Source organism: Streptomyces sp. N35 (assembly GCF_016464295.1).
Lineage (GTDB): Bacteria > Actinomycetota > Actinomycetes > Streptomycetales > Streptomycetaceae > Streptomyces.
In genome coordinates, this window is sequence record NZ_JAEIMH010000005.1 from 114,808 (window position 1) to 169,275 (window position 54,468).

Annotated in this window: 48 protein-coding genes; 31 read left to right on the plus strand and 17 right to left on the minus strand. The window is 70.9% G+C overall.

The genetic code is table 11. From position 1 onward, the window contains the following. The first annotated feature begins 260 nt into the window (after nt 1-260). The 18 genes from JAO81_RS04260 (at nt 261) to JAO81_RS04345 (ending at nt 18,615) form a co-directional block, all read left to right on the plus strand. Complete coding sequence (locus JAO81_RS04260; RefSeq protein ID WP_199546384.1) at nt 261-779, plus strand: ATP-binding protein; 519 nt, start codon at nt 261-263, stop codon at nt 777-779. Nucleotides 780-1,005: 226 nt separating this feature from the next. Continuing rightward, nucleotides 1,006-1,263, plus strand: a complete 258-nt coding sequence (locus JAO81_RS04265) for a WhiB family transcriptional regulator (protein WP_040248489.1) — start codon at nt 1,006-1,008, stop codon at nt 1,261-1,263. Nucleotides 1,264-1,478: 215 nt separating this feature from the next. Continuing rightward, nucleotides 1,479-1,706 (plus strand): hypothetical protein, encoded by a 228-nt coding sequence (locus tag JAO81_RS04270; protein ID WP_233414892.1) that lies wholly within the window; start codon nt 1,479-1,481, stop codon nt 1,704-1,706. Between the two features lie 58 nt (nt 1,707-1,764). Further along, on the plus strand, nt 1,765-1,974 hold the full coding sequence (locus tag JAO81_RS04275; protein WP_374194256.1) for a DUF5999 family protein: 210 nt from the start codon (nt 1,765-1,767) through the stop codon (nt 1,972-1,974). 19 nt (nt 1,975-1,993) lie between these two features. Then, nucleotides 1,994-4,240, plus strand: coding sequence for a hypothetical protein (locus JAO81_RS04280; protein WP_233414893.1), 2,247 nt, complete (start codon nt 1,994-1,996; stop codon nt 4,238-4,240). A 146-nt stretch (nt 4,241-4,386) separates the two neighbouring features. After that, a complete protein-coding gene (locus JAO81_RS04285) occupies nt 4,387-4,896 on the plus strand; it encodes a hypothetical protein (protein ID WP_199546386.1) in 510 nt (169 codons plus the stop codon). Continuing rightward, on the plus strand, nt 4,893-5,201 hold the full coding sequence (locus JAO81_RS04290) for a hypothetical protein (protein ID WP_199546387.1): 309 nt from the start codon (nt 4,893-4,895) through the stop codon (nt 5,199-5,201). The genes JAO81_RS04285 and JAO81_RS04290 overlap by 4 nt, the downstream gene beginning before the upstream one ends. 133 nt (nt 5,202-5,334) lie before the next feature. Continuing rightward, entirely contained in the window at nt 5,335-7,599 is a 2,265-nt protein-coding gene (locus JAO81_RS43305; RefSeq protein WP_199546388.1) for an ATP/GTP-binding protein, read from the plus strand. Between the two features lie 22 nt (nt 7,600-7,621). After that, nucleotides 7,622-8,023, plus strand: a complete 402-nt coding sequence (locus JAO81_RS04300) for a conjugal transfer protein TraB (RefSeq protein WP_199546389.1) — start codon at nt 7,622-7,624, stop codon at nt 8,021-8,023. A gap of 147 nt (nt 8,024-8,170) precedes the next feature. Beyond that, entirely contained in the window at nt 8,171-10,288 is a 2,118-nt protein-coding gene (locus JAO81_RS04305) for a chromosome segregation protein ParM (RefSeq protein ID WP_199546390.1), read from the plus strand. A gap of 76 nt (nt 10,289-10,364) precedes the next feature. Then, the gene (locus tag JAO81_RS04310) at nt 10,365-10,901 is read left to right on the plus strand and encodes a hypothetical protein (RefSeq protein WP_199546391.1); all 537 of its coding nucleotides are present in this window, start codon (nt 10,365-10,367) and stop codon (nt 10,899-10,901) included. Between the two features lie 165 nt (nt 10,902-11,066). Beyond that, nucleotides 11,067-13,544 carry a DNA translocase FtsK gene (locus JAO81_RS04315; RefSeq protein ID WP_199546392.1) on the plus strand — a complete coding sequence of 826 codons (2,478 nt, stop codon included), beginning with the start codon at nt 11,067-11,069 and terminating at the stop codon, nt 13,542-13,544. Between the two features lie 206 nt (nt 13,545-13,750). Further along, nucleotides 13,751-14,596, plus strand: a complete 846-nt coding sequence (locus JAO81_RS04320; RefSeq protein WP_199546393.1) for a RodZ domain-containing protein — start codon at nt 13,751-13,753, stop codon at nt 14,594-14,596. Between the two features lie 129 nt (nt 14,597-14,725). Next, the gene (gene rimO / locus JAO81_RS04325) at nt 14,726-16,183 is read left to right on the plus strand and encodes a 30S ribosomal protein S12 methylthiotransferase RimO (RefSeq protein WP_199546394.1); all 1,458 of its coding nucleotides are present in this window, start codon (nt 14,726-14,728) and stop codon (nt 16,181-16,183) included. Then, nucleotides 16,180-16,848: a CDP-diacylglycerol--glycerol-3-phosphate 3-phosphatidyltransferase gene (gene pgsA / locus JAO81_RS04330; RefSeq protein WP_199546395.1), complete on the plus strand. Its 669-nt coding sequence runs from the start codon at nt 16,180-16,182 to the stop codon at nt 16,846-16,848. Before rimO ends, pgsA begins: the two co-directional genes overlap by 4 nt. Further along, on the plus strand, nt 16,845-17,468 hold the full coding sequence (locus JAO81_RS04335; RefSeq protein ID WP_199546396.1) for a CinA family protein: 624 nt from the start codon (nt 16,845-16,847) through the stop codon (nt 17,466-17,468). The genes pgsA and JAO81_RS04335 overlap by 4 nt, the downstream gene beginning before the upstream one ends. A 109-nt stretch (nt 17,469-17,577) precedes the next feature. Further along, nucleotides 17,578-17,964: a helix-turn-helix domain-containing protein gene (locus tag JAO81_RS04340; RefSeq protein ID WP_165333629.1), complete on the plus strand. Its 387-nt coding sequence runs from the start codon at nt 17,578-17,580 to the stop codon at nt 17,962-17,964. 180 nt (nt 17,965-18,144) lie between these two features. Then, entirely contained in the window at nt 18,145-18,615 is a 471-nt protein-coding gene (locus JAO81_RS04345; protein WP_199546397.1) for a Dps family protein, read from the plus strand. Between the two features lie 640 nt (nt 18,616-19,255). On the opposite strand, the gene JAO81_RS04350 is transcribed toward JAO81_RS04345, so the two are convergent. The 4 genes from JAO81_RS04350 to JAO81_RS04365 form a co-directional block, all read right to left on the minus strand. Continuing rightward, nucleotides 19,256-20,023, minus strand: a complete 768-nt coding sequence (locus tag JAO81_RS04350; protein WP_199546398.1) for an SDR family NAD(P)-dependent oxidoreductase — start codon at nt 20,021-20,023, stop codon at nt 19,256-19,258. Nucleotides 20,024-20,128: 105 nt separating this feature from the next. Then, the gene (locus tag JAO81_RS04355) at nt 20,129-20,923 is read right to left on the minus strand and encodes an Fpg/Nei family DNA glycosylase (RefSeq protein ID WP_199546399.1); all 795 of its coding nucleotides are present in this window, start codon (nt 20,921-20,923) and stop codon (nt 20,129-20,131) included. A gap of 211 nt (nt 20,924-21,134) precedes the next feature. Then, entirely contained in the window at nt 21,135-21,797 is a 663-nt protein-coding gene (locus tag JAO81_RS04360; protein ID WP_199546400.1) for a DUF4097 family beta strand repeat-containing protein, read from the minus strand. 295 nt (nt 21,798-22,092) lie between these two features. Beyond that, nucleotides 22,093-26,739, minus strand: coding sequence for an ATP-dependent helicase (locus JAO81_RS04365; RefSeq protein WP_199546401.1), 4,647 nt, complete (start codon nt 26,737-26,739; stop codon nt 22,093-22,095). Between the two features lie 245 nt (nt 26,740-26,984). Here JAO81_RS04365 and JAO81_RS04370 point away from each other — a divergent pair, with 245 nt between their 5' ends. From JAO81_RS04370 to JAO81_RS04385, 4 genes are all read left to right on the plus strand, one after another. Then, complete coding sequence (locus JAO81_RS04370; protein WP_199546402.1) at nt 26,985-27,935, plus strand: AraC family transcriptional regulator; 951 nt, start codon at nt 26,985-26,987, stop codon at nt 27,933-27,935. Next, a complete protein-coding gene (locus JAO81_RS04375) occupies nt 27,875-28,645 on the plus strand; it encodes an AzlC family ABC transporter permease (RefSeq protein ID WP_199546403.1) in 771 nt (256 codons plus the stop codon). The genes JAO81_RS04370 and JAO81_RS04375 overlap by 61 nt, the downstream gene beginning before the upstream one ends. Further along, complete coding sequence (locus JAO81_RS04380) at nt 28,642-28,950, plus strand: AzlD domain-containing protein (RefSeq protein ID WP_199546404.1); 309 nt, start codon at nt 28,642-28,644, stop codon at nt 28,948-28,950. Before JAO81_RS04375 ends, JAO81_RS04380 begins: the two co-directional genes overlap by 4 nt. Nucleotides 28,951-29,105: 155 nt before the next feature. Next, complete coding sequence (locus JAO81_RS04385) at nt 29,106-30,518, plus strand: hypothetical protein (protein WP_199546405.1); 1,413 nt, start codon at nt 29,106-29,108, stop codon at nt 30,516-30,518. 36 nt (nt 30,519-30,554) lie between these two features. Here the strand turns inward: JAO81_RS04385 and JAO81_RS04390 are convergent, their stop codons facing one another. Further along, nucleotides 30,555-31,547 carry a hypothetical protein gene (locus JAO81_RS04390; protein ID WP_233414897.1) on the minus strand — a complete coding sequence of 331 codons (993 nt, stop codon included), beginning with the start codon at nt 31,545-31,547 and terminating at the stop codon, nt 30,555-30,557. Between the two features lie 80 nt (nt 31,548-31,627). Here JAO81_RS04390 and JAO81_RS04395 point away from each other — a divergent pair, with 80 nt between their 5' ends. Together JAO81_RS04395 and JAO81_RS04400 are read left to right on the plus strand one after the other, a co-directional pair. Further along, complete coding sequence (locus JAO81_RS04395) at nt 31,628-31,822, plus strand: DUF3046 domain-containing protein (protein ID WP_165336163.1); 195 nt, start codon at nt 31,628-31,630, stop codon at nt 31,820-31,822. Between the two features lie 279 nt (nt 31,823-32,101). Next, entirely contained in the window at nt 32,102-33,445 is a 1,344-nt protein-coding gene (locus tag JAO81_RS04400; protein ID WP_374194257.1) for an AI-2E family transporter, read from the plus strand. Here JAO81_RS04400 and JAO81_RS04405 read toward each other — a convergent pair. From JAO81_RS04405 to JAO81_RS04435, 7 genes are all read right to left on the minus strand, one after another. Beyond that, nucleotides 33,326-35,437 carry an MMPL family transporter gene (locus JAO81_RS04405; RefSeq protein WP_199546449.1) on the minus strand — a complete coding sequence of 704 codons (2,112 nt, stop codon included), beginning with the start codon at nt 35,435-35,437 and terminating at the stop codon, nt 33,326-33,328. The two genes, JAO81_RS04400 and JAO81_RS04405, sit on opposite strands and share 120 nt — an antisense overlap. A gap of 184 nt (nt 35,438-35,621) precedes the next feature. Continuing rightward, the gene (locus JAO81_RS04410) at nt 35,622-36,395 is read right to left on the minus strand and encodes a cytochrome d ubiquinol oxidase subunit II (protein WP_199546406.1); all 774 of its coding nucleotides are present in this window, start codon (nt 36,393-36,395) and stop codon (nt 35,622-35,624) included. 9 nt (nt 36,396-36,404) lie between these two features. Continuing rightward, a complete protein-coding gene (locus JAO81_RS04415; RefSeq protein ID WP_199546407.1) occupies nt 36,405-37,676 on the minus strand; it encodes a cytochrome ubiquinol oxidase subunit I in 1,272 nt (423 codons plus the stop codon). 250 nt (nt 37,677-37,926) lie between these two features. After that, nucleotides 37,927-38,607, minus strand: a complete 681-nt coding sequence (locus tag JAO81_RS04420; protein ID WP_199546450.1) for a response regulator transcription factor — start codon at nt 38,605-38,607, stop codon at nt 37,927-37,929. After that, nucleotides 38,607-39,830 carry a sensor histidine kinase gene (locus JAO81_RS04425; protein ID WP_199546408.1) on the minus strand — a complete coding sequence of 408 codons (1,224 nt, stop codon included), beginning with the start codon at nt 39,828-39,830 and terminating at the stop codon, nt 38,607-38,609. The genes JAO81_RS04420 and JAO81_RS04425 overlap by 1 nt, the downstream gene beginning before the upstream one ends. A gap of 56 nt (nt 39,831-39,886) precedes the next feature. Then, a complete protein-coding gene (locus JAO81_RS04430; protein WP_199546409.1) occupies nt 39,887-40,222 on the minus strand; it encodes a hypothetical protein in 336 nt (111 codons plus the stop codon). Continuing rightward, nucleotides 40,219-40,689, minus strand: coding sequence for an SgcJ/EcaC family oxidoreductase (locus tag JAO81_RS04435; RefSeq protein ID WP_199546410.1), 471 nt, complete (start codon nt 40,687-40,689; stop codon nt 40,219-40,221). The genes JAO81_RS04430 and JAO81_RS04435 overlap by 4 nt, the downstream gene beginning before the upstream one ends. 110 nt (nt 40,690-40,799) lie before the next feature. Here JAO81_RS04435 and JAO81_RS04440 point away from each other — a divergent pair, with 110 nt between their 5' ends. The 4 genes from JAO81_RS04440 (at nt 40,800) to JAO81_RS04455 (ending at nt 46,092) form a co-directional block, all read left to right on the plus strand. Next, nucleotides 40,800-41,279 carry a MarR family winged helix-turn-helix transcriptional regulator gene (locus tag JAO81_RS04440; RefSeq protein WP_199546411.1) on the plus strand — a complete coding sequence of 160 codons (480 nt, stop codon included), beginning with the start codon at nt 40,800-40,802 and terminating at the stop codon, nt 41,277-41,279. A 242-nt stretch (nt 41,280-41,521) separates the two neighbouring features. Beyond that, entirely contained in the window at nt 41,522-42,655 is a 1,134-nt protein-coding gene (gene recA / locus JAO81_RS04445; protein ID WP_199546412.1) for a recombinase RecA, read from the plus strand. 3 nt (nt 42,656-42,658) lie between these two features. Further along, nucleotides 42,659-43,378, plus strand: a complete 720-nt coding sequence (gene recX, locus JAO81_RS04450) for a recombination regulator RecX (protein ID WP_199546413.1) — start codon at nt 42,659-42,661, stop codon at nt 43,376-43,378. Nucleotides 43,379-43,563: 185 nt separating this feature from the next. Beyond that, nucleotides 43,564-46,092 carry an FtsX-like permease family protein gene (locus tag JAO81_RS04455; protein ID WP_199546414.1) on the plus strand — a complete coding sequence of 843 codons (2,529 nt, stop codon included), beginning with the start codon at nt 43,564-43,566 and terminating at the stop codon, nt 46,090-46,092. A 99-nt stretch (nt 46,093-46,191) separates the two neighbouring features. Here the strand turns inward: JAO81_RS04455 and JAO81_RS04460 are convergent, their stop codons facing one another. From JAO81_RS04460 to JAO81_RS04470, 3 genes are read right to left on the minus strand one after another with little or no spacing between them, the layout of a single operon-like run. Next, nucleotides 46,192-46,626, minus strand: coding sequence for a rhodanese-like domain-containing protein (locus JAO81_RS04460; RefSeq protein ID WP_199546415.1), 435 nt, complete (start codon nt 46,624-46,626; stop codon nt 46,192-46,194). Then, nucleotides 46,623-47,156 (minus strand): cysteine dioxygenase, encoded by a 534-nt coding sequence (locus JAO81_RS04465; protein WP_199546416.1) that lies wholly within the window; start codon nt 47,154-47,156, stop codon nt 46,623-46,625. The genes JAO81_RS04460 and JAO81_RS04465 overlap by 4 nt, the downstream gene beginning before the upstream one ends. A 46-nt stretch (nt 47,157-47,202) precedes the next feature. Beyond that, the gene (locus JAO81_RS04470; RefSeq protein ID WP_307813134.1) at nt 47,203-49,020 is read right to left on the minus strand and encodes an FAD-dependent monooxygenase; all 1,818 of its coding nucleotides are present in this window, start codon (nt 49,018-49,020) and stop codon (nt 47,203-47,205) included. Nucleotides 49,021-49,266: 246 nt separating this feature from the next. Between JAO81_RS04470 and JAO81_RS04475 the strand changes: the two genes are divergently transcribed. Further along, nucleotides 49,267-50,259, plus strand: coding sequence for a TAXI family TRAP transporter solute-binding subunit (locus JAO81_RS04475; protein ID WP_199546417.1), 993 nt, complete (start codon nt 49,267-49,269; stop codon nt 50,257-50,259). Nucleotides 50,260-50,311: 52 nt separating this feature from the next. Here JAO81_RS04475 and JAO81_RS04480 read toward each other — a convergent pair whose 3' ends face one another. Next, entirely contained in the window at nt 50,312-51,712 is a 1,401-nt protein-coding gene (locus JAO81_RS04480; protein ID WP_199546418.1) for a HAMP domain-containing sensor histidine kinase, read from the minus strand. A 9-nt stretch (nt 51,713-51,721) separates the two neighbouring features. Continuing rightward, nucleotides 51,722-52,420, minus strand: a complete 699-nt coding sequence (locus JAO81_RS04485; protein WP_199546419.1) for a response regulator transcription factor — start codon at nt 52,418-52,420, stop codon at nt 51,722-51,724. A gap of 251 nt (nt 52,421-52,671) precedes the next feature. On the opposite strand from JAO81_RS04485, the gene JAO81_RS04490 reads away from it, so the two are divergent. Together JAO81_RS04490 and JAO81_RS04495 are read left to right on the plus strand one after the other, a co-directional pair. Then, nucleotides 52,672-53,448, plus strand: a complete 777-nt coding sequence (locus tag JAO81_RS04490; RefSeq protein ID WP_199546420.1) for an amino acid ABC transporter ATP-binding protein — start codon at nt 52,672-52,674, stop codon at nt 53,446-53,448. 53 nt (nt 53,449-53,501) lie between these two features. Continuing rightward, entirely contained in the window at nt 53,502-54,356 is an 855-nt protein-coding gene (locus JAO81_RS04495; protein ID WP_199546421.1) for a glutamate ABC transporter substrate-binding protein, read from the plus strand. Nucleotides 54,357-54,468 lie beyond the last annotated feature (112 nt).

Sequence of the window (54,468 nt, forward strand, 5' to 3'; positions counted from 1 at the left end):
TGCCCCCCCCCCCCCCCCCCCCCCCGCCACCCCCCCGCCCCCCCCCCCCCCCGGGGGGGGGGGGGGCCCCGGGCCCTTGCCTGCTCGTACGGCAGTCGATACAACGACAGCCCCGGCGACTTGAGACCCCCGAGGCTGTCCAGGACCCACTGGGAGGACCTGATGGACATCAGCATGGCACAGCCTGCGACGGACTCCGACCCGGACATGAACGAGGCCCTGCGCCGCGTCCGGGAGCACGACAAGAGGGGTGGGACGCGGTGACCGTCACCGTCTACGGCACCGGCACCCTGCGCGCCGTGGCCGTCGACAACAGGTCGTTTGTCCTCAACCCGGTGCCCGGCCTCGTGGTGAGCAGGCGAGAGCGGGGCTTCCGCGCTGACTTGACGGCGTCCGGCGAGGCCGTCAGCCGGGTCCGCGAACTGACCCGCGCGATGCCGGCGTCGCACGGAACGGACGAGAGCCTGGCCGAGTCCGCGGAGCTCGTCGTCTCCGAACTGGTGGCCAACGCAGTGCGGGCGAGCGGCCCGAACGCGGTGGTCCCACTGGTCGTCGAAGTGCTCGTCGCACTGCCCGGCACACCGGGCATCGAGGTGATCGTCCACGACGCCGCCCCAGGCCAGCCGCACCGCGGCGAGGCATCGTTGGACAGCGCTGAGGCCGAGTCGGGCCGGGGCCTCGGGATTCTTGCCGCCCTCACGGACGGCTGGACCGTCGAGCCGTCGACGGAGCCGACCTTCAACAAGATGATCAGGTGCCGCGTCAGCCGCGCCGAGTAGCACCGCCGCCATCACGTCGGCGGAAGCGAGGACTGCTGGCCCTTCCGGGCACCGCCTCCGCGCGCTCGTAGGCGCGGCAGACGACCGCGCGCCCATCCCCAACTACCCCAAGGCCTCCCCGTTCCTGGGACTGCCTGAGTCTGAGATTTCCACGGAGGGCTCCATGACCTACATCCGGAACCATTTCGCTCCATCCGCTCCCCACTTGCCCGCCGCCGAGGCCGGCATCGACTGGCGCCACAACGCGGTTTGTCGAGAAGAGGATCCAGAGCTGTTTTTCCCGATCGGCAACACCGGCCCCGCACTCTTGCAAATTGAGGAAGCGAAGGCCGTGTGCCGTCGCTGCCCCGTCGTCGAACAGTGCCTTCAATGGGCGCTCGAGTCCGGGCAGGACAGCGGCGTTTGGGGCGGACTGTCCGAGGACGAGCGCCGGGCGATGAAACGCCGCGCCGCTCGCAACCGTGCCAGGCAGGCATCCGCCTGATGGCAAAGGCCATGCGAGAGCGCGGACGGCCGGAGAGGCCGCTGCGCCGGACGAACCGTGAGCACCACGTCGGTCGGCGAGCGCTCCGCTGAACCTTCCCTGCGACTTCGCTCCGTCGGTTGCCCGATCCGCACGTCCCGCGCGCATCACAGCGGGACGTGCGGTGAGGGGGAGCCGGACAGCCCGGACCACGCGAGAAGGGACCCACGACCGTGATGCCACTTCAAAGCGCGCCCGCCGTCATCAGTGACAACGGCACGCACCACTTCATCCTCACCCTGCAGCGGCCCCAGGGGGTGACCAGCACGCGATCGAGCCTGGTCACGCCGCGGCCCGGAGCGACGCGCGCCGAGGTCCTCTCGGCGATCATCGCCCACTACTTCCCCGAACTCTCGACGGGGATCGTCATCCTCTATTTCTCCCTCGAGCCCAATCAGCTCTGACGACGCGCGAGGAGATCTCATGAATCACCACCTCGAAGTCACGCTCCAGGCACCTGAGTTGCATGAGCCTCCGTGTCCGCACTGGCCGGCATGCCCGACGGCCGACAACCCGGACCGGGACGCGGCGACGGTTGTGGCCGCGCACCCGGAGCAGGGCTGGAGCCGGCTGTGCAACGGCGTCCTGGTCTTCGACGACACCGGCGAGTTGCTGCCCTCAGGAGAGATGGTCCCGCCGCGCCGCGCGCTCGCTCCCGACTGCGCCGCATAGCCGGAGCAGCGGCACCTGAATGCGTGGCTGCGCCGATGAACTACCCGATCCGCTGCCCCCCCCCCGGGGAGCGGCCGGCCCGGAAGGGAGGGGGGGGGCCGCCACCCGTACCCCGCAGAAGCCCACGCCTGTCCGTAAGAAGCCGGCCTCCCGCCAGGCCTCGCCTGCCGCCGCCCGCGCTACGTCCTCCACGTCGACCACGGCCAACCCGGCAGGGCCGGAGCCGGACTTCGAGGCGCTCGCCCGCGTCGCGGACGCCCGGGACCGCGCCGCCGACATCATCGACAGCGCGCGCGAGCAGGCATCCGTCCTTCAGACCGAAGCCGAGACCGCGGCCGCACGCACCCTCGCGGATACCCACGCGCAGGCTGCGGCGGTGCTGACCGAAGCACAGAACCGTGCCGCGGGCATCACCGCCGACGCCGACCAGGACGCCACCGCCCACCGCGCGGCGGCGAAGAAGGACCTGGAGGCTGCGCGCGGCGACGCTGAACGGCTCCTGGCGAACGCCCGCGAGCGGACCGAGACCATGGTGGCCGAGGCCCGTGCACAGGTCGTCGACCTCACCGAGCTGGCCGCCACCGACCGCGAAGCGACCAGCAAGGCAGTTGCCGAGCTCCGGCGCCTGGCGGAGGCAGACCTCGCCGAGATCGCAGCCCACGTAGAACGGCGCCGAGCCGAGGCCGGGAAGATCCTCACCCGAGCACAGGAGCAGGCCGACGAACTGGTGGCCGCAGCGCAGCGGGAAGCCGAACAAGCCCGCGCGCGGTACACCGAGCTCGCCGAGACGGCGGCCGCACAGTACGAAGGCCGGCGTGCGGAGGCGGAGCAGCTATACGCGAACGCGGTCCAGGCCGCCGACGCCCGGCGCCGCGAGGCCGAAACCCATGCCGCTGCCGCGCGCGCCGAGGCCGAGCAGACCCGAACCGAGCTGAGCGAACAACTACGCAAGCTCACCGACCAGTTCGACGCGGACGCCGCCGCCAAGCGCACCGCCCTCGCCGCCGAACTCGCCGAACTCAGGCAGGCGTGCGACACACAGCGCGAGCAGCTCCGCGACGAGGGCAAGACCATCGCAGCCAAACTGCGGGCAGCCGCCCAGAAGGACGCCGACCGCATCACGGCGGAGGCGGAGCGGAAGGCCAAGGCCATCACCGAGCGGGCACAGGCCGACGAGGCCCGCGCCCACCGCCTGATCGAGGAAGCCCGCGAGGCGAAGCGGGCCAACTCCCGCTGGCGCGGCTGGCACCAGAACCTCAGCCGCAAGGCCTGGAAGACCGCCCCGTGGATCGCGCTCGCCGCCGGCGTCGGCCTCGCCGCCTCCGGCGAATACGAACTGGCCCGCATGGTCGGCATCAACGAGTATGTCGCCCCGCTGCTGCCCGTCAGCATCGACGTCTACTGCGTCACCGCGTTCCGCACCAAGAAGGACATCGCGGCGGCGCTGCTGCTGATGGCGTCCGCCAACGTGGTCTTCCACCTCTCGGAACAGGCCCACCTCGTCCCCGAGGGGGCGGCCGCCCCGTGGCCGCTGACGACGTTCGTCGTCCTGATCTTTGTGGCCGTCATCTGGCGCGTCCACTCGCTCATGCACGACGCCGGTACGGACGGACACGGTGGTACGGACACGGCCGCTGGTACGGACGGACGTACCAGTACGGCCGCAGCCCGTACGGATGGATCCGTCGGTACGCAGCACGCCCGTACAAGCCCGACCGGTACGGACTTGTACGGCAGGCACGCTGGTACGGGACACGGGCGTACGGCTGGCGACGCGGTTCGTACGGAGCCTGTACACGGCATGCCGCACGATGCCGGTGCGGCGGGCGCGAATGCGGGTCTGACCAGCGCGTACAGCAGCCGTACAGGCGACGTACAAGCCGCCAAGAACGGAGGCTCGCGTACTGGTACGGAGCACACCGGCCGTACCAGCGCCGCCGCGTACGAGCGAACGGCTTGTACTAGTACGGCCACGGCACGTACGAATCCGCCCGACCACGATCTGGCCGGTCGTATCAGTACGCCGGGCAACCGCTCGCGTTCCGGATCAACGACCGCCACCGCGCCCCGTACAGGTACGGCCACCCGCCCCCGTACGGACGACGAACTGCTCCCGCTCGTACAGACGCTGCCGCGCGATGTCGACGGCTACGTCACCATCTCGCGCGTCCGTACCACCCTCTCCGTCAACCAGGACCGTGCGATCCGCCTATTGAAGCTGGCCGGCCGCCTGAGTCCCGAGGACGCCGACAAGTACCTGAAGTGAGCAGAACAACCTGTTTCGACGGTTCCACCGGCCCCCGAGCGAAGCCAGCGCCTCGGGGACACGGTGAAGGCGCCGAAGCGCCAGCCCACATCCTGTCGCCAATTCGGAGCCCCCGTACGGCACTTCACTGAGGAGAGAAACCCGCGATGACCAGCTCCAACGACGAGAAGGAAGACGACCCGTTCGAGCGGTTCAAGGAGAACCAGAGGCAGACCGATGAGGACGCACTGAAGGGGATTGCGGAGAATCCGGAGGCGTTCGCCATGCTGCTGTCCGAGTACCAGGCCAGTGCCGTCCACATGCTCCGCAACCTGGAGACCCTGCAGGTCTACGTGCGAGTGCACTGCCGCAATCAGCGGGTCGAAGGGGACAAGTGGAAGCAGGCGCTGTGGCGTTCGGTGCCGACCGAGATGGCGCTGCGACGGCTGGTGTCGGCCCTTAAGGGCGTGACCAGGGGACTGGAGAACAGCGCCCGGAAGCGGTACGAACACGCGGAAGGGATCAAGAGCCTGAAGAAGGAGCGGGCGCTGGCGCGGGCCCGGATGAATCAGCCGCAGCTCAAGGCCGTTCCGGGCCAGCAGGGGAGTGCGGTCCGGGGCGACGAGCAGCACGTTCCGAGGTCGGTTTATGACCTGCAGGGGCGTGATTCCGCGTGAGCCGGCCGCCGCTGAACAGGGTCGAGCGCACCAAGTTCAACCGCCGTAAATGGCAGCTCGACGAAGCGAAGAAGGCGCGGGAATCCCGTGGGGATACGGGTGCGATGGAGTTTTGGCTTCGGGTCACGCGCGCCGATATTTCCCGGGAATTGAAGGCCGGCCGGGCCGATGTGCTGCACGCCTTCACGCAGGTGCTCCGGCTGTTTCGGGTCGCACTGGCCCGGCGCGCGGACGGCGATCCGCGGCTGCTGAACGACCTGCTGGCCTACGCGCAGCAGGTCCTCGACAAGCACCCCGACTACTGACCGTCACGATGTGAGGTTCCTTCCGGAACGCCGGAAGGGGCCTCGCGCGCGCGAAACGCGTGCACACGTGCCCGCGTGCACGCGTGCACACAAGCGGTCACGTTCTGTCAACCCCTTTGGGAGGAGGGACCTGATGGCTGACGACGACCATGACCCGGGCACCGGGAGCACCGTGGTGCACGGCCCATGGGGCGAGGGTGACGACCACATCGGCCCGCCGGCCGTGCCGGACTTTTCTCCGGCGAATCCCCCGCCGGACACGACACCGGAGTCAGAAGAGCTATCCGGCGGCGAGAGGCCGCACATTCCCGCGGTGCCGACTCCCCTGTCACCGGCAGCCGTCCTGGCATCCACCGGAATCGGCGATGCGGACGAGCCGGATGATGACGAATTCGAGGACGGTGAGGGCGAGTACGAACACCCTCGCTCGCTGGCGGACCAGATCAGCGACTTCCTCGAATTCCGCATCGACCGGGCACGCGAGCGGCACCTCAACGAAATGCCGTACCGGGCAGCGGAGATGGCGCGCAAAACGGCGCTGCTCGAAGCCCGTACGGCCGCCGAAGTCGCGTTGATGGAGCAGAACGCGAAGTTCCATCAGGCGGTGATGAAGGCCCGGGGCGACAAGGCCGCCGCCCGCGGGAAAGCCGATGCGGACCGGGCGAAGTCCTCGGCTGGTCTGGGCGCGGACAAGGGCCGCTCCAAGTCCGGCGGTGGTGGCGGAGGGGCCCGCGGCGGCGGTTTGGGCCGCGGCGGCGGCAAGTCGCCTTCCGGTGGCGGTTCGAAGTCGAACCGCAGCGGCTCCGGTTCCGGGGCTGGGGGTTCGAAGACGACGCCGAAGAACGGGACTGGACGGGGCGGGGGCGGCCGCGCAGGTGGCGGCGGGCCAGACCGGGTCGGCAAGGGCGGCAAAGGCACTTTCGACGGTCGTGGCGGTGTGGGCCGCGGCGGCGGCAAGTCGTCTACCGGCTCGGGCGGTTCCGCAGGCCCGCGCACACCCGGGCAGGAGCGGGCCCGCGGCCGGCAGAAGCGGCGTACCGAGCGGCAGAAGGCGCGCTTGGAGGACCGGACCAAGAACCGTGACCAGCAGCGTCGGCAGCGGCAGGCGGAGTGGGAGAAGCGCCAGGCCGATGACGCCGAGCGCGAGGCCAAGAAGACCGAGACGGCCGCACGGGACAAGGAGGAGCAGGAGAAGAAGAAGGTCCCCGACGACGGCGCGTCGCCGAAGCGCATCACGCTGGCCAAGGCCACCGGTGATGCGTTGGAGGAGCGCTGGAACAAGCGGCGCGCGGCAGCCGAACGCGCCCGTGCGGCGAAGGCCGAGGCCGCCAAGGCCACGGAGAAGGTCGACCTGACCAAGGCACCGAAGAACGAGACGCCGAAGAAGGTCGACCTGACCAAGGCACCGAAGAACGAGACGCCGAAGAAGGTGGACCTCACCAAACCGCCGAAACCCGCGGAGCCGCGCTCCGGCGAGGCCCCCAAGGTGGATCTCACGAAGCCGGACACCGGCTCAAAGGGCACCGACACGGGCAAGAGCACCGGACCGGGCCCGGGAGGAGACCCGGCTGCGGAAAAGCCGAAGCCCGACCCGGATCCCGGCGATCCGCAGGCATCGAAGCCGGACGCCGGCCCGGGCACACCGGACGCAGATCCGCAGGGGCCAGGTCACCGTGAGGACGGCCCGCGCACGAAGTGGGAGCGGTCCTTCAAGGCCTTTCGGGACCACCGCGCCCGCAAACGCGAACAGCCGCGTGCTCGCACGGAACGCGACCAGGCCGCGGGTCAGCAGCCGATCCCTGCCCACACGGTGGGCATCACCCTCGAACGCGACGACCCGCCCGCTCCATCCACCGCGGCCGACAAGGAGACCAGCGCGGCACGCCGTTCTATCCCGTCGCTCCCGCCGGCCACCGCACCGCACACCGCGGGGTCGGGCACCAGCACACCGCTCGAAGAGGAGAAGACCGTGAGTCATCCGGCCGCGAAACCCCAGGGGCCCGTGGCCCCGATGGCCGCCCAGCACCGCACCAACATCACCTTCGAGGAGTACCTCATCGAGGTGGTCAACCTCGCGGTCGCGGCCGCCTGCGACAAGGAGGAGGCCGAAGAACTGTCCGAGGCGCTCGCCAAAGTGTCCGATGCCCTGCGGGAGATGGAGCGGGAGCTGGCGGTCGACCACAACATCGACAGCCGAGTCACGGCCCTGATCGCGAACCTCGCGGACAGCGCGGACCGGATGCGCAGCTTCGCCGACCGGTTCGCCAAGGCGTGTGAAACCGCCAGCGATGCCGCCACGCTCGCTGCGTTCTCCGTGGGCCGCACCTACAGCGAGGACCTCGCGGCGATGGAGGCAGGCGGCCTGAAGACCGCGTCCGCCGCCGCCCACCACGACTGACCCCCAGACAGGAGAGCCTGCGATGAGTGAGGAAATCGGCCCCACCAACGGCGACAACAAGTACAAGTCCGTGCAGCACAAGCTGCTGAAGCTGGCCGGCGCGCTGGACAGCGCCCATGTCCGGCTGCAGCGGCTGCAGATGCGCATGGACATCAACGCAAACAAGTCCGAGGACCTGGCGCGCGACATCGAACGTGCCGAGCTGGACAAGAAGTTCGTCAACATGCAGAACGTGGTGTCGGTCGCCCTGGGCGGCGTCGCGATCGAGGCCCGCAAGCTCGCCGAGACCACCCAGGAGGTCGCCGCGGACGCGTGGGACGTCCGCAAGACCCATGCCCAGCTGTACGAGCCGCTGGACACGATCCGCTCCGGCCGCGCCGAACGCACCCCCAAGCCGGGCTTCCTCGTGCGACGCGGCGGCTAACCGCCCCGAGCCCGCCAACGCAACCACCGCACCTCACCCGGAGGGCGCCCTTGCCAGGGGCGCCCTCCGCGCCCGTATGCCCGTCTCGTTTCCTCTCACCGTCGCGGACTCGACGTCCCAGGGCCGCAGCACGATCGGAGAATTTCGGTGTCCATCCCCCGCAGTGTCGTACTGGAACGCCTCGTCTATACCGCGGCCGCACCGGTCATCGCTGCGGCCCCCAACCTGTCTCCCGACGGAGCCCTGAACACCAGCGTCGTCCTGGCCGGTTCAGCCGCCGCGGCCGGCATCGTCGCCACCTGGATCGGCGGCAAGAAGGGCACCACCGATGCCGCCGGACGCAAGATCCTGCGGATGAGCCCGGTCGCGACCGGCAGCCTCATCGACCTCGCCGCGCTGTGGACACCCGGCTGGTACTGGGGCCTGGACGCCGCCGCGGCCGCCACATGGGCCGCGGCCTACTCGCTGATCGTTCCGATGGCCCGGCACGGGCGGCGCCGACACCGACCGGCCCTCGCGGCCGCCGTCGAACCCGCACCTGCGGCCGCCGTGGAACAGACACCCGACGACGGTGCGAGCCTGTACACGCGGCAAGTGCGGCTGTTGTGGGACAACGCCGGCCGGCCCGGCCGCACCTTCGTCGTCACCGCCACCCCGCACCCCGGCACCCACCACGACCTCACCCTCACGCTCCGCGCCGCCGAAGACGGCCGGCCGATCACCATGCTCACCGACCACGAGATCGCCGCGCCCTTCGACGTCGACGAGCGCGCCGTGAAGATCGAGCGGATGGTGCGGGCCGACGGCACGCTGGTCGGCCCGAGCTGGCTGCAGGTCCACATCACGCCGGACGAGACCAAACGCCGCCGCAAGCAGCCCTCCGACGCAGAGCGGTGGGACGACCGCATCGGCTACGAGCGCGGCCCCATCCCCCACTCCCAGCTCGTCGACAAACTCCGCGACGATGAGCGCGGTGTCACCCACTACATCGCCCGCATGCCCGCGGGCATGGGCGAACCCGTCATCAACGAAGAGCGGCTCGCCCAAGCCCTCGGCGCCGGCGCGGACGAGGGCTGCGTCTTCGTCACCCTGGACGGCGGCGGCAAATTCCTCGTCTCCCACTGGGACTCCACCCCGCTCGCCGCGCTGTACCCGGCCACCCGCGAACTGCTCACCCCCGATGCGGAGGGCCGCTATGTCGTCGGCTACCTCGGCAACGGGCAGCCCGCCCGCAACCGGTGCCACACCGACCGCGGCGCCGCCCACGGCCTGTACGTCGCGCCATCCGGCGGCGGCAAGACCCAGCTGCTCGCCCTGTCCGTGGTCGCCGACGCCAACTGGGGCGCCGTCGTGTGGCTCGCGTCCGAGTCGCCGGACGAGAAGACCACCAAGCTCGGCCAGCACATCGACCGACAGGGCACCGGCGCCCTGTACATGCTGCGCGCTCTGAGGGCCACCCTCGGCCTGATGGCGATCCGCGGCGAGATGGTGTGGGAGGACGGCGAGGTCCACGACTGGCACCCCGAGGCGACCGGCTGCCCCTACCGGCCGCTGAAGCTGAAGCTGGACGAGTTCCTGTCCGCCGCCCGCCACCCCCAGTACGGCGGGGAGATCATGGACTTGGCGGAGCAGGCCTCCGTCAAGGGACGCAAGTACGCCATCGGCGAGGACGTCGCCGGCCAATCCATCTACGTCCACGACGGGTTCACGCAGCTCCTCAACGAGAACCTGCGCGAGAACAGCATCCCGATCGTCCTCAAGGTCGCCGCCAAGAAGGTCCCCGAGATGTTCAAGGCCCTCGGGGTTCCGGCCGAGAACATCCCCGCCCCGCTGCCGCGGTCCTTCACCCAGGAGCCGGAAGGCCGCATCGAGCGCGTCATGAAGGGCGAGCCCGAGCCGGCGGCCGACTCCAACACCGGCGGGGCCGGCTGGATCGTGGAGAACCGCAAACCGGAAGTCCTGCGCACCCTATACATCAACTTCCTCGAGTCCATCGCGCACTTGTTCCCTGAGCAGGTGTACCGCCTCACCGATCACGAGATCCGCGAACTCGAAGCGCGCGGGCTCTGGTTCGACTGGACGCTGCCGCCCCAGCCCGGCGAATTCGGCGAAGAGATCGAAGACGAAGACGCCGACGACCTCGATGCCAGCGACACGACCCGCACGCGCTCCGCTTCTCGCGCCGGCGGGGCCCGCCGCTACGAGGCGGAAGTCACCACCCCCGCGCAGGCCTTGGAGCGCATCAAGCACCTCACCAACACCTAAACGCGCGATCACGCACGCCCCATGGGCGTGCTGCCCACCTGCCCCGACACGACGCACTGCGTCTTGGGGTCCTCTGGTGCCCCGAACCGCCCTCGCCCCCCCACCCTCCACGTCGGCCCGCACGCTCGCGGCCGGCCTGTCGCTCGAGGCGCGCCTCGCCCTCATCGACGCGCTCATGACCGAGCGCCTCGAACTCGCCGCCCTCGCCTACGACATCAACACCGCACACCTCACCAGCACCCGCGACCTGCTCGACCTCGCCGACGTCATCACCGTCCCGATCGACATCGACCCGTCACCGGCCACGCCGTACGGCACACCCGTCGCCGCGCTCCTGCAGCGCGCCCACCGCCGGATGGCCGTGGCCGGCTGGTGCCGCGGTGCACTCCGCAACGCGCAGGGCGCGATCTGCCAGCTCGCGTCCATCCGGGCCGAGTCCGGCGGCAGAACCGCCCTGGAGCACGACGCCACCGACGTCCTCCTGGACGCGATACGCCGTGAGTTCGACGGCTTCGACACCGTGCCCAGCTTCAACGACGCGTTCACCGACGGCTCGATGCCGCTGCGGATGCTCGGCAAAGCCGCCGACCTCGCCGACGCCCGCGGCCTCTGACGCGAGCCACAAGCGTCCTGACGCTGGCCCTGCACCGTTGCTGAACCGACCTTTGCCTGCCCGCCCTTCGGGAGCCTCGGCACCGAGACCCCGGGGGCGTTCAGGGAGTCGGAACAACCCACGCGAGCCCTGCACCGTCTGCCCGCGAAACCCCTGGAGCCCGCCGTGACGAAGCCCCCCGCAAAAAAGACCGCCGCGAAAAGGCCCGCTGCGAAGCGGCCGACGGCCAAGACGCCTGCCGCGAAGCGGACCCCGGGACAGCGGGCGCCGGCGAAAAGGGCAGCAGCGAAGAAGACGGCCGCCAAGAAGCCCACCTCCACCCGGTGGCCAACACGGCGACCTCCGCGACGCGGCGCCAGGAACCTGGGTCCGCCCCACCGCAGGGACGGCATCGCGCTGCTGCTGCTCGGTGGCGCTCTGACGGTCGCCGTGGGCACCTGGGGCGACGGTCAGGGACCGGCGGGCGCGCTCATCGCGACCCTGGTGACCGGCTCCGTCGGACGCCTCGACATCCTCGTACCGGTGCTGCTCGCCGTACTGGCCGTACGCATGGTCCGGCGCACGAATCCGCTCCCGGGCCACCGCCGCCGCGCCATCGGGCTGTTGTTGGTGGCCATCGGGATCCTCGGGCTGATCCACATTGCCTGCGGTTCCCCATCTCGCACAGACAGCTTGCAGGCCATACGGGACGCGGGCGGCTTGATCGGCTGGGGCGCCGCGACCCCGCTCACATACATGATGGGCGCCCTGCTGCCCGCACCCCTGCTGGTGCTCGTCATCGTCTTCGGCCTGCTGGTCGCCACCGCCACCTCGGTCAACGCCGTCCCTCGCCGGCTGCGCGCGCTCGGTTCGCATCTCGGCGTCCTCCAGGCCCCGGCGCCCAACGCACCCCGCAGCGACGGCGAACGAAACCCCGAGCACCCGCGTACCGCCCTGCCGGCACCCGCCCCGCGGGTCCAGCTCAGCAGCGAAGCGCGCACGCCTGACGTCCCAAAGACGACCGCGCCACCGCGCGGACAGAGTGCGGCCGTGCCTGCGCCGAGGCCGCCCCAGCCCCCGGCTCGCGCGAAGGTGTCCTCTTCGAAGGTCGTTCCTGACCTGACGAAGGCCGCTCCCGCGGCGCCCCGGGAGCTGCCGCCGCGCGCCGAGCAGCTCCAGCTCTCCGGCGACATCACCTACGCGCTGCCCTCGCTCGACCTTCTGGAGCGCGGCGGGCCGGGCAAGACGCGCAGTGCCGCCAACGACGCCGTGGTGGCCTCGCTCAGCAATGTGTTCTCCGAGTTCAAGGTCGACGCCGAGGTCACCGGGTTCACCCGGGGCCCGACGGTCACGCGCTACGAGGTCGAGCTCGGCCCCGCGGTGAAGGTCGAGAAGATCACGGCGCTGGCCAAGAACATCGCGTACGCGGTCGCCTCGCCCGACGTCCGGATCATCAGCCCGATCCCCGGCAAGTCCGCGGTCGGCATCGAGATCCCGAACACCGACCGCGAGATGGTCAACGTCGGCGACGTGCTGCGGCTCGCGGACGCCGCCGAGGACGACCACCCGATGCTGGTCGCGCTCGGCAAGGACGTCGAGGGCGGCTACGTCATGGCGAACCTCGCCAAGATGCCGCACGTCCTGGTGGCAGGCGCCACCGGCTCCGGCAAGTCGTCCTGCATCAACTGCCTGATCACTTCGATCATGGTGCGCGCGACCCCCGAGGACGTGCGCATGGTCCTCGTCGACCCCAAGCGCGTGGAGCTCACCGCGTACGAGGGCATTCCGCACCTGATCACGCCGATCATCACCAACCCGAAGCGGGCCGCCGAGGCGCTGCAGTGGGTCGTACGGGAGATGGATCTGCGCTATGACGACCTCGCGGCGTACGGCTTCCGTCATATCGACGATTTCAACGAGGCGGTACGCAACGGCAAGGTCACCCCGCCGCTCGGCAGTGAGCGGGAGCTACAGCCGTACCCGTATCTCCTTGTCATCGTCGACGAGCTCGCGGACCTGATGATGGTCGCGCCGCGCGACGTCGAGGACGCGATCGTCCGCATCACCCAGCTCGCGCGCGCCGCCGGTATCCACCTCGTGCTCGCGACCCAGCGGCCGTCCGTGGACGTCGTGACCGGACTGATCAAGGCGAATGTGCCCTCGCGGCTCGCCTTCGCCACCTCCTCGCTCGCCGACAGCCGGGTCATCCTCGACCAGCCGGGTGCCGAGAAGCTGATCGGCAAGGGCGACGGGCTGTTCCTGCCGATGGGCGCGAACAAGCCGACCCGTATGCAGGGCGCCTTCGTCACCGAGGCCGAGATCGCCGCCGTCGTGCAGCACTGCAAGGACCAGATGGCGCCCGTCTTCCGGGACGACGTCACGGTCGGCACCAAGCAGAAGAAGGAGATCGACGAGGAGATCGGCGACGATCTGGACCTCCTGTGCCAGGCCGCCGAACTGGTCGTTTCGACCCAGTTCGGGTCGACCTCGATGCTCCAGCGCAAGCTCCGGGTCGGGTTCGCGAAGGCGGGGCGCCTGATGGACCTGATGGAGTCGCGGAACATCGTCGGACCCAGCGAGGGCTCGAAAGCCCGGGATGTCCTGGTCAAGCCGGATGAATTGGATGGAGTGCTGGCGGTGATCCGGGGGGAGGCTCACCCGTAAGGGGACGGCAGGCAACCGTTTCTCTTCGGACCACGTCAAGTTGGAAGAGGGGTAGGCGACCTGTCCCACCATCAGGATGTCCGGTCATGATGCATGTCCGGCCAGCCTGATGGCGTACAAAGTGCTCCCGCCCGGTTGCCCCACCCTTTCGTACCCCCCCTAGACTGAACGTCCAGCAGGTGGCTACACGCTCGAAAGGCGCCCCCGTGTCCATCGGCAACTCCCCTGAAGACGACCGTCCTTCATTCCCGGAGGACGAGGACCGTCCCTCGATCGGCCGAGCTCTGCAGCTCGCCCGTATCGACGCGCGTCTCACGGTCGACGAGGTCAGCGCGGCGACCCGCGTCCGGGTACCGATCGTGCATGCGATCGAACAGGACGACTTCTCGCGCTGCGGTGGCGACGTCTACGCACGAGGACATATCCGCACCATCGCGCACGCCGTCGGCATCGACCCCGCCCCGCTGCTCGCCCAGTTCGCCGAGGAACGCGGCGGCCGGCCCACGCCGACCCCCGCGGCCCCGCTGTTCGAGGCCGAGCGCATCCGCCCCGAGCCGCGTCGCCCCAACTGGACCGCCGCCATGGTCGCGGCGATCGTCGCGGTGATCGGCTTCGTCGGCTTCACGATGTTCAGCGACTCCGACAAGGGCACCAAGAACCCCGTCGCCGAGGGCTCGGCGTCGCCCGCGACCAGCAAGCCCGCCGACAAGCCGGCGCCCGCGAAGCCGGCCGACCCCAAGCCGGACCCGGCCGACAGCGCGATCGCCGGTGCGCCCAAGGACAAGGTCACGGTCCTGATCAGCGCCGAAGAGGGCAAGAGCTGGATCTCCGTCAAGGGCCACGACGGCGCGACGATGTTCGACGGGCTTGTCGCGGACGGCCAGACCAAGACCTTCACCGACGACGAGCGCATCGACCTCGTGCTCGGGAACGCGGGAGCCATAAAGCTCTTCGTGAACGGCAAGGAGGTCAAGGACGACTTCCAGGAGGGCCAGGTCGAGCGGCTCTCCTACACCAAGGACGACAAGGGGGCCGACCCCGAGGTCGGCTGATCCACACGCTTCGGACGCCCCGCCGGTTGCCTGCCCGGCGGGGCTTCGCGTTTCCCGGGCGGGCCCCGCGAAGGCGGCCGCCGGGCCTCGCGGCAAGGACGGGCAGGTGAACCAGATACTCTGGACGTTATGCCCGAACGCCGTACCGTCGCCCTTGTCACTCTTGGCTGCGCCCGTAACGAGGTGGACTCGGAGGAGCTCGCAGGCCGCTTGGAGGCGGACGGCTGGGAGCTCGTCGAGGACGCCTCGGACGCGGATGTCGCCGTCGTCAACACCTGCGGATTCGTCGACGCCGCCAAGAAGGACTCCGTCGACGCCCTGCTCGAGGCCAATGACCTCAAGGACCATGGCAGGACCCAGGCCGTCGTGGCCGTGGGCTGCATGGCCGAGCGGTACGGCAAGGAGCTCGCCGAAGCGCTGCCCGAAGCCGACGGTGTGCTCGGCTTCGACGACTACACCGACATCTCCAGCCGCCTGAACACCATCCTCAGCGGCGGCAACATCGAGGCGCACGCCCCGCGCGACCGCCGCAAGCTCCTTCCGATCACGCCCGCCGAGCGCCAGGCCGCCGCCGCGGGTACCGCGCTGCCCGGGCATGCGCAGGCCCCCGAGGACCTTCCGGAGGGTCTCGCGCCCGAGTCCGGTCCGCGCGCGCCCCTGCGCCGCCGTATGGGCACCTCGCCCGTCGCCTCCGTGAAGCTGGCCTCCGGCTGCGACCGGCGCTGCTCGTTCTGCGCGATCCCGTCCTTCCGCGGCTCCTTCATCTCGCGCCGTCCCTCGGACGTGCTCGGTGAGACCCGCTGGCTGGCCGAGCAGGGCGTGAAGGAGATCATGCTGGTCTCCGAGAACAACACCTCGTACGGCAAGGACCTCGGCGACATCCGCCTTCTGGAGACGCTGCTTCCCGAGCTCGCCGCCGTCGACGGGATCGAGAGCGTACGCGTCAGCTACCTCCAGCCGGCCGAGATGCGGCCGGGTCTGATCGACGTGCTGACCTCGACCGAGAAGGTCGCCCCGTACTTCGACCTCTCCTTCCAGCACTCCGCGCCGAACGTGCTGCGGGCGATGCGCCGCTTCGGCGACACCGACCGTTTCCTGGAGCTGCTCGACACGATCCGCGCCAAGGCGCCCACGGCCGGTGTCCGGTCCAACTTCATCGTGGGCTTCCCCGGTGAGACCGAGGCCGATGTGGACGAGCTGGAGCGCTTCCTCACGGGTGCGCGGCTGGATGCGATCGGGGTCTTCGGATACTCCGACGAGGACGGCACCGAGGCCGCCACGTACGACAACAAGCTGGACGAGGACGTCGTCGCCCAGCGCCTCGCGCGGATCTCGCAGCTGGCCGAGGAGCTCACCCACCAGCGGGCCGACGAGCGCGTGGGCGAGAGCCTGCGGGTGCTCGTCGAGTCGGTCGACGATGAGGACGGCGCCACCGGTCGCGGTGCGCACCAGGCACCGGAGACCGATGGACAGGTGGTGTTCACGTCGAGTCAAGGCTTGACTGTCGGTCGTATGGTCGAGGCAAAGGTCGTCGGCACCGAAGGCGTCGACCTGGTCGTGGAGTGTCTTGAGGAGGCGGGCAGATGACGGGAGTCCCGGCATCGGCAGCGGGCGGGGCCGGCGGTAAGCCGGTGCCCGGCGGCAAGCTGGGTGCTGCGGCCGTCAATCAGGCCAGCCTCTGGAACATCGCCAACATCCTCACCATGATCCGGCTCCTTCTCGTGCCGGGTTTCGTCATGCTGCTGCTGGCGGACGGCGGGTATGACCCCGCCTGGCGCTCGCTGGCGTGGGCGGCCTTCGCGATCGCCATGATCACGGACCTGTTCGACGGGCATCTGGCCCGTACGTACAACCTCGTCACCGACTTCGGGAAGATCGCCGACCCCATCGCCGACAAGGCGATCATGGGCGCCGCGCTGATCTGCCTCTCCTACCTCGGCGATCTGCCGTGGTGGGTGACCGGTGTGATCCTCGGCCGTGAACTCGGCATCACGCTGCTTCGTTTCATCGTCATCCGGTACGGGGTGATCCCCGCCAGCCGCGGCGGCAAGCTGAAGACGCTGGCGCAGGGCATAGCGGTGGGGATGTACGTGCTGGCGCTCACCGGGCCGCTGGCCACGCTGCGGTTCTGGGTGATGGCCATAGCGGTGGTGCTCACCGTCGGGACCGGCCTGGACTATGTGCGCCAGGCCGTCGTGCTGCGGCGCCAGGGGCTCGCGAAGGAGCGGGCCGAGGCGCTGGAGGGGTCGTGACCGCCGGGGAAGCGGCTGACCCGGTCGAGTCGGCCGGGGAAGCGGCCGGCCTCGTCCAGTCGACCGGGGAAGCGGCTGCCCTTGTTCAGCGCCTTCTCGTCTCACGAGGTGAAACGCTCGCCGTCGCGGAGTCGCTGACCGGAGGTATGGTCGCGGCAGAGCTCACGGCCGTGCCGGGCGCCTCCAAGGTGCTGCGCGGCTCCGTCACCGCGTACGCCACCGAGATCAAGCACTCGGTGCTCGGCGTCGACGGTTCGCTTCTTGCAGGGCGCGGCGCGGTCGATCCCGAGGTCGCACGGCAGATGGCGGTCGGTGTACGCCGGCTGCTCGGCGCCGACTGGGGCATCGCGACCACCGGTGTCGCCGGACCCGATCCACAGGACGGGCAGCCGGTCGGGACGGTGTACGTGGCCGTCGCCGGACCGGTCGAAGAGGTCACGGAACCGGACGAACCCACCGGGCGACCAGGTCCGGAACATGGGAAAGTCGCTGCTCTGAGGTTGAACGGCGACCGTACGGAAATTCGTATGGAGAGTGTACGGAGCGTGCTCGGTCTGCTCGTGAGCGAACTGACCGGGAATGCGGGCGCACAGGATACGGAACAGAACGGGGGGAATTGATGTTTGCAGCCCTGAGTGAACACGACATCGCTCCCCGCACGGCCGCCCCGCGAGGCGGTACGGTGGGGCGTGAAGGATGCGGCTACGCGGTCCGAGGAGGGAGCCACCGATGATTCTGCTCCGTCGCCTGCTGGGTGACGTGCTGCGTCGGCAGCGCCAGCGCCAGGGCCGTACTCTGCGCGAAGTCTCCTCGTCCGCCCGAGTCTCGCTCGGCTATCTCTCCGAGGTGGAGCGGGGGCAGAAGGAGGCGTCCTCCGAGCTGCTGTCCGCCATCTGCGACGCGTTGGACGTACGGATGTCCGAGCTCATGCGCGAGGTCAGCGATGAGCTGTCGCTCGCCGAGCTGGCCGCATCGGCCGCCGCGGGTGAGACCGCGCGCGAACCGGTGGCTGCCGGAGTGCGTCCCATGCTCAATTCCGTCTCCGTGGCCGGTGTGCCGCCGGAGCGGGTCACCATCAAGGCGCCCGCCGAGGCTGTGGACGTGGTCGCCGCCTGATCGGTTTTTCGGCTTTCCCAGAACCCCGGCCGGGTTTGCGGCCGGGGTTCTGGCGTTCCCGGGCGCGCATGGGGACTTTGGTCCCGGGTACGCGGGACTTTCGAAATGCCCACTTTTGTGGGTGCGTGCCAAGGTGGAACGAGCCGGAGTTTTTCGTTCCGAGAGGTGGCGAGGAAGCGCATGTACGTCGTGAAGAGCCCGTTGTCCGATGCGGATCTCAAGGTTGTCTCCGAGGCGCTGCAAGGTGCGCTCGTGGATCTGGTGGATCTCTCCCTTGTGGCCAAGCAGATCCACTGGAACGTCGTCGGACCCCGGTTCCGCTCCGTCCATCTGCAGCTGGACGAGGTCGTGGACACCGCTCGACTGCACTCCGACACGGTGGCTGAGCGCGCCTCGACCCTCGGCGTCTCGCCCGACGGGCGGGCCGCGACGGTGGCGGGGACCAGCGGCATCGGCGCGGTGTCCGAGGGCTGGGTCAAGGACGTCGACGCCGTACGGGCGCTGGTGGACGCGCTCGGTGCGGTGATCACGCGGATGCGTGAGCGGGTCGACGCGACCGGTGAGGCGGATCCGGTGAGCCAGGACATCTTCATCGGGATCACGGCGGATCTGGAGAAGCACCACTGGATGTTCCAGGCGGAGAACGGCTGACAGCCGGACTAGGCGGTTCGTCCGCCAGTCCGCGGAGAAGGGGACCGTCCACGGGGCGGTCCCCTTCGGTGTTGCCGGCTCCTTCGGTCGTTGCCGCGCCCTCGGTCGCCTTCGGGGTCGGCTCTGGGGGGCTTCATCGAGTTCCCCCCGAAGCCGTTGGCCGGCCGGACGAGTCTGCGGCCCTGGATGCGGGCCGGGCAAGGGCGGCGGAGACTGGAGCGAAGGGTGCGGCGGGATCGGTTCCGTCGCATCTCTCGTACCCCGGGTGACAGCACTGCCCCCTCCCGCCGGGTGACCGGCGGGTTCGGCGTCGGTGTGGCACCGGGGCAGGAGGTGAGGGCCATGGCAGCTGGGACCGCTCTCGTGCGGCGGGTGCCCCGAGGCGTGCTGGTCGTCTTGGCGCTGGCCGGGGGTGCCGTGTGGTGGTGGGCCGTGGGGCGGCTCGTTCTCGCGTCCGGGGATGCGGGGGCCGTCGAGGCGTCCATAGCCGCCGGGGGGTGGGGACTGAGTCTGCTGCCCGTGCATACGGTGCCGTGGTCGCGGGCCGTGGGGCCGCGGCGGGTGCGGGCCGCCTATCGGGCGCGGGCGCGGCGGCAGGCCGCCTGGCGCCGTACCTCGAAGGGGCTCAGGGGGCGGGTTGCTACCACGGCATGGCGACGCCGCCGTTGGGGCGGAGGATCTGGCCCGTCGTGAAGGAGGCCGCGTCGGATGCCAGATGCAGCACCGCGTGGGCGATCTCCTCGGGCAGCCCGACCCGGCCGAGCGGGGACATCTTCGACATCAGGGCCTCGGTGTGGGCCTGCACCTCGCTGTTGTTGTGGCGCAGGGTCATCGGCGTGCGGATCCAGCCGGGGGCGACCGCGTTGACGCGGATGCCGTGCCGGCCGATCTCGGTCGCGAGCGTCTTGGTGAGCTGGACGACGGCGGCCTTCGCGGCGCCGTAACAGAGCAGGCCCGGCCCGCCGGTGTCGACCGCGCCCGAGGCCATGGTGATGATGCTGCCCTTGGTGCCGTTCGCGATCATCACGCGGGCGGCTTCCTGGCAGGCGTACAGGATGCCCTTGAAGTTGATGTTCAGGACCCGGTCGAGGTCCTCGTCCGAGGTCTCGAGGACCGGGCTGCTGTGCATGACGCCGGCGACCGCGGCCAGGATGTCCGGCTGCGCCTGGACGATGGCCGCCTTCACCTGCGCGCGGTCCGTCACGTCGAGGACGTGGGTGTGCGCCGTGCCGCCCTCCGCCTTGACGGCCGTCGCGGTGTCGTGGAGGCCTTCGGCGTCGCGGTCCGCGCAGTGCACGGTGGCGCCGGCGCGGGCGAGCAGCAGCGCGCTTTCGCGGCCGATGCCGCTGGCGGCTCCGGTGATGAACGCGGTGCGGCCGGTGAGGTCGTACGCCTGGATGACGGGCATGGTCGGACGGTACGGATTCTTCTGACGGTCCGTCAATTGCCTGTGCGGGATTGCCTGTGCGGGATTTGGCTGTACGGGAGCGGCGGTCCGGGTTGCCGTGCAGGGTCAGGGTGTGGGGCCGCTCTGGCAGCGCGGGCACCAGTACGTGGGCCGGTCGCGGCTGCCGTCGCCCTGCTGGGCCGTGCGGATCGGAGTGCGGCAGCGCAGACAGGGGCACGGTGCGCGGCCGTAGACGTACAGACGCTGGTCGCGGCGGTTGGTGGTGGTGCGCATCGGGCGGTCGCGGTTGGCGTCGAGGACGCGGTGGGCGGCGGCGATCAGGCGCGGAGGGAGGCCGTCGGGGAGGTCGCCGACGGGGGTCCACGGGGTGACGGCCGCCATGAAGCAGAGCTCGCTCTTGTAGATGTTGCCGATGCCGGCGAGGTTGCGCTGGTCCAGGAGGGCTTCGCCGAGCTGACGCGCGGGGTCGTCGAGGAGGTTGGCGAGGGCTTTGTCCGGGTCCCAGTCCGGGCCAAGGAGGTCGGGGCCGAGGTGGCCCACGGCCTTGTCCTCCTCGGCGGTGCGCAGGAGTTCGAGGACGGGGAGGCGGTAGCCGACGGCCGTGTGCTGCTCGTTGCCGAGGATGGCGCGGATCTGGTGGGCCGCGCCGCCGGTCCAGCGTTCGGTGGCGGTGAACACCTTCCAGGAGCCGTCCATACGGAGGTGGGAGTGGAGGGTGAGGCCGCCCTCGATACGGGTGAGGAGGTGCTTGCCGCGGGGGGTGACGTCGAGCACCTCGCGGCCGGTCAGGTCCGCGGTGGCGTACTTCGGAACCCGCAGATCACTGCGGGTGAGCTTCCGGCCGGCCAGGGCTCGGTGGAGGCGGCCGGCTGTCTGGTGGACGGTGTCGCCTTCGGGCATGGGGTCATTGTGCGTCGTGGGGCCGGGTGGCGGGCGGGGGAGACCCTCGGCCCGTGCCGTCGGCGGGCCGGGCGCCACCCCCGGGCCCGTCTCGACGGCGGGCGGGGTGACGCTCCGGGCCTGTCCCGTCGGCGGGAGAGGTGACGCTCCGGGCCTGTCCCGTCGGCGGGCGGGGTGACGCCCCCGCCCGTCTCGTCCGGCTACCGGCGGCTCACAGGCTGCGCGCGGTGATGTTCCCGTACGACGTCGTGGCCTGGACGGTCAGGTCCGGGGTGCCGGCCGTGTTCTTGAGGGCGTTGTTGATCCGGCCGTAGCCCGTGCCCGCGTCCAGGGTCGCGGAGGCGTCCTGGGCGGCCGTGAGGGTGATGTCGCCGTGCTCCGTGCGGAGTTCGAAGCTGCCGCGTACCGCTTCCGCGATCTCGATGTCGCCCTTCTGGGTGCTGATCCGCGCCGGACCGCCCAGGCGGCCGACCGTGATGTCGCCGGCCTGGAGCGTGATGCGGGCGCCCTCGGTCTCGTCGAGCTTGACCGTGCCGTGTGCGCCTTCGAAGGTGACGTCGCCGAGGCGGCCCACGCCCCGCAGCTCCGAACTGGCTGCCTTCGCGTCGATACGGGAGCCGGCGGGCAGCTGGACGGTCACCTCGACCGATCCGGGGCTGCCCAGGACGCGGTTCGCCTCCGCCGAGATGGTCAGGACGCCGTCGGTGAAGGCGACCGAGACCTGCTCGGCGGCCTTGGTGTCACGGCTGCTGGAGGCGTTCGCCGGCAGCACCTCGACCGTGGTGTCGGCGCGGTCGGCGGCTATGAACTGGATGCGGCCCGCGGGGATGTCCAGTGCGGCGGAGATCGGGGCGGGGGTGTCGAACTTGTTCATCAGGCTCTCCCGTTGGCTCGCTCGGCTGCTCTTTGGTTTCTGACGGGCGAAACGCTACGTTGCGTTCGGGGCCGCGGCAATGCGCTTGTTGAGTTCAACTCCCGTTAACGCACGTGGTAGTTGGGGAATCATTGCAATGGGTCTGAATCGAACGCAACGTGCGGTGAAGGTGCCATTGCAATGGCCTTACGTGAACGCGAATTCGTGGCCGCGGCAACGCAGCGTGACGGCGAGAAGGGGGCCGGATGCCGGGCCGCAGAGCAGGCGCGTGCTGTCCTTCGGGCTCACCGGGCCGTCAGGCCCTCAGACGCAGCCCGCGGGGAGTCGCCACGAACCCCGCGTCTTCCAGGAGGCGGCCCAGAGGGGACGTCAACGACGAAGCGCCGTTGATGCGTTCCACCGTGACCGTGCCCAGCGTCCCCGCGGCCGCCGCCGGGGCCAGGGCCTCCCCCGCGGCGAGCAGGCGCGGGTCGTCAGGTGCCGGCGCCTCCTCCGGGGCGGAGGGCCAGGCCAGCAGGGTCTTGCCGCCGCGTTCCATGTAGAGGGTCAGCTCGCCGTCCACGAGGACGACCAGGGAGCCCGCCTTGCGGCCCGGTTTGTGGCCGGCTCCCGTCGGCGGCTCGGGCCAGCTCAGCGCCGCACCGTAGGCGTTCGCGGGATCCGCTGCCGCGAGGACCACCGCTCTTCCCGTGGCGTCCTCGCCACCGCGTTCGCGGGCTGTCGCCGCGGCCCGCAGGCGGTCCACCGCACCGTCCATGGCGAACTGTGCCGCGCCCAGTCCCTCCACCACGTAACCCCGGCGGGCCTGTCCGCTGTCCTCGAAGGCGGACAGGATGCGGTAGACGGCGGAGAAGCCGCCCTCCACGCCCTCCGCGGCGACGGCGCCGCGCGTGACCACGCCATGGCGGTCGAGGAGGGTGCGGGCCAGTGCGTGGGCGCGGACCGTCGGGTCGGGTTCGCGGGCCGGGATCAGGGACCAGCGGCCGGCCACAGTGGGCGGGCCGGTGCGGGACACCGGCCGGGCGCCGCCGGTCAGCGCTCCGTAACGGCCGCGCGGGACCGGACGTTTGGCTCGGTGCGCGGTGGAGCCCGCGGTGCGGCCCGAGCCGAGCAGGGCGCGCAGCGGGGCGAGCGTGTCATTGGTGAGGCGGCCCGACCAGGCCAGCTCCCAGACGGCGTCGGCCAGTTGGGGGTCCGTCGCGTCGGGGTGCGTGGTGGCCCGTACCTGGTCGGCGATCTGGCGGAAGAACAGTCCGTAGCCGCCCGACAGGGACGTCATGACCGACTCCTGGAGCGCGGTCGGCTCCATGGGGTGCGGGTCGGGCAGCAGCAGCGGGGCCGCGTCCGCGAGGTAGAGGGAGATCCAGCCGTCCTTGCCGGGCAGGGCGCCCGCGCCCGCCCACACCACCTCGCCAGTGGTGGTGAGTTCGTCGAGCAGGGCCGGGTGGTAGCCCTGGACGCGGGAGGGCAGGACGAGCTTCTCCAGGGCCGAGGCCGGGACCGAGGCGCCTTGCAGCTGCTCGATCGCGCGGACCAGGCCGTCCACTCCCCGTAGACCGTGGCCGCTGCCGAGGTGCTGCCACTGGGGGAGGAAGTCGGCGAGGGCCGCGGGCGGGACCGGTTCGAGTTCCTGGCGCAGGGCTGCCAGGGAGCGGCGGCGCAGCCGGCGCAGGACCGTGGCGTCGCACCACTCCTGGCCGATGCCCGCGGGGTGGAACTCGCCTTGTACGACACGGCCGTTCGCCGCCAGGCGGTGCAGCGCGCCCTCGGTGACCGCGATGCCCAGACCGAAGCGGGCGGCCGCCGTCGCCGAGGTGAAGGGGCCATGGGTGCGGGCGAAGCGGGCGAGGAGGTCGCCGAGCGGGTCCTTGACCGGTTCGGTGAAGGCCTCCGGCACGCCCACGGGGAGTGCCGTGCCGAGGGCGTCGCGCAGCCGGCCCGCGTCCTCGACCGCCGCCCAGTGGTCCGCTCCGGCGATACGGACCCGGATCGCGCGGCGGGCGGCCGTCAGCTCCTGCGCCCAGGCGGGATCGGCGCCCCGTTCGCCGAGCTCGTCGGTGGTCAGCGGTCCGAGCAGGCGCAGCAGATCGGCCACGCCCTCCGCGTCCTTGACCCGGCGGTCCTCCGTCCGCCACTGCAGCTCCTGCTCCAGCTCGGCGAGTACGTCGGCGTCAAGGAGCTCGCGCAGCTCCGCCTGGCCCAGGAGCTCGGCGAGCAGACGGGAGTCGAGCGACAGGGCTGCCGCGCGCCGCTCGGCAAGGGGCGAGTCACCCTCGTACAGGAACTGCGCCACGTATCCGAAGAGCAGGGAGCGGGCGAACGGGGAGGGCTCGGGGGTGGTGACCTCGACCAGGCGCACGCGGCGGGACTCGATATCGCCCATCAGCTCGGTGAGGCCGGGCACGTCGAAGACGTCCTGGAGACATTCGCGTACGGCTTCGAGGACGATCGGGAACGAACCGAACTCGCTGGCGACTTCCAGGAGTTGGGCCGCACGCTGACGCTGCTGCCACAAGGGCGTACGGCGGCCGGGGGTGCGGCGGGGCAGGAGCAGCGCGCGGGCGGCGCACTCGCGGAAGCGGGAGGCGAACAGGGCCGAGCCGCCGACCTGGTCCGTCACCAGCTGGTTGACCTCGCCCTTGTCGAAGGAGACATCGGCCGCGCCGACCGGGGCCTGCTCCGAGTCGAACTCCGTGCCGAGCTTCATCGGCTCCTGGTCGAGCAGGTCCATGCCCATCAGGTCGGCGTCGGGCAGGCGCAGCACGATGCCGTCGTCGGCGTGCATGACCTGGGCGTCCATGCCGTACTTCTCGGTGAGTTTGGCGCCGAGCGCCAGCGCCCAGGGGGCGTGCACCTGGGCGCCGAACGGGGAGTGCACGACCACACGCCAGTCGCCGAGCTCGTCGCGGAAGCGCTCGACGACGATGGTGCGGTCGTCGGGGATGTGGCCGCAGGCCTTGCGCTGTTCGTCGAGGTAGGCGAGGACATTGCTCGCCGCCCATGGGTCGAGTCCCGCGGCAAAGAGGCGTGCGCGGGCGTGGTCGGCGGGCAGGCCGCCGACCTCCCGCAGGAACGCGCCCACCGCGCGGCCGAGTTCGAGCGGGCGGCCCAGCTGGTCGCCCTTCCAGAACGGCAGGCGGCCGGGGACTCCGGGGGCGGGGGAGACGAGGACGCGGTCGCGCGTGATGTCCTCGATCCGCCAGGAGCTGGTGCCGAGCGTGAAGACATCGCCGACCCGGGACTCGTAGACCATCTCCTCGTCGAGTTCGCCGACTCGGCCGCCGCCTTTCTTCGGGTCGGAGCCGGCGAGGAAGACGCCGAAGAGGCCGCGGTCGGGAATGGTGCCGCCGGAGGTCACGGCCAGGCGCTGGGCGCCGGGGCGGCCGGTGATCGTGCCGGCCACGCGGTCCCAGACCACGCGCGGGCGCAGCTCGGCGAAGGCGTCCGAGGGGTAACGGCCCGCGAGCATGTCGAGGACCGCGGTGAAAGCGGACTCGGGGAGGGACGCGAAGGGGGCCGCGCGGCGGACGACGGACAGCAGGTCGTCCACCTGCCAGGTGTCCAACGCGACCATGGCGACGAGCTGTTGGGCCAGCACGTCCAGGGGATTGGCCGGGACGCGGAGGGACTCGATGCCGCCGGTGCGCATGCGTTCGGTGACGACGGCGGCCTGGACGAGGTCGCCTCGGTACTTGGGGAAGACGACGCCGGTCGACACCGCGCCCACCTGGTGGCCCGCGCGGCCCACGCGCTGGAGTCCGGAGGCCACGGAGGGCGGGGATTCGACCTGGACGACCAGGTCGACCGCGCCCATGTCGATGCCGAGCTCCAGGGAGGAGGTGGCGACGACCGCGGGGAGCCGGCCGGCCTTCAAGTCCTCTTCCACCAGCGCCCGTTGTTCCTTTGATACGGAGCCGTGGTGGGCGCGGGCGAGGATGGGTGCGGCACCTGCCGCCGCGCCGGAGCCGCCCATGAGCTCGGCCGGGGAGTGCTCCTCGGGGAGGGTCTCTCCTGTGGCCCTCTCGTACGCGATCTCGTTGAGCCGGTTGCACAGGCGCTCGGCGAGGCGGCGGGAGTTGGCGAAGACGATCGTGGAGCGGTGGGCCTGGACGAGATCGGCGATCCTCTCCTCCACATGCGGCCAGATCGACGGGCGGTCCGCCTGGCCGCTGCCCGCGTCCGCGGCCGGGGAGCCGCCCAGCTCGCCCATGTCCTCGACCGGGACGACGACGCTGAGGTCGAACTCCTTGCCGGAGGGCGGCTGGACGACCTCCACGCGGCGCTGCGGTGAGAGATAGCGGGCCACCTCGTCCACGGGCCGTACCGTCGCGGAGAGTCCGATGCGGCGGGCCGGGCGCGGAAGGAGCTCGTCCAGCCGCTCCAAGGAGAGGGCGAGATGGGCGCCGCGCTTGGTGCCGGCGACCGCGTGCACCTCGTCGAGGATGACCGTCTCGATGCCGGTCAGGGCCTCGCGGGTCGCCGAGGTCAGCATCAGGAACAGGGACTCGGGCGTGGTGATCAGGATGTCCGGCGGACGGGTGCTCAGGGCACGGCGCTCGGCGGCCGGGGTGTCGCCGGAACGGATGCCCACCTTGATCTCCGGCTCCGGCAGCCCCAGGCGGACGGACTCCTGGCGGATGCCGGTCAGCGGGCTGCGGAGATTGCGCTCGACGTCGACGGCGAGGGCCTTGAGCGGCGAGACGTACAGGACCCGGCAGCGCTTCTTCGTGTCCGCCGGGGGCGGGGTGCTGGCGAGCTGGTCGAGGGCGGAGAGGAAGGCGGCGAGGGTCTTGCCGGAGCCGGTGGGGGCGACGACGAGCACATCGGAGCCCTCGCTGATGGCTCCCCACGCGCCCTCCTGGGCGGAGGTGGGCGCGTCGAAGGCCCCCTGGAACCAGCTGCGGGTCGCGGGGGAGAACGTGTCGAGGGCGCTCCGGGTCATGAGGCCATCGTGCACCTCGGGACTGACAATCGGGATTCGGTGCGGGTGGGGGCGGTGTCAGGTGGGGCCTGGGCGGGGTGCGTGGGGCCCGGGCCGGGTGCATGGGTGGGTGGGGTCTGGGTGGGTGTGCGGGCGGGTGGGGCTTGGGCGGGTGCGTGGGCGGTGGGTGCGGTCTCGTGGCCGGGTGCGGGGCAGCGGGCGGACGCCCGCCCCACGCCGGAGGGCTGAAGTGTGAGACTCGACCCATGGCGACAGGGGAGTGGGCGCGGTACTGGCAGCACGAGGAGCTGCCCGGGGTCGACCTGCTTCAGGCTCGGTACGTGCGGCACACCTTCGCCCGCCACAGCCACGAGGGGTACGTGGTCGCGGCTGTCAGTGGCGGGGTCGAGGATCTGTTCATGCCCGACGGCTCCACCGTGCACTGCGCGCCCGGGAACGTCATTCTGATCAACCCGGAAGTGCCCCACTCCGCGCGGGCCGGCGTGCCCGAGGGGTGGGTGTATTCGACGCTCTATCCGTCCGTCGAGGTCGTCGCGAAGATCGCGGAGGAGACCACCGGCTTGCGCGGCACCCCCGGATTCGCCGAGGTGGACGTGCCCGATGCGGAAGGCGCGCATCTCATACGGGAGGTGCACCGCGCAGCCGAGGAGGGCAACGCGCTCGCCGCGGACACGGTCCTGAAGGTCCTTGTCGCGCGGATGCTGCGCCGGCACGGGAGTGCGCTGCCGGCCCGCGGCCGGCGGTCGGCGGGGACGCGCAACGCGGTGCGGGCGCGGGCCGTGCTCGAGGAGCGGATGGCCGAGCCGCCCACTCTGGAGGCGCTGGCCGCGGAGCTCGGAAGCAGCCCCTTCGCGCTGCTGCGGGCCTTCAAGCAGCAGTACGGGATGCCGCCGCACAGCTGGCTCACCAATGCGCGGGTACGCCGGGCCCGCGAGCTCCTTGACGCGGGTACGGCGCCCGCCGAGGCCGCCGTGGCCGTCGGGTTCACGGACCAGCCGCACCTCAACCGGCACTTCAGCCGGATCGTGGGGGTGCCGCCGGGGGCGTACCAGCGAGGGCGCGGTCGCCCGGGAGAGGGGCCCGCCCGCAAGAACGTACAAGACCGGAGCGAAACCCTCCACGTACCTTCGGACGCGTGGCAGAACAGCAGACACCCGCACCTATACGTGCCGAAGGAACAGCCCCGGACCCGCTGACGGCTCCCGGCAAGCCAGACTCCGCCGTCGTACGCGACGCGCTCGGCGTCGGGTTCGCCGTCGGGCTCTCCGGCTTCGCCTTCGGCGTCACCTCCGCGAGCAACGGGCTCAGCCTCCTGCAGACCTGCGCACTCAGCCTGCTCGTGTTCACCGGCGCCTCGCAGTTCGCGCTCGTCGGGGCCCTTGCGGGCGGGGGCAATCCCGTGACGGCCGCGGCGGGCGCCTTCTTCCTCGGCGTACGCAATGCGTTCTACGGGCTGCGGCTTTCGCAGCTGCTGCAACTTCCGCGCTGGGTGCGGCCGTTCGCGGCGCAGTGGGTGATCGACGAGACGACCGCCGTCACGCTGGCGCAGCCCACGCGGCGGGCGCGCCGGATCGGCTTCGCGGTCACCGGGCTCACCCTGTACGTGCTGTGGAACCTCACCACGCTGCTCGGCGCGCTCGGCGCGGAGGCGATCGGGGACACCGCCGCGTGGGGTCTGGACGCGGCAGGGCCCGCGACCTTCCTCGCGCTGCTCGCGCCCATGCTGCGCTCGACGACCGAGCGGGCCGCCGCGGCCCTCGCCGTGGTCCTGATGCTCGGCCTCGTGCCCGTACTGCCGAACGGGGTGCCCGTGCTCGTGGCCGCCCTCGCCGCGCCCCTCGTCCTCTTCGTGCAGGGCCGCAAGGCGCCCGCCGACACGAACTCCCGGGAAGGAACGGACCGTTGACCATCTGGATCGCGATCGCGGTGACCGCGGCCGGCTGCTACGCCGTCAAACTGCTCGGACTGCTCGTCCCCGTGGGCGTACTGGAAAAGCCGCTGGTGAAACGGATGGCGGCGCTGCTTCCCGTGGCGCTGCTCGCCGCGCTCACCGCGCAGCAGACCTTCGCCGAAGGCCAGAACCTGATCCTGGACGCCAAGGCGGCGGGCCTGCTCGCGGCGGCGGTGGCCTTCGTGCTGCGCGCGCCGTTTCTGCTGATCATCGGCGCCGCGGTGGTGGTGACGGCGGGGGTGCGGGCGATCGGCGGGTGAACCCCGCCTGAGGGACTCCGACAGGGGGCGCCAAGTGCCCGTCGGAGTGGACTCCGTCACGCACACCGGCGCGGTTGTCCGGTGACCCCGAGGGGAACACTTGGCCGGGGCGCCCCGGACCGGAGGCGCACGGGGGAAGCCGGGGGGATCTGGCGATGCGTGGACACAGGCCGGGCCAGTGTGTGAAACAGCTGCCGTTGGCGGCGATACCCGAGGCCAAGGTGGGGCTCTGGAGCGCAGTCGACGCCGAGCGGTGGCGCAGGGCGCGGGTCCCCGTGATCTTCGCGCCCGTCGCGGGGAGTTGGGGCGCGGCAGTCCTGGTCATCGTGGCGTACGTGCTCACGTCGGTGGTCTCTTCCCCGACCGTCGCGTGGCCCGGTGGGGCGGACACCGGCACGGACTGGGTGCGTTATCCGGGCGCGGTGCTCCTTGTGTGCCTGCCGCTCTGGTACCGGCACCTGCCGGTCCTCGCCGGCGCGGCCGGCGTGGTCGTCGCGGCGGATACCGGGTTCTCGCTCGCCTCGGCGGACGGCGGCGCCGAGCGGGCCGGGTATCTGCTCGTACTCGCCCTGTGCGCCTGGGCGTTCACGGGGTGCGGCCTGCGTCTGCGGGCCCGCCGAAGGCAGCGGGAGCTGTTCCTCGAGGCGGCCGGGCGGCGCCGCTTCCCGCTGCCCGAGCGCGCACCCGAGTCGGACGGCTATCGCGGACATGCCCAGGTCTACGCCGGGATCCTGCTCTGTCTCGTCGCCGCCGGGCATCTGATCGCCGGCCTTGTCGAGGACCTGACGGGGGACGCGTATGACGCGGTCGGGCAGCAGATCGGGGCCCTGCTGTTCCTGGCCCTCGGCAGCACCCTGTACGCGCGGGGCCTGGCCGGTTACCGCGCCGCGCGCCGCCTGCACGACGAGGCGGAGCACCCCGCCCTGCTCGTGGGCATCCGCGTCGCGCCCGACGGCCGCCACTGGATCCATCCCGAGGTCCGCACCGGGATCCAGCCCGACGCGCGCACACCGGGCGGGGGAGCGCTGATCTCGTACGTCCCCAGGGACCGGGACATCTGCAGGCCCGCGCAGTTCCTGGGCAGCAGTTCCACCTACGGACTCGGCGACGGGCACCACAGTGTCGACGCGGGCGCCGAGCCGTTCGAAGCGGTCCTGTACGGACCCGTGCACGAGGGCGCCGAGATCGTCGTGGCGTACGCCACCCTCGCCTACCACGCCCGTCAGGAAACGGGTCAGATGAGCCTGGACGTCACCACCGCCACCCTGCTTCCGTACCGTCGGCACCGCCTCGGTCCCTGGCAGCCGGTCGACGGCACCGTCCACGAGCGCGCACGACGCGCGAAGGCCCGCGAGGACGAGGCCAGGGCCGACCGCGACCGGCAGGAGCGCGCCCGGGCCGAGCACGCCCGGTCGCAGGCGCAGCGCACGTCCCGGACGACACGGACCGGTGCCGGCTCCGGCGGAGGGTCCACCGGCTCCCAGGCCGCGGGTTGCGGGACCAGCAGCGGCGGTGGTGACGGCTGCGGAGGAGGTGGTGGTGGCGGATGTGGTGGGTGCGGTGGGTGAACTGCCGCTCCGCACACGGCCGTCGACCGCCCACGGTCAGTCCAGCGACCGCCCGTGCGCCCGCAGGGTCCGCAGGGCCTCGATCGTCACGATCGGGCGCCACTCGAGCGCCGTGCCCGGTGCCCACTGTTTCCAGTGGACCGGCCAGCCGCCGTCCTCCTCCTGTTCGCCGGCGAGGTGGTCGAGCGAGAGCTGCATCTCCTCGTCGGTGAACCAGGAGCGGGCCAGCGAGGCCGGGACGCGGGCGTAGTCGTGCGGGTAGTGGTGCTCGCCGGGCGCGTACCCGGCGGCCACCGGGTAGGAGTCGCGGCGGCGCGGGTCAAGGACGGCGAGGCGCTGCTCGCGTACGAGCCGGCCCAGACGGTCCGCGGCGGCCTGCGCGCGCGAGCGGTCGGGAGCGCCGTCCAGGAACGCGACGGCCGCGTGGATCTCGTACGGATGCGACTTGTCCAGGGCCTCGACCGCGGCCCAGCAGTAGTCGGTCGCGCGGAACAGCCACGCGTGCCACACCTGATTGCGGTGCAGCAGACCGACCACCGGCCCGGTGGCGAGCAGATCGCTCGGCGGGTTGTCGATGACGGGGACGAACGGGGCGTACGGATAGCCGCGCTGGCTCGGATGGATCGCGGGCAGCGCGCCCTCCGGGGTCGAGACCTCGGAGAGGTAGCGGCACACCCGCTCGACCCGCTGACCGCCGCAGCGCCCGATCGCGTCCAGGACGCGCAGCGCGTGGGCGGTGTGCAGGGGCTGGCTCACGGGGCCGCGCAGATCGGGCTCCAGGGCGTGGCCGTAGCCGTCGTCGTCGGTGCGGTAGGCGGCGAGGGCGGCCTCGACCGGCTCGGCGGCGGCGCCCAGGAAGTGGTAGGCGAAGCGGCGCTGTTCGAGGACGCGGGCCGTGAGCCAGATGAACTGCTCGGCGCGGGCGAGCACCGAGCGGTGCTGTGACGGTTCTGCTGGGGAACGCTCCGCGGGGGACTGCCCCACGGAGGCGGAGCCCGGGGACTGCCCCGGGGCTACGGATTCGGCCATGCACGGCACGGTAGGCCGGAAAGCGCTCCCCGCAAGGGCTTCGGGGCAAGGCCCACCCGCACGGGCTGGATACTGGAGTCATGCGGTTGACGGTCTTCTGGGAGCGGATGGCGGAGCACTTCGGTGCGGGGTACGCCGAGACGTTCGCGCGCGATCATGTGATGTCCGAGCTCGGAGGGCGCACGGTGCATCAGGCGCTGGACGCGGGCTGGGAGGCCAAGGACGTGTGGCGGGCCGTCTGCTCGGCGATGGGGGTACCGGCCGAGTCGCGGTGAGCGGGAGTGCATCGCTGTGAACGGTGACGGCCCCAGCTCAGCCGCGGGCCGAATGTGACGTGGGCGTCCGGCGAACGTGACGCGGGCGTCCGTCGAATATGACGCGGGCGTCAGCCGAACGTGACGCGGACGTCCGGCGAATGTGACGCGGGCGTCCGGCGAATGTGACGCGGGCGTCAGCCGTCCGTCCGTACGAACCGGGTGCACTTAAGCGAGACTGACCCCGTGGCAGCCACCGAACACACCGCAGCAGCGCAGAATTCCGGACCGCCCACGACCGTGCCGCCCGAGGTGCCGTCGGGGCGGCAGCAGCGCATGCCGCGGTGGCTGCCGCGTGCGATGGTGCTCGCGCTCGCCCTGATCGCCTGCTTCCAGCTGGGCAGTTGGGCCTTCCACCAGCTGACCGGCCTGCTGATCAACATCCTGATCGCGTTCTTCCTCGCGCTGGCCGTCGAGCCCGCGGTGAGCTGGATGGCACACCACGGCATGCGCCGCGGCGCGGCCACCGGGCTTGTCTTTCTCGGGGTGATCGTCGTGGGCGCGGGGTTCATCACCCTGCTCGGCTCGATGCTCGCCGGCCAGATCGTCGACATGGTCGAGGACTTCCCGAAGTACCTCGACTCGGTGATCAGCTGGATCAACGCCACCTTCCACACCGAGCTGTCCCGGGTCGAGATCCAGGACAGCCTCGTGCACTCGGACTGGCTGCAGAAGTACGTGCAGAACAGCGCCTCGGGTGTCCTCGACGTGTCAGCGCAGGTGCTCGGCGGGCTGTTCCGGATCCTGACGATCCTGCTGTTCTCGTTCTACTTCGCCGCCGACGGGCCCCGGCTCCGTCGCGCCCTGTGCTCGGTGCTGCCGCCCGCCAAGCAGGCAGAGGTGCTTCGCGCCTGGGAGATCGCCGTCGACAAGACCGGCGGCTATCTGTACTCGCGCGGTCTGATGGCGCTGATCTCCGGCGTCGCGCACTACATCCTGTTCGTCTTCCTGGACATCCCGTACGCCCCCGCGCTCGCCGTGTGGGTCGGCGTGATCTCGCAGTTCATCCCCACCATCGGTACGTATCTGGCGGGCGCCCTGCCGATGCTGATCGCGTTCACCGTGGACCCCTGGTACGCGCTGTGGGTGCTGATCTTCGTGGTCGTGTACCAGCAGTTCGAGAACTATCTGCTGCAGCCCAAACTCACCGCCAAGACCGTCGACATCCACCCGGCGGTCGCGTTCGGCTCGGTCGTCGCGGGCACCGCGCTGCTCGGCGCGGTCGGTGCGCTGATCGCGATCCCCGCGGTCGCGACGATGCAGGCCTTCCTCGGCGCGTACGTGAAGAGGTACGACGTGACCGACGACCCACGGGTGCACGGCCACCGGCGCCGTGGCGGACCGCCGCTCGCGCGGCTGCGCAAGGCGCTGCGGGGCGAGCCGACGGGGGCGCCCGTGGACCAGGCCGCCGCGGACACCCAGGGAGGGCAGGGGGCGGCCCCCGGGGAATCCCGCGGCCGGGCCTCAAACGGCGGGGCGGGCTCCGTGGCGCTCCAGCTCCACCCGCGGCAGCACCCTGCGCAGCCACGTCGGGAGCCACCACGCCCGCGTGCCGAGCAGCTGCATCACGGCCGGCACGATTAGGCAGCGGATCACCACGGCGTCGAGCAGGATCGCCACCGCGAGCCCGAGGCCGAACTGCTGCAGCATCCGGTCGGGGCTCAGCATGAACGCCGCGAACACGACGATCATGATGGCCGCGGCCGCCGTGATCACCTTGCCGGTCGCGGCCAGGCCCTCCCGTACGGCTGCCTGCGGGTCCTTCGTACGCTCCCATTCCTCGTGGATACGGGAGAGCAGGAAGACTTCGTAGTCCATCGACAGGCCGAAGACGATCGCGAAGATCATCACCGGGATGAACGCCTCGATCGGGCCGGGCTCGACCCCGAACCAGCCGTGCTGGAAGACCAGCGTGATCGCTCCGAGCGCGGCACCGATGCTGACCAGGTTGAGCAGGGCTGCCTTGATCGGGATCAGGACGCTGCGGAAGACGATCAGGAGCAGCAGCGCGGAGAGCCCGACCACGATCGCGACGAAGAGCGGCATCCGGTCCGACACCGTGGCCGCGAAGTCCTCGGTCGCCGCGGTCGCACCGCCCACCAGGAGGCGTGCTCCGGTCTCGTCCGCCAGCGGCGGCAGTACGTCGCCGCGTAGCCGGTCCACGAGCTGGGAGGTCGCCTCGGACTGCGGGGCGGACTCGGGGAAGACCATCAGCGTGCCGACCTCGCCGTCCTTCGACGGGATGGGGCCGCTGACGGCGGCGACCCCGGGGGTGTCGGCGAGTGCCGCACGGACGGGACCGACCTCCGCGGTGCCTTCGGCGACCACGAACAGCGGCCCGTTGAAGCCCGGCCCGAAGCCGTCGGCGAGCAGGTCGTACGCCTGACGGCTGGATGTCGTCGTGGCGTCGTTGCCCGCGTCCGCGAAGCCCAGACGCATATCGGCGGCCGGCGCCGCGAGCGCGCCGAGCGCCACTACGGAGACGAGGAGCGCGACCCACGGACGACGCTGGACACCGCTCGCCCAGCGCCGCCAGCCGGTGCCCTCGACCCGCTTCGCCTTCGCCGCGCGCTTGGTCACCTGACGCTGGATACGACGCCCGAACACTCCGAGCAGCGCGGGCAGCAGCGTCAGCGAGGCGGCCATCGTCACCAGGACGGTGAGCGCGACCGCGAGCGCCACACCCTGCAGCGAGCCGAGGCCGAGCGCGACCAGGCCCATCAGCGCGATGATCACGGTGCAGCCCGCGAAGAACACGGTCCGGCCCGCGGCGTCCAGGGCGGAGCGCGTGGCCTGCTCGGGTTCGGCGCCGCGCAGGAGTTCGGAGCGGTAGCGGGAGAAGATCAGCAGCGCGTAGTCGATCCCGACGCCGAGACCGACCAGCATCATGATCGGCGGCGTGAAGTCGGCGACGTTCGCGACGTGCGAGGCAAGGGCGATCAGCCCGATCGACGAGCCCACCGCGAACAGTGCGGTCACCACCGGCAGACTCGCCGCGACGAGCGACCCGAACAGGAACACCAGGATCACCAGGGCTCCGAGGATCCCCGCACCTTCGGCAGCACCGCCCCCGGCCTCTTCGGCGCCACGTGCCGCGTCCCCGCCGACCGCGGCCCGGAGCCCGTCCCCGTCAAGGGACTTGGCGGCGTCGATGATCGCGCGGACATGCTCCTTCGGTACGTTCTCGGCGGCGCCGTCGAGGGTGACGGTCGCGTAGCCGACGGTGCCGTCGCGCGAGATCGCCGACTTCTCCTCGTACGGGCTGATCACGCCGGTCACGCTGGGCAGGTCCTCGACCTTGCCGAGGACGTCCTCGACGCGGTCACGTACACCCGTGTCCCGGATGTCCTGCGCGTCCTTGACCACGATCTGCACCGAGGCGTCGGCCTGCGCGGCGCCGTGCTTCTCCAGGACGCTCTGTGCGGCCTGCGAATCGGTGCCGGGCAGCGAGAAGTCGTTGTGGTACGCGCTGCCGACCGCCGAGGACACCCCCGTGATCCCCGCGACGAGAACGACCCAGAGGATCAGCGCACGCCACCCCTGGGGGGGGGGGGAGGCGGCGAGCCCCGCGAAGATGGTCGACCGGGCTGTGGGGCTGGTGGGTTGGTCGGGGGGCAACGGCTACTCCGATACGTAGGAAGGAAAGAGGCCAGAGGTACGAGGTCAGGGCCAGAGGCACGAGGTCAGACGTCAGAGGTCAGAGGTCAGAGGTCGGAGGCACGAGGTCAGACGTCAGACGTCAGACGTCAGAGGCACGACGTCAGAGGTACGAGGGGCGTGTCACGCGGGCGCGGAACGTGTGCCACATCCACGCCTGTACGGCCACCAGGAGCGGCGTCACCACGAGCAGCGCGGGCACGAGCGCGTCCACGGACGAGCCGGCCGACGCGGTGAGCGGCAGACCGAGCCCGGCGAGCAGGGGCAGAGCCGCCATCAGGGCGGCGGTCAGCGCGAACGACTGCCAGGGGCGGGTGGCCCGCCCGACCAGGACCCGCGCGCGGGCGTACGGATCGCCGGTCAGCCTGAGGACCGCGAAGCCGAGCCCGTGCACGGCGAAGAGCGCGGCGACCGCCACGGCGGTGATGAGCGCGACCGGCCCGCTCGCGGGCGCGTGCAGCGAGCCGCTGAACAGGCCGGCGAGCAGCCAGCCCCAGGCGAGCGCCACGGTCCAACTGCCGCCGGTCACCGCCGTATCGCAGCCGATCCGCCAGGCGCGTCCGCCCGCGCGGCCGCGCAGCCACAGGCCCATGTCGCGCACGATCCAGCCGGTGAGCAGCGGGACGACCACCGAGAACTGGCCGCTCAGGAGCTCTCCTTCCAGCTCGGGAAAGCAGCCGATGAGCAGGCCGGCGGTGGCCACCAGCCACACCTCGTTGCCCAGGAAGAAGGGCGCGAACGAGGTGATGACGAGGCGGCGTTCGCGGTCCGAGCGGCCCAGGTACGGGGTGAGCATGCCGGTGCCGATGTCGGCACCCCCGAGCACGAAGTAGCCGGCGGCGAAGAAGCCGAGCAGGGCGATGGCGAGAGTTTCCATGGCGGCCTCCTAGTAGCGCGCGGGGGTCAGGGCGTCGGCCGGGTCGTCGGCCTCGCGTTCGTCCCGGCCGAGGTCGGTGTCGACGGGGCCGAGGCGCGCGTGGCGCACGATCAGCCAGAAGTTGAGGGCGGCGAGCAGCGCGAAGAGCGAGGTGAAGACGATCAGGGAAAGCCGCATCGAATCCGGAGAGACCGGTGAGACGGCGTCCTCGGTCTTCAACAGGCCGTACACGACCCAGGGTTGACGGCCCGCCTCGCGGAACACCCAGCCGCTGATCATCGCGAGATACGGCAGCGGTACGGCGGCCATCAGGACCACGTGCCAGAGCCGGAAGCGGAAGACGACCTTGCGGAAGGCGGCGAGGACCACACCGGCGAGGCAGAGGTACATCATCAGCGCGAACGCGAGCAGCATCAGGATTCCGGCCGTGCGTGTGAGCGCCTCGGAGGGCACATAGTCACCGGGTCCGAAACGCTCCACCATCTCGGCCTGCAGCTTGGCGATCTCGGCGGTGTTCGCGCTGAACACCGCCTCCTTCATCGGCTGCATCCCCACGAACTGCAGCCCGCCGAAAGCGGCCGTCACGAACAGCGCCGGCAGCGAGAGGAACACCCCGATCCGCAGGCTCTTGCCGAAGAACTCCCCCTCGGCCGAGCGCTTGAAGAGGTGGTACGCGGAGACGCCCGCCATGAAGAACCCGGCCGTGAGCAGCGCGCCGCCCAGGACGTGCCCGAAGGAGAGCAGGGCGCTGGGGTTGGTGAAGACCTCGACGGTGCTCTCGGTGACCAGGCGGCCGTTCTCCTCGCGGTGGCCGACCGGGTTGTTGAGGAAGCCGTTGGCGACCAGGATCCAGTACGCCGAGGCGTACGCGGTGAGCGTGACGCCCCAGATCAGCGCCAGGTGCACCCACTTCTTGAAGCGGTGCCAGCCGAAGATCCACAGGCCCAGGAACGTGGACTCGACGAAGAAGGCGATCACCGTCTCCATCGCCAGCGACGAGCCGAAGACATCGCCCGCCCGGTGCGTGAGTCCGCTCCAGCTCAGGCCGAACTGGAACTCCATGACCAGGCCGGTGACGATCCCGACCGCGTAGTTGATCACGTAGAGCTGGCCCCAGAAGCGGACCATGCGCGGGTACAGGGGCTTCTCGGTGAGGGTCGCGGCCGTCTGCAGACAGGCCACCACCGTCGCGAGGCCCAGGGTGAGCGCGACGAAGAGGAAGTGGCCGCCCGCCGTGAGGGCGAACTGCAGCCGGGCGAGATCGAGGGTTTCCGGGTTCACGCCCTCAGCGTCGGCGTACGGCTTGGGGTGCCGCGTCGGCCCGCGGTGGACAGTGGGCGTACATCCCGGGTTGTGGCTTGGGGCGGCCGCGTACTACCGCAGTTGCGTGCGGTCGCCGGGCCGGCGTTGTCAGTGGGGGCCGATAGCCTTGGAAGGGCTCGGCCCCCGGGAGGGAGGGGTCTGTCCGGCTATCCGGCCGGTCCGCCCAGCCCGGCCAGTTCGCCCAGCCCGCCCAAGAAGCCCCGCAGCCTCAGGCCAGCCACCCCGGCGTGATCATCCCCGACTCGTACGCCAGGATCACCAGCTGCGCCCGGTCGCGGACGTCGAGCTTGGTCATGATCCGGCTGACGTGGGTCTTGGCGGTCGCGGGGGACAGGACCAGGCGCTGCGCGATCTCGTCGTTGGAGAGCCCCGCGCCGACCAGGCCCATGACCTCCCGCTCGCGGTCGGTCAGCGCGTTGAGCCGCGGGCTCGGGTCGGGCTGCTTGGAGCGGCCCGCGAACTCCGCGATCAGGCGCCGCGTCACGGCCGGGGCGATCAGGGCGTCGCCGCGCGCCACCACCCGTACGCCGTGCAGGAGTTCCATCGGCTCGGTGTCCTTCACCAGGAAGCCCGATGCGCCCGCGCGCAGCGCGCCGTACACGTAGTCGTCCATGTCGAAGGTCGTCAGGATCACCACCCGTACGCCCTCGAGCGCCGGGTCGGCGGTGATCCGCGCGGTCGCCTCGAGGCCGTCGAGTACGGGCATACGGATGTCCATGAGGACGACGTCCGGGCGCAGTTGGCGGGCGAGCGCGCAGGCCTGCTCGCCGTCCGCGGCCTCGCCGACCACCTCGATGTCGTCCTCGTCGTCCAGCATCGAGCGGAAGCCCGCGCGCACCAGCGTCTGGTCGTCGGCGAGCAGGACGCGGATCGCGTCGGCCGGCTGCATCATTGCGCCCCCTGGGCCGTATCGGTTGTGGTGAACGGCAGCCGGGCCATGACCCGGAAGCCGTCCGCCGTGTTCTCGGTGGTCAGTTCGCCGCCGAAGGCCTTGGCCCGCTCGGCCATCCCGCGGATCCCGCTGCCCCTGCCGATCCCGTCGGGCGCGCCCAGGCCGTCGTCCTCGATGCGCAGCCGCAGGCCGTCCGTACCGTAGTCGAGTGTGATCGTGGCGGCGGTCGCCTGCGCATGGCGGGTCACATTGGTCAGCGACTCCTGCACGATCCGGTACGCGGCCAGGTCGAGGGGAGGCGGCAGTTCACGTGCGGTGCCTTGCGTGGCGATGCGTACGTCGAGTCCGGCGCTCCTTGCCCGCTCGGCGAGTTCGGGCAGCTGGGCGAGTCCCGACGCGGGCGCGGTGGGGGCGGCCTCGCCCGCCTCGCGCAGCATGCCGAGGGTGGAACGCAGCTCGCGCAGGGCGTCCTTGCTGGTGGACTTCACTGCCTCCAGGGCCTCTTCGGCACCGGCGAGCGCGACGGCAGGATCGGCTGCGGTGCGCTTCTTGCCCAGCTTGTACAGCGCGGCACTCGACTGCACGTTGATCAGCGAGATGCTGTGCCCGAGGACGTCATGCACCTCGCGGGCGATCCGCAGCCGCTCCTCGGTCGCGCTCTGCTGTGCCCGCGCCTCCTGCTCGCGCTCGGCGGCGAGGGCGCGGGCGCGTACCTCTTCGAGATAGGCGGCGCGGGTGCGCTGGGCCCGGGCGAGCACCAGGATGCTGAGCAGCCAGCCGGCCAGCATCATGAACGACGCGTCGTCGACCTCACGCCGGCCCGGTGCCTGGCGCATCTCCCCGTACACGATCATCAGCATCACGCCGATACCGAGCGCGACGGCGGCGGCGAACCTGCCCTCGGCGGCGGCCGTGTACAGCGCGACCACGAAGGTGACCATGACCAGGCCGTCGTAGACGCTGAGCGGGTAGTAGACGACGCAGACGGCCAATGTGACCAGGGCGACGGCGACGGGCCAGCGGCGGCGGAAGTACAGCGCACCGCAGCCGACCGCGATCAGCGCCCAGCCGAGGGCGGCCTGCCCGAACGTCTCGCTCTTGCCGCGCATCGACCAGAACGTCCCGCCCACCACGATCGCCGTGACGGCGAGCACCACGGCGATGTCCTTGCCACGCTCGGTGAGGCGCTCGGTGAGCTGGGTGGTCGGGGGGAGGGCCATGGTCCGAGGATATTCGCGCTGCTTGGGGGCGCTCGAGGGTGGGCGGCCGAGGCTGTTCAGCCCGGGGGCCGCAGACCGGCGAGCAGGGTGTCGAGCCCCGTACGGGTCTGCTGGGCGAAGCCGCGGAAGAACCGGTTGGCCAGGGGCACGGCCCAGCGGCCCCGGGCCGCGACGTTGTAGACGCGCAGTACCACCCGTGTGCCGCTGCCGTGCGGCGTCAGCTCGTACTCCCCGCGGTACCACCAACCGCCCTGGACCCCTACGCGTCCGGCCGTCACGTCCACCTTCAGATAGCCGTCGTCGAAGTTCTCCACCAGCGCGCGCCGGACGTCGTCGGCCGGCAGCTCCACCTCGCCGGTGGCCTCGGCGAGCAGCTTCCGCCCGGCGCTCACCGGTCGCCCGCGGGGACGAGGCCAGGCGCCATCTTGAAGGAGAACGCCTCCATCAGCGGCTTCCGCTTGGTGTTGTGGAAGGCGGCGATACGCCACCGGCCGTCGGCCTCGCGGACCAACGTGTACGTCTGCACCTTGGCGAGCGCCTTGGGCCGCGCGCCCTTGTACGTGTCCCCGCGGCTGTTGACCACGGCAGTGTCGGGGCCGAGGAACCGCAGGTCCACAAGCTCGTCGGCGAGCCGCGTGCCCTTGAGGAACTTGGCGAACAGGATGCGATGGCTCTCGGCTATGTCGCGCCTGCCTCGGTAGTACGTGCCGACGAAGGTGATGTACGAGGCGTCCTCGGTGAACTCGGCTCCGTAGGCGCCGGCATCGTGGCGGGCCCAGGCGTCCAGAAGGCGGGTGAGGGTGTCGGTGATGGCCCGGCGGTCGGCGGTCCGGTCCGAGGGTGTGGCCTGCTGGGGCATGACGGACTCTTTCCTTTGGAGTGGCGCATTCCTTTAGAGTGGCGCAGATACTGATTCTGGGCAGTATCTGCACACGTGCAGCTATTTAAATGTAAGAGAAGTGAGGCTCCATGGCAAGCGCAAAACGGGCATCCGGTGACGAGGGTGAGATCTTCCGCGCCTACCTCGATGCGGTGGGGCTGCAGGCGATGGCGGGCGCGGCGGCGGTGGGGCTGCAGGCTTCCGAGTGGTACGCCTTCAGCCAGCTGGCCCTCGAAGGGGGCCTGACCTCGGGGCGGTTGGCCGAGCGGACCGGGCTCACCACGGGGGCGACCACGCGGCTGATCGACCGCCTGGAGCGGGCCGGCTTCGTGCGGAGGGCCGCCGATCCGACGGATCGGCGCAAGGTGATCGTCGAGCCGGTGCCGGAGGCGGAGGCCCGGATCGCCCAGGCGGTGGCGCCGGCTCGGCGGCTCATCGGCGAGGTCCTCGACGGGTACTCGGCCGGCGAGCGGGAGCTGCTCTTCGACTACTTCAGGCGTGCGGCTCCGGCCTTCCGGCAGGCCACCGAGGAGACGCGCAGGGCAGGGAGGCGGGCTTCGCAGGGGTGAGCCGACGGTTTGCGGAAGCGGCGCCGCGTGCCGCGTGGTGCGCTTGACACAGAAATCGAACATCCATTCTCATGGATGGTCTGGCCTCTCTGCAGGCCCGTGATTCCGGGGTTGGCGCGGGGTCGCTCCGGGATTCGCGCGGAGTTATCCACAGGCTGGACGGGCGTCGAGGCGGATTGTCAGTGGCAGGCGATAGCGTCTTTGACGTGAAGCGATCGACTCAAGCAAATCGGGTGGAACCCATGGCAGGTACGGACCGCGAGAAGGCGCTGGAAACAGCCCTCGCACAGATTGAACGCCAATTCGGCAAGGGCGCAGTGATGCGCATGGGCGAGCGGCCGAACGAGCCCATCGAGGTCATCCCCACCGGGTCGACCGCGCTCGACGTCGCGCTCGGCGTCGGCGGCATCCCGCGCGGCCGCGTGGTGGAGGTGTACGGACCGGAGTCCTCCGGCAAGACCACGCTGACCCTGCACGCGGTGGCCAACGCCCAGCGCGCCGGCGGCCAGGTGGCCTTCGTGGACGCCGAGCACGCGCTCGACCCGGAGTACGCCAAGAAGCTCGGCGTCGACATCGACAACCTCATCCTGTCCCAGCCGGACAACGGTGAGCAGGCCCTCGAGATCGTCGACATGCTGGTCCGCTCCGGCGCCCTCGACCTCATCGTCATCGACTCCGTCGCCGCCCTTGTGCCGCGTGCGGAGATCGAGGGCGAGATGGGCGACAGCCACGTGGGTCTGCAGGCCCGTCTGATGTCCCAGGCGCTGCGGAAGATCACCTCGGCGCTCAACCAGTCCAAGACCACGGCGATCTTCATCAACCAGCTGCGCGAGAAGATCGGCGTGATGTTCGGCTCGCCGGAGACCACGACCGGTGGCCGCGCGCTCAAGTTCTACGCCTCGGTGCGGCTCGACATCCGCCGTATCGAGACCCTCAAGGACGGCACGGACGCGGTCGGCAACCGCACCCGCGTCAAGGTCGTCAAGAACAAGGTCGCGCCGCCGTTCAAGCAGGCCGAGTTCGACATCCTCTACGGGCATGGCATCAGCCGCGAGGGCGGCCTGATCGACATGGGCGTGGAGAACGGTTTCGTGCGCAAGGCCGGTGCCTGGTACACGTACGAGGGCGACCAGCTCGGCCAGGGCAAGGAGAACGCCCGTAACTTCCTGAAGGACAACCCCGATCTCGCCAATGAGATCGAGAAGAAGATCAAGGAGAAGCTCGGCGTCGGTGTGAAGCCGGCCCCGGAGGTCGCGCCCGGTGCGGACGCCGCCGGTCCGGCCGCGGCCGATGCCGACAAGGACGCCGCTGCCAAGACGGTCCCGGCTCCGGCCACCAAGGCCAAGGCGACCAAGGCCGCGGCGGCCAAGAGCTGATCCGTGGTACGACGCACCGACTGGCCCGGGGAGTCGGGGGACTTTGACCTCGGGCCGTCCGAGCCGCAAAGGCGTGGGCGCCGTGGGGGCGGCGGACGCCGGCGCGGGTTCGGCGAACAGGACAGCGGTTCCCCTGATCCGTCGAGGGCCGGGGAGGGGGAGCCGCGTGCACAGGGGCGCCCGGAGCGGGAGTCTCGCCAGGAGGGCCGGCCGGAGCGGGAGACCGATCCGGCCGAGCGCGCGCGGAACATCTGTCTGCGGCTGCTCACCGGCACCCCGCGCACGCGTCAGCAGCTCGCCGATGCCCTGCGCAAGAAGGAGATCCCCGACGAGGTGGCGGAGGAAGTCCTCTCCCGCTTCGAAGAGGTCGGGCTGATCAACGACGCGGCGTTCGCCGACGCCTGGGTCGAGTCACGGCATCACGGCCGAGGGCTCGCCCGTCGTGCCCTGGCACGGGAGTTGCGGACGAAGGGGGTCGACTCGGCCACCATCGACGAGGCCGTGGGCCGGCTCGACTCCGACCAGGAGGAGGAGACGGCCCGCGAACTGGTCGACCGCAAGCTGCGCACGACCCGCGGCCTCGACCGCGACAAGCGCCTGCGCCGGCTCGCGGGGATGCTGGCGCGCAAGGGGTATCCGGAGGGGATGGCGCTGCGGGTGGTGCGGCGGGCGTTGGAGGAAGAAGGGGAGGACGTGGAGGAGTTGGGGTTCCCGGGCCAGTGAGCCGGGGGCGCTCGGTCCGGGGAGTGCGGCGCCCGGGAAAGCCGTAGCAGCAGCGGTGGGGATAGCCCCCGCAAGGGACGGCAGACGGCTCCAGTGTGTCGGGCGGGGTGTGCGCAGCACTGTGGAGGTGCACACCAGAAGGGCTTCGGGCCCCGTCCCCGACAACCGAAAAGAGACCGTGCGCCATGCTGCTGCGCTACGCCTTCAGGACCGTCCGGCACCGCAAAGGCGGCTTCGTCGGAGCGTTTCTCGCGCTGATGTGTGCCGCAGCGCTGATCGCCGCCTGCGGCTCGCTGCTCGAGACCGGGCTACGGGGAAAGATCGCCGCCGAACGCTATGCCGGCGCCCCGATCATCGTCTCCGCCGACCAGAACGTGCATCGGACCACGGTCAAGGAGAAGAAGGGCAAGACCAAGGTCAAGCACAAGGCCAAGCCCATTGCCGAGCGGGCCTGGCTGCCCCGCGCCACGGCCGCCGAGGTACGGGCCGTCGACGGGGTCGGGCAGGTGATCCCCGAACTCTCCTTCCTCGCCCAGCCGTTGGGCACACCGCACACCGGTCGGTCCCTCGGCCACGCCTGGTCCTCCGCCGCCCTCACCCCCTTCCGTCTCACCGACGGCACGGCACCCAAGGGCGCCGGTGATCTGGTCGTCGACCGGGGACTCGCGGAGCGCGCCGGTCTCGCCGTGGGCGACCGGCTCACCGTGCAGTCCACGCAGGCCCCGCGTACATATCGCATCACCGGGATCGCCGCCCCCGCCCAGAGGCAGGACCTCGAGCATCAGAGCGCCCTCTTCTTCAGCGACGCGGAGGCCGAGCGCCTGGCCGCACGCCCCGGCCAGGTCACGGCCCTCGCGGTGATTCCCGAAGACGGCGTCTCCGTAAGCGCGTTGAGCGAGCGGCTGCGCGAGGCGCTCCCCGCACCGCAGGTCCAGGTCAGCACGGGTGAGGCCAAGGGCGCCGTGGAATTCCTCGACGCCGCGGGGGCCCGCGTCAAGCTCGTCTCCATGGGCGGTGCGATGGGCGGCACCTCCCTGCTCGTCGCCGTCCTCGTGGTCGTCGGCACCTTCGCGCTCTCCGTGCAGCAGCGCCACCGCGAACTCGCCCTGCTCCGGGCGATCGCCACCACCTCGAAGCAGATCCGTCAACTGCTCGCCCGCGAAGCCCTGGTGGTCGGCGCGGTGGCCGGCCTCGCCGGAGCGCTGCTCGGTCTCCCGCTCGGCTCCTGGCTGCAACACCGTTTCGTCGAGGCCGGCGCCATCCCCGCCTCCCTGGACCACACGGTCAGCGTCTTCCCGCTCTTCGCCGCCTTCGGCGCGACCCTGTTCGGAGCCTGGGCCGCAGCCCGTATCTCCGGCCGCCGTATCGCCCGCATCCGCCCCGCACAGGCCCTGTCGGAGGCGGCCCTGCAACCCGCGCGCCCCGCGTGGACCCGTATCGCGGCGGGATTCATCACCCTCGCCGGCGGCATCACCCTCGTCGCGGTGCTCAGCACGCTGCGCACCGAACCCGCATCGACTCCCGTGACCTTCCTGGCCGTTGTGGTCCTCGCCATCGCCGTGGCGCTGCTCGGACCGCTGCTGGTGCGGGCCACCGCGTTCATCCTGAAGCTCCCGCTGCGGCTCACCGGACACGGCGGAAAGCTCGCCACCGCCAATCTGCGCGGCAACTCCGTCCGGATGGCCTCCGTCGTCACCCCGCTCGTCCTCCTGATCGGCATGACCTGCACGGTCCTGTTCGTCCAGTCCACACTCGGCGACGCCTCCCGTGCACAGGCCCGCGAAGGCGTACGGGCCGACTGGGTGCTGTCCGCGCAAGGCCCCGGCGTTCCGGCCGGAGCCGCCCGGCAGCTCCGTGCGTCCGGTGCCACCGCCACCGAGGTCGTACGGACCACCGTGCGCGTCGGCCTCGACAAGTACCAGACCCAGGGCGTCACCCCCGAGGGCCTCACCCGCACCTGGGACCCCGAGGTCACGGCCGGCACGCTCGAGGGATTCGGCCCGCAGAGTGCGGCGGTCAGCGAACTCGCCGCCGACCAGCTCGGATTGAAGCCCGGCAGCACCCTGAAACTGACCCTCGGCGACGGCACCCCCGCCACCGTCAAGGTCACCGCCGTCTACACCCGCGGCCTCGGCTTCGGCGACCTCACCCTCGCCCACGACCTGGTCGCCGACCATGTCGACAACCCCTTGGCCGCCGCCGTCCTCGTCGCCTCCGACGCCCCACGCCACCAACTGGCCGACGCGCTCCGGGACTTCCCCGGCATCCAGATCCTCGCCCCCGGTGAGGCCGACCGGCTGCAGGCCGAGCGTCAGCAGGCCAACGCCGAGGTCAACCTGCTCGCCATGGCCCTCGTCCTCGCCTTCACCGCGATCGCCGTGGTCAACACCCTCGTGATGTCCGTATCGGCACGTGTCCGCGAGTTCGCCCAGCTGCGTCTCGTCGGCGCCACCCGCCACCAGGTGCTGCGCATGCTGCGGATCGAGGCCGTCTCGGTCCTGCTGCTCGCCACGGCGCTCGGCAGCGGTATCGCGCTGGCCGTCCTCACGGCCTTCAGCGTCGGCATGACGGGCACCGCCGCGCCTTCGGTGGCTCCGCTCCTGTACGTCACGATCATCGCCGCGGCCGGCGCGCTCGCCCTCATCGCCACCTCCCTGCCCGGCCGTTCGGCCCTGCGGGCCCGGCCGGTGGAGGCGGCGCTGGCCAAGGAGTAGCCACGCACGCTGCAGCACGGGGTTCCTTCGATACGAGGCGGGCTCATGCTCGTATCGAAGGAACCCTTGCCGTGGTCAGGGGGCGAGCCGGGTCTCCGTCTACTGCGAGATCGGCCGGGTGATCGCATCCGGCACCGAAGCCGCCGGCACCACCGGAAGCCCCGCCCTGCGCCAGGCCTGGAAGCCGCCGATCAGATCGGTGGCGCGGTGCAGGCCGAGCTGGAGCAGGGAGTGGACGGCGAGGCTGGAGGCGTAGCCCTCGTTGCAGAAGATCACCAGGCGCTGGTCGTGCCGGGTGACCGCGGCGGCGCGGTGGCTGCCCAGCGGGTCCAGGCGCCATTCGAGCTCGTTGCGTTCGACCACGAGCGCGCCGGGGATGAGGCCGTCGCGCTCGCGCAGCTCCGCGTAACGGGTGTCCACGAGCAGCAACTCGCCTGCCAGGAAACCCTCGTGGGCCTCCTGTGGAGTGATCCGGTCGAGACCCGCACGTACTCGTTCCAGATGCTCGTCGATCGACACCGGGCGGGCGCTCACTGCCAGTCCTCCGGCTGCTCGACGTCTTCCAGGCGCAGGATCGGGCCGGTGCGGCTGTAGCGGCGGATCAGCGGGAGCGGCGGATAGTACGCGTGGACCGAGACCGCATGCTGCGCGGTGGACTCGTTGAGCACCTCGTGCACATGGTGCTGCCCGAACGCCCGGCCCTCGCCCGCCTCCAACACCCGTTCCCGGTCGAGGTCTTCGGCCAGTTCGAGGGACTTCCAGGCGGACGTGGGGATACGGGCCGTCAGCGAGTTCTCCTTCAGCGTGCCCGACGCCGTGGCGAACGCGCCGATGGACTCGGCGTGGTCGTGCCAGCCGGTACCGGTGCCCGGCGGCCAGCCGATCAGCCAGGCCTCGCTGCCGCCTGGGCCTTCGAGACGCAGCCAGGTACGGCCCTCGGGGTCGAGCGGGAGCGAGGCGATGAGCTCGGCGTCGGCGGCGCTGCGGGTGACGAAGTCGAGGAGTTGAGCCGGAGTGGGGGCCGCGGTGGCAGGGGTCGCCGAGGCGGCGGAAGGTGCGGACACGGATACCGTCCTGAAGGTTCGCTGGGGACGCGCGTCGAACCCGCCTTCAGGCGGGGAGCGCGAGGGAAGGGCGAATCAGCAGGGTTCGGTACAGACGCAGCCTGCGTAGCGGACCAGGTCCAGATGGACCCTCCGCCACATATGCACGCCACGTTCCGTCATGGGCGGGGTACACCATGACGGAACGTGGCGGGCAATCGGGGGGCCCGGCTCGGGGGGGGGGGGGGGCCGGGGGGGGGCCGGGGGGGCCCCGGTCACCCGCCGCCGCGCCCTCTTCGTCCGCCCTCGCACGCCGTGCGCCCGCCGGCGGAGCGGGTTTCCCGCCGCGCGCCGTGTCCGCCGCCGCGTACAACTCCGCGGGCCGTACACCGCTCAGCGCCGTCACCAGATGGCCGTCGGGCCGGATCAGCAGCACCGTATGGGCGACCGCGCCGGGATAGCCCTCCGCGACGAGCAGTTCGGCCGGCAGGGGCAGCGCGGTGACCGCCGCCGCGAGCCGTGGCATCACCCCGGCCTTCAGCCAGTGCCGCCGGTCCCACACGCCCGTGCCCGGCGCGACCAGGACGACAAGGAGACGTCCGCGCCCGAGCCGGTCCCGCAGCCGGACTTCGGCGCCGTCCGGTGCGGTCACCGGTACGTCGGAGATCGGTGCGCCCGGCTCCGTACCGACCGTGACCTGGGACTCCGAGGGTTCATCGAGCGCGAGCGGCGACCGGTCGTACGCCGGAAGCGAGCCCAGCGGACCGCGCCCCAGGTGTCCGTCGGTCAGGAGCGCGTCATGCCCGCGCGCCGTCCCCGGCACATACGCCCGCAGGCCCCCGCCGCCGCGCAGTATCGGCAGCGCCTGGTCGGCGGCGCGCAGCCGGGCCGCGACGGCGCTGCGGCGCTCGGCCTGGTAGCTGTCGGGCAGCAGCTTCGACTCACCGTGGTCGCGGGACAGCACCAGCCTCCAGGCGAGGTTGTCCGGGTCGCGCCGCCCCTCGTCCACCCCCTGGGTGCCGAGGGCGCCCAGAAGATGCGCCGCGTCCCCGGCGAGGAAGCAGCGGCCCACGCGCCAGCGCCGTGCGAGCCGGTGGTGCACGGTGTGTACGCCGGTGTCGAGCAGTTCGTACGGGGGTGTCGTACCGCACCAGCCGGCCAGCGTGTCCCGTACCAGGGCCACCAGGCGCTCGGGCGTGACGAGTTCGCTGCGGGCGGGCAGCAGCCAGTCGAGCCGCCAGACGTCGTCCTGCAGCGGGCGCGCGGTGATCTCGGCCGGGGCGCCGCGCCAGGGCGCCATCCGGTGCAGCAGAGCCTCGCCCGGCCACGGCAGCTCGGCGCGCAGCGCCGCGACGGCGTGCCGCTCCACCGCCGTACGGCCGGGAAAGCGGACGTCGAGCAGCTTGCGCACCGTGGAGCGCGGACCGTCGCAGCCGATCAGATAACTGCCGCGCCACCATGTGCCCTTGGGCCCCTTGGTGTGTGCGGTGACCCCGCCCGCGTCCTGCTCGATCGAGTCGAGGCGGCTGTCGACGGCCACCCTGACCAGGCGCTCCTCGTCGACGGCGGTACGCAGGGCGGCGGTGAGCGTGTGCTGGGCGAGATGCGCGGGGCCCGGATCGGCATCGTCGAAGGCGACCTGGCGCAGTTCCTGCTTTCGGCGCAGCGAACGCCAGCCCGTCCAGCGGGTGTCGCTCAATGTGATCCCCGTGAGCCGTTCGACGAGGGCGGCGGTGTCCTTGCGCAGGACCACGGTGCGGGCGGGCCGCTGCTCGTCCTTGCCGGGGCCCTCGTCCAGGACGACGGACGGGACGCCGTGCCGGGCCAGGGCCAGGGCCGACGTGAGGCCCACGGGCCCGGCACCCGCGATGATCACCGGGTCCACGGTGCGGCGCCCCCTGCCGTCAGGGTGCTGCGCGACGTACGGGAGAGGGCAGTTGGCGCAAGGTGCACGATCACAGAACGTATGCAACCGACTGCATGCCTCCCGAGTCAAGCTGCGCCTCCCGCGGGCCCGGAACGCTTCCCTTCGGCGGCCTCACGCTGTAAGCGGCCCGGCAGCGGCGCCCTGCGGTCACGGTGTGACATCGGCCCTGGTGCTCACAGCGCGTGACCTGGCAGGATCGCGCGCATGCCGCTCGCACTCCCGCGCATCAGCAGGCGCCGCGCCCTCGAAGGGGCGGGCGCCGGGCTTGTGGTGTTCGGACTGCTTCTGTGGTGGTTGCTGCCGTTGGGGGCGAGCCCGCCCGGCGGGAAGGTCGTCTTCAGCACCGGCGGGGCCTCGGGCGTGTACGAGGTGTACGGCAACGAGCTGAAGAAGGCCGCCGCCGACGATCTGCCCGATCTGGACATCAAGTTGTGGAGCAGCCAGGGCTCCAAGGAGAACGTCCGGCGGGTGGCCACCGGTGAGGCCGACTACACCATCGCGGCGGCCGACGCGGTGCGGCAGTACCAGCAGGACAAGGGCAGCGGCTGGGACCGGCTGCGCGGCTGCGTGCGGCTGTACGACGACTATGTGCACCTGGTCGTGCGCGGGGATTCGCGCGTGACGAAGGTCGCCGACCTGAAGGGCAAGCGGGTCGTGGTGGGGCCGGAGGGCTCCGGGGTGCGGATCATCGCCGAGCGGGTGCTGGCCGCCGCGGGCCTCGATCTCGGTGACATCGATGCCGTGGACACGGCGTCGCAGGCGGCGGGTCCGTCGTTGACGACGGGGGACGTGGACGCGTTCTTCTGGTCCGGAGGACTGACGACGCCGTTCGTGAAGGACCTCTCGGAGAAGACCGACATCCGCCTGGTCGAACTCGGCAGTCTGGTGGACGAGCTGCACCGTCAGGGCGGCCGGTCCAGCTACTACCGCGCGGCGATCATGCCGACGGACGCCTATCCCGATGCGCAGGGCGGCAGGCCGGTGCAGACCATCGCGGTCGCCAACCTGCTGGTCACCACGGAGCAGGCGGATGAGCGGGTCACGGAGTGGCTGACGCGAGTGGTCATAGACCACCGCGATGCGATCGGGCAGCGGGTGCATGCGGCGCAGCTGGTGGATCTGCGGACGGCGGTGTACACGGATCCGCTGGATCTGCATGAAGGGGCTCGGCGGTATTACCGGTCCGTGAAGCCGTGAAGCCGTGAAGCCTCGAAGCCCGTGAAGCCCGTGAAGCCGTGAGGCTGCGAGCTCAGGCACCGGTCGAGCGCGGCAGGGACAAGGTCACCTTCAAGCCGTGCGGCTCGTTCGGGGCGTACGCGATCGTGCCGTCGAATGATGTCAGCAGGGCCCGGGTGATGGACAGGCCCAGGCCCGAGCCCTTGACGTTCTGGTGGCGGTTGCTGCGCCAGAAGCGGTCGCCGATCCGGTTCAACTCCTCGTCGGTGAGCCCGGGGCCCCCGTCCGCGATCTCCACCGTCGTGGTGGCGCCGTTGGCCGCGACCGTCACGGTGACCTGCTCGCCGGCGGGCGTGAACTTCAGGGCGTTGTCGATCACCGCGTCCAGGGCGCTGGACAGGGTCACGGGATCCGCCCAGGCCGTCGTCGCGCGCAGCCCCTCGGTGCGCAGCTCGACGCCCTTGTCCTCGGCGAGCGGGCCCCAGGCCGCGACCCGCTCGGCGACCAGTTCGCCGATGTCCGTCAACTCCGGTTCGATGCCCGCGTGCTCGGCGAGCGCGAGGTCGAGCAGATCGTCCAGGACCCGGGCGAGCCGCTTGCCCTCCGTACGGACCGAGGCGATCTCCTCGTTGCCCTCGGGCAGTTCGAGCGCGAGCAGCTCGATCCGCAGGAGCAGCGCGGCGAGCGGGTTGCGGAGCTGATGCGAGGCGTCCGCGACGAACGCCCGCTGCTGCTCCAGGACGTCCTCGACGTTGTCCGCCATCTCGTTGAACGAGCGGGCCAGACGCCGCAGTTCGGGCGGTCCGCCCGCCACCGCGACCCGGGACTTGAGCCGTCCCGTCGCGATGTCGTGCGTGGTCGCGTCGAGATCCCGTACGGGACGAAGCACCCAGCCCGTCAGACGCAGCGCGGCACCGATCGCCAGGAACATCGCGGCGGCCTCGCCGGCCCCGATGAGCAGCCAGCCGCGGGTGATCTCGGAGCGCATCTTGCCCGTGGGCGAGTCCGTGAGCACGACGGCGACGACATCTCCGTCCCGTACGACCGGACTGGCCACGTACAGACGGCGCTTCTGCCAGGGCCAGATCTGCCGTGGGTCCTGGCTGCTGTGGCTGTAGAGCGCGTCGTCGAAGGCCTCACGGCCCTCGCCGTCCTCGGGCACGGACCAATCGTGCGAGGCGACCATCTCGCTGTGGTCGCGGAAGAAGACGCCGGCCCGGATTCCGTAGACCTTGTAGTAGCGCTCGAGATCCTTGCGCAGCGTCTTGCGGCGCTCGCCCTCGACACCGGGCAGGTCCTTGGACGGATCGGTGACGTACTGGGCAAGTCCCGCAAAACGGGCGGCATCCTCGATCCGGTCGACCACGACCTTCTGCTGCTGCGCGGCCGCCAGGCTCACCGCCAGGGGGAAACCGAGGGCGAGCAGGATGGCCGCCATCAGCACGATGAGCAGCGGAAGCAGGCGCGTACGCACGAAGTGGCCTTATACGGCAGGGGCGGCAGGAGCGACGAGCCGGTAGCCGACGCCGCGCACCGTCTCGATCAGCGCGGGCATCCGCAGCTTGGAGCGCAGCGAGGCCACATGCACCTCGAGGGTGCGGCCCGTGCCCTCCCAGCTGGTCTGCCAGACCTCGCTGATGATCTGTTCCCGGCGGAAGACCACACCGGGGCGCTGGGCGAGCAGCGCGAGCAGGTCGAACTCCTTGCGTGTCAGCTGGACGTCCTCACCGGAGACGGTCACCTTGCGCGTCGGCAGCTCCACATGGACGTCCCCGAGCGTGATGCCCGTCTCGATCGGACCGGTGGAGTCCTCCTGCGACGTACGCCGGCTCACCGCGTGGATACGGGCCAGCAACTCCCCGGTGTCGTAAGGCTTCACGACATAGTCGTCGGCGCCGAGGTTCAGGCCGTGGATGCGGCTGCGGATGTCGCCGCGCGCGGTCACCATGATCACGGGTGTCGCACTGCGCTTGCGGATCTTCCCGCAGACCTCGTAACCGTCCTGGTCGGGAAGTCCGAGATCGAGCAGGACGACTCCGAAGGGCGGTTTGTCCGTGGGAAGCAGCGCGCGCAGCGCCTCTTCGCCGTTGCGGGCGTGAACGACCTCGAAGCCGTGCCGGGCGAGAACGGCGGACAGCGCGGCGGCCACGTGGTCGTCGTCCTCGACGAGCAGCAGTCTCATTCTGTCCTCCTTCCGTTCACGCAGGTCTTATGCACTCAGGCAGTCACGCCGATACACGGTGACGACGTCAAGGCCGTTCTTGTTACGGGCGGGTTCCGTTATCCAGCCGGTACGCGGGGCGGGCGTCCCCTTCACGCAGTGTGTCCGGTTGCGGCCGGATCGTTATGCTCAATTTCCCCTCAGATGTAATGACGCTGGTCTTACCGCGTTACTACTGTCCTCCCAACCGAGGAGGATGGAGCAAGACCCCCATGGCCGAAGTATCGGTGACCAAGGACGCTGTGCCTGCGGCGGACGAACTGGTCGTGCTGAAGAACGTCAACAAGCACTTCGGCGCGTTGCATGTGCTCCAGGACATCGACCTGACCATCGCCCGCGGCGAGGTCGTCGTCGTGATCGGGCCCTCGGGCTCGGGCAAGTCGACGCTCTGCCGGGCGATCAACCGCCTCGAAGGCATCGACTCCGGGAGCATCTCGCTCGACGGCAAGCCGCTGCCCGCGGAAGGCAAGGAGCTGGCGCGGCTGCGGGCCGACGTCGGCATGGTCTTCCAGTCCTTCAACCTCTTCGCCCACAAGACCGTTCTCGAGAACGTCATGCTGGGCCAGATCAAGGTCCGCAAGAAGTCGAAGGCCGACGCCGAGGAGAAGGCACGTGCCCTCCTCGACCGGGTCGGCGTCGCGACCCAGGCCGACAAGTATCCGGCTCAGCTCTCCGGTGGCCAGCAGCAGCGCGTCGCCATCGCGCGCGCCCTGGCCATGGAGCCGAAGGTCATGCTCTTCGACGAGCCGACCTCCGCGCTGGACCCGGAGATGATCAACGAGGTGCTCGAGGTCATGCAGCAGCTCGCGCGCGACGGCATGACCATGGTCGTCGTCACTCATGAGATGGGCTTCGCCCGCTCGGCCGCCAACCGCGTCGTCTTCATGGCGGACGGCCAGATCGTCGAGCAGGCGACCCCGGACAAATTCTTCACCGCACCCCGCAGTGACCGCGCCAAGGACTTCCTGTCGAAGATCCTGCACCACTGAGCTCAAGCGACACTGAGCTGCTGCAACTCACCGAAAAGCAAAGGATGTTCATCATGAAGCTCCGCAAAGCCGGTATCGCCACCATCTCCGTTCTCGCGCTCGCGCTGACCGCCACCGCCTGTGGTGACGGCGGCAAGAAGGACAAGGACGGTACGGGCTCCGAAGGCAGCGGCGGCGGCAAGTCGATCAAGATCGGCATCAAGTACGACCAGCCGGGCATCGGCCAGAAGGCGCCGGACGGCAGCTTCGCGGGCTTCGATGTCGACGTCGCCACGTTCGTGGCCAAGGAGCTCGGCTACGCCGAGGACAAGATCGAGTTCGTCGAGACCCCGAGCGCCGACCGCGAGACCGCTCTCAAGCGCGGTGACGTCGAGTTCATCGCCGCCTCGTACTCGATCAACGACGAGCGCGACAAGCTGGTCGACTTCGCCGGTCCGTACCTTCTGGCCCACCAGGACCTCCTTGTCGCCTCGGACTCCGACATCAAGGAAGGCACGGACCTCAACGGCAAGAAGCTCTGCTCGGTGTCGGGTTCGACCTCCGCGCAGAACGTCAAGAAGGAGATCGCTCCGAAGGCGCAGCTCAAGGAGCTCAGCACCTACTCCGAGTGCCTCGAGGGTCTCGCGGGCGGCTCCATCGACGCGCTGACCACCGACGACTCGATCCTCGCGGGTTACGCCTCGCAGGAGCAGTACAAGGGCAAGTTCAAGCTGGCCGGCCTGAAGCTCAGCAACGAGAACTACGGCATCGGCGTCAAGGACGGCAACACCGCCCTCAAGGACAAGATCAACAAGGCCCTCGAGAAGATGGTCGCCGACGGCGCCTGGCAGAAGGCTGTCGACGACAACTTCGGCCCGGCCGGCTACAAGAACGAGCCCGCCCCGAAGATCGGCAACATCGTCAAGTAACCCTTGACCAGCGGCCCTTGAGGACCTGACCGGGCTCATGCCCGGATCCCGCGGCCGCGGCATTTCGACGGCGCGCCACCCGGCTTGTGAAGACACAGCCCGGGTGGCGCGT

Coding starts and splice junctions, on each gene's coding strand:
- JAO81_RS04285 (WP_199546386.1), top strand. CDS start 4,387: ATGACCAGCTCCAACGACGAGAAGGAAGACGACCCGTTCGAGCGGTTC.
- JAO81_RS04485 (WP_199546419.1), bottom strand. CDS start 52,420: ATGAGACTGCTGCTCGTCGAGGACGACGACCACGTGGCCGCCGCGCTG.
- JAO81_RS04355 (WP_199546399.1), bottom strand. CDS start 20,923: ATGCCCGAAGGCGACACCGTCCACCAGACAGCCGGCCGCCTCCACCGA.
- JAO81_RS04395 (WP_165336163.1), top strand. CDS start 31,628: ATGCGGTTGACGGTCTTCTGGGAGCGGATGGCGGAGCACTTCGGTGCG.
- JAO81_RS04420 (WP_199546450.1), bottom strand. CDS start 38,607: ATGCAGCCGGCCGACGCGATCCGCGTCCTGCTCGCCGACGACCAGACG.
- JAO81_RS04370 (WP_199546402.1), top strand. CDS start 26,985: ATGGCGACAGGGGAGTGGGCGCGGTACTGGCAGCACGAGGAGCTGCCC.
- rimO (WP_199546394.1), top strand. CDS start 14,726: ATGCCCGAACGCCGTACCGTCGCCCTTGTCACTCTTGGCTGCGCCCGT.
- JAO81_RS04410 (WP_199546406.1), bottom strand. CDS start 36,395: ATGGAAACTCTCGCCATCGCCCTGCTCGGCTTCTTCGCCGCCGGCTAC.
- JAO81_RS04300 (WP_199546389.1), top strand. CDS start 7,622: ATGAGTGAGGAAATCGGCCCCACCAACGGCGACAACAAGTACAAGTCC.
- JAO81_RS04390 (WP_233414897.1), bottom strand. CDS start 31,547: ATGGCCGAATCCGTAGCCCCGGGGCAGTCCCCGGGCTCCGCCTCCGTG.
- JAO81_RS04440 (WP_199546411.1), top strand. CDS start 40,800: ATGGCAAGCGCAAAACGGGCATCCGGTGACGAGGGTGAGATCTTCCGC.
- JAO81_RS04345 (WP_199546397.1), top strand. CDS start 18,145: ATGTACGTCGTGAAGAGCCCGTTGTCCGATGCGGATCTCAAGGTTGTC.
- pgsA (WP_199546395.1), top strand. CDS start 16,180: ATGACGGGAGTCCCGGCATCGGCAGCGGGCGGGGCCGGCGGTAAGCCG.
- recA (WP_199546412.1), top strand. CDS start 41,522: ATGGCAGGTACGGACCGCGAGAAGGCGCTGGAAACAGCCCTCGCACAG.
- JAO81_RS04435 (WP_199546410.1), bottom strand. CDS start 40,689: ATGCCCCAGCAGGCCACACCCTCGGACCGGACCGCCGACCGCCGGGCC.
- JAO81_RS04350 (WP_199546398.1), bottom strand. CDS start 20,023: ATGCCCGTCATCCAGGCGTACGACCTCACCGGCCGCACCGCGTTCATC.
- JAO81_RS04270 (WP_233414892.1), top strand. CDS start 1,479: ATGCCACTTCAAAGCGCGCCCGCCGTCATCAGTGACAACGGCACGCAC.
- JAO81_RS04360 (WP_199546400.1), bottom strand. CDS start 21,797: ATGAACAAGTTCGACACCCCCGCCCCGATCTCCGCCGCACTGGACATC.
- JAO81_RS04490 (WP_199546420.1), top strand. CDS start 52,672: ATGGCCGAAGTATCGGTGACCAAGGACGCTGTGCCTGCGGCGGACGAA.
- JAO81_RS04385 (WP_199546405.1), top strand. CDS start 29,106: ATGCGTGGACACAGGCCGGGCCAGTGTGTGAAACAGCTGCCGTTGGCG.
- JAO81_RS43305 (WP_199546388.1), top strand. CDS start 5,335: ATGGCTGACGACGACCATGACCCGGGCACCGGGAGCACCGTGGTGCAC.
- JAO81_RS04495 (WP_199546421.1), top strand. CDS start 53,502: ATGAAGCTCCGCAAAGCCGGTATCGCCACCATCTCCGTTCTCGCGCTC.
- JAO81_RS04455 (WP_199546414.1), top strand. CDS start 43,564: ATGCTGCTGCGCTACGCCTTCAGGACCGTCCGGCACCGCAAAGGCGGC.
- JAO81_RS04280 (WP_233414893.1), top strand. CDS start 1,994: ATGCGTGGCTGCGCCGATGAACTACCCGATCCGCTGCCCCCCCCCCGG.
- JAO81_RS04475 (WP_199546417.1), top strand. CDS start 49,267: ATGCCGCTCGCACTCCCGCGCATCAGCAGGCGCCGCGCCCTCGAAGGG.
- JAO81_RS04340 (WP_165333629.1), top strand. CDS start 17,578: ATGATTCTGCTCCGTCGCCTGCTGGGTGACGTGCTGCGTCGGCAGCGC.
- JAO81_RS04365 (WP_199546401.1), bottom strand. CDS start 26,739: ATGACCCGGAGCGCCCTCGACACGTTCTCCCCCGCGACCCGCAGCTGG.
- JAO81_RS04425 (WP_199546408.1), bottom strand. CDS start 39,830: ATGGCCCTCCCCCCGACCACCCAGCTCACCGAGCGCCTCACCGAGCGT.